The following is a 57671-nucleotide window of genomic DNA, read 5'->3' as shown; positions in this document are numbered from 1 at the left end:
TCTTCGGAGAACAGTACGCCGCCACCGATTTCTACTATCGCGACGAGTTGACCTCGATGCTCGCCGACGGCCTGCTCACTCGACTCGACGTGGCGTTCTCTCGCGACCAGAGTTCCAAGATCTATGTGCAGGACCGCATGCGCGAACACGGTGAAGAACTCTATCGATGGCTCCACGACGGAGCTCACGTCTACGTGTGCGGCGACGCCACGCGGATGGCCAAGGACGTCGATGCCACGCTGAAAGGTGTTGTCGCCCAGCACGGAAAGCTCGCACCCAAGAGTGCCGAGGGGTACGTCAAAGCCCTCGCCGCGGACAAACGCTATGTCCGCGACGTGTACTGAGGACCGGGCGGCCCCGAGCGGCGAAACAGCCACCTCTTCTCGGGGTTCTCACCTTGGCGCGCGCGAAGGTGAGAACCCCGAGGTGAGGTGGCTGCAACGATGCGGGACATCAGCGCGGGGTGGTCCCCCAGAGAGCGATCACACCCAGAGAACGATCTGCCCGTCACGATCCTCGGCACGGTGGACGTCGACGGAACCGATGCCCTCAGAAGAGCATCCGCCGTCCGAGAACCGGAAAGCGTACTGGTGCAAAGGACACACCACCTGGCCGAGGTCGAACTGACCATCGGCGAGCGGCCCGGCCCTGTGGGGGCACACCGCGTCGGTGGCACGCAGGGTGCCGTCGGTCATCCGGAAGACGGCGATCTGACGACCGTCGACCGCGTAGGCGCGCCCCTCCCCCGGGAGGAGATCTTCCATGGGCCCCAACGGAACCCCGGTGCCGTGTGCGAGCGCGGTCATCGGACCGGCACCTTCGGCAGCGGCAGCAGCGGCAGTGACGACGTGAACTGCGCCGGAGACTTCGGCTCCTGACGGTCCAGCCAGGGGTCGACATACCCGGCGACCGCCTCGTCGATCCGCTCCTGCAACCCGGACACCAGGCCATCGCGGTCGTCGACGAGAATGGCGCGCAACTCTTCGATACCGACGCGCGGCACCCACGCGTACGTCCGTTCCAGCCACTTGGCCTGTTCCCGGTAGTACTGGATGAAGATGCCGCACAGTCGGATCACCTCCTCCGACGAGCCCACCGTGGCCAGCAGGTCACCCTTGCGGATGTGCGCGCCCGCCGCGCCGCCGACGTAGATCTCCCATCGACTCTCGCCTGTGTTCAGACCCGTCGCTGCGCTCGCCCCGGCATCATTTCCCGTCGCTGCGCTCGCCCCGGCATCATTTCCCGTCGCTGCGCTCGCCCCGATTGCGACAACGCCGAAATCCTTGCATAGGGCCTCGGCACAGTTGCGTGGGCAACCCGTCACCGCGAGTTTGAGTTTCGCAGGTGACTCCAAACCCTGATAGCGCGTTTCCAGGGCGATGCCCAGCGACGTGGAATCCCCCAAACCGAACCGGCAGTAGTCGGTACCGACGCAGGTCTTCACCGTCCGGAACGACTTGCCGTACGCGTATCCCGACGGCATATCCAGGTCTTTCCAGACCTTGGGTAGATCTTCCTTCCGCACACCGAGCAGGTCGATGCGCTGACCGCCGGTGGCCTTGATCATCGGAATCTCGTAGCGTTCGGCGACGTCGGCGATGCGGCGCAGTTGCTGCGGCGACGTCACGCCGCCCTTCATCTGCGGCACCACAGAGAAGGTCCCGTCGCGCTGGATGTTCGCGTGCACCCGGTCGTTGACGAACAACGCCCCCGGCTCACGCTCCCAGTCCGATCCCCAGATGACCCTCAACAAGGAGGCCAACGGCATCTTCGCCGTCGCGTCCTCACCGGCGGGGGCCAGCGCCTCGAACACCGCCGACACCGATCGCAGCTCTTGTCGACGGATGGCGTCGATGAGTTCCGGTTTGGTCAACGGGATCGCGGGGACATACCAGTCGGCCGCTCGGTCGACGGTGAGCGTGTCACCGGCCGCGACCTCGACGATGTCGGCGACGAGTCCCTTGCACGAGCCGCATCCCTTGCCGGCGCGGGTTTTTGCACACACCTCGCCGACGCTGGTGCAGCCGTCGCGCACACACGCGACGATCTGCCCCTTGGTGACACCGTTGCAGTTGCACACCTGCACGTCGTCGGCGAGCTCGGCGGCACCGGTCTCGGCGCTCGGCGTACCCATGTCGAACAGCATCGAGATGCGCTCGTCGGGCAGCGGCACCTTCTCGTCGAAGGCCTGGGTGAGGAAGTTCGCCTTGGAGATGTCACCGAGCAGCATGGCGCCGATCAGTTTGTTGTCGCGAACCACGACACTCTTGTACACGCCGCTGCGCGGTTCGTAGAACTGGACGAACTCGTCATCCTCACGTTCGGGACCCTTCACCCCCATCGCCGCGACGTCGACCCCGGCGACCTTCAGCTTGGTGGTCAGTCGCGAACCATGGTATTCCGCATCGGGATTCGCACCGGTGACCACGTCGGCCAACACCACCGCCTGTTCCCACAGCGGCGCCACCAGACCGTACACCTCGCTCCGATGCTGCGCGCATTCCCCGACGGCGAAGATGAAACCCTCGTCCTCACAACGCATCTGATCGTCGACGACGATTCCGCGTTCGACCACCAGGCCGGCCCCGCGGGCCAGGTCGACATTGGGCCGGATGCCCGCGGTGACCACGATCATATCAGCGGGCATCAACTCGCCGTCGGCGAACCCCACCCCTGCGACGCCACCGTTCTCGTTGCGCAGCACCGCGGTTGTCCGCCTGCCCGTGTGCACACCGACCCCGAGTTCCTCGATCTTGTTGCGCAACACGCGCCCACCGCGCTCGTCGAGCTGTTGGTTCATCAGATGCCCGGGCGAGTGCACGACGTCCACGTCCACGCCCTGGGTGGTGAGACCGTAGGCGGCTTCCAGCCCGAGCAGCCCGCCCCCGATCACCACGGCCCGCACATTGTCGCGGGACGTGGCCATCTGCAGCATGCCGTTGGTGTCCTCGATGGTGCGGAATCCGAAGACCCCGCGCGCCAGTCGCCCGTCGGGCTCACGCAGTCCGTCCATGTTGGGGAAGAAGGTGTTCGACCCGGTGGCGATGATCAGGGTGTCGAAGCCGATGGCCCGCCCACTCGCACAGGTCACCGTCTTGGCGAAGCGATCGATGGATTCGGCGCTGTCCCCCGAGTACAGCGTGACCCCGTTCTCCCGATACCAGGCCATCGGGTTGAGCATCAGATCGTCGTCGTCGAGCGACGACTCTCCGGAGAGCACATGACTGAGCATGATCCGGTTGTAGTTGCCGTACGGTTCGGCACCGATCATCGTGATGTCGAAGGCATCTGGGCGGCTGCGCGCCAGGATCTCCTCGACGGTACGGGCGCCGGCCATCCCGTTGCCGACGACGACGAGTCTGTGCGCGAAGTTCTCGGCCATCAGAAAACGACCATCCCGAAGTCGATGACCACCTCGCCGGCTGTGGCCTCCGGCGCGGCCAGCACGAGTTCGAGCGTCGAATCCGGGTCGACGTCCTCGACGACCCGCAACGGCACATTGACCGACGACTTCGCCCCCATCGGGAAGATGCGCATCGGTTGCCCGTCGCGCGTCAGTGTCACGTACAGGAGTTCGTCGGAGCTGTTGCCGCCCCGGAAGTAGAGCGGTTGAGCGGTCAGACCGGGCGGTACCAGGTAACTCAGCGACGGATCGATCGGAGCGGGTTTGGTGAGGCCACTGCCGGTGAAGGCGAACACGCCTTGCAGGAACCGCGGGGTGCTGGTCATACGGCCACTATCGCCACCGCGCATGAATCGCTGCTTGCCTCGGTGTTACAAGGCGATTGTCAGGACCTCACCGACACCAGGTGTCGATGTGATGGTCGGCCGTTCATGCCCAGCGTCCGGGGGATCACGCCGCACGGGGTTTGCCGGCGTGATCCCCCGGACGCTGGTGAGAAGATCGCACCGACCTGGACCGATCAGCGTTTCCGGCGACCGGCGGCGCCGATCATGTCGGCGACCTCGGTGTACTTTACGCGCGGACGGCCCTGAGTCTTCCCACGGCGCCGTTCGGCGGTGTCGATGGCCCGAACGCCGCGATAACCGATGACATGACGGCTTCGACGACGCAGCAGCGTCGCGAACTCTCGCGCCTCACGGGTCGACCGTCGCAATCGACCGTCGACGGCATCGGCCAGGAACGCCTCGACGGTCGCCTCCGCACACACCTTGTTGGCGCCGATGCCCCCACTCGGCCCTCGCTTGGCCCAGCCCAGCACGTATCCGCCGGGAACGACCTCGCCGTCGTCGCCGAGCAGGCGCCCGTCGGAGTTCGGGAACATCCCGCGCTCGTGATCGAACGGCAGACCGTCGATCGGGGTCGACCGGTATCCGATCGAACGGATCATGAGGTCGGCGGCGATCGTGTGTCGTTTCGACGCGGTGTGCACGGTGACACCCTCGACGTGGCCATCACCGACGATCTCCTCGGGCGCGGTGTGGAACAGGAACACTATCCGCCGCCGGTTCGGGTCCGCCGGTCGACTCAGATCCGGCAGGTCGGCGGCCGGGTCGTCGTGCACCACCACATCGACCCCCGGGATCGCCGACAACGCGCGGTATTCCGCCGAAGTGTACGCGGCACCGGCCTGGTCGCGACGACCCAACACGACCACCTCGTGGACGTCCTGACGTTCCAGGATCCGCAACGCTCGGTCGGCGATGTCGGTGGTCGCCAACAGATCCGGCGGCGACACCAGGATCCGCGCCACGTCGAGCGCCACGTTGCCGGTCCCGACGACCACGGCTCGCCCGCTGCCGCCGGTGCGGATCGGCGGCGCCTCGACGCCGGGCACCGCGTTGTACCAGGCGACGAGATCGGTTGCCGACGTCGAGCCCGGTAGGTCCTCACCGGGAATGCCAAGTCGTCGGGACTGTGCGGCGCCGACCGCATAGAAGACCGCGTCGAAATGCTCGGCCAACTCGGCGGGGCTGATCTGCCCTGCACCCGGACCGATCTCGACATTCGTGGCCATGGTGACGCGCGGATCGCGGTAGAGCAGATCGAATCCGCGCAACACGCCCTTCGTACCGGGGTGATCCGGGGCCACGCCGGCACGAACCAGTCCGCCGGGTGTCGGCAGGCGGTCGATCACCGTCACCGACGCCTCCGTGCGATCCAGGATCGTGCGCAGCGCATAGCCTCCCGACGGCCCGGTGCCGACAAGCGCGACCCGCAGCCCCGCAGGAAGTTTCGGGATATCCGGATAGGACACCACTCCCGCCTCGTCGTGTGCGGCCCATCCCGACCGGACATCGGGGTTGCTCTTGTAGTAGTCGGCGTTGATGTCGATGAACACCTTGTCGCGGGTGCCGAGTTTGTCTGCGGGATAGATCGCATCGACCGGGCAGGCATCCGCGCAGGCGCCGCAGTCTATGCAGGCCTCGGGGTCGATGTGCAGGATGTCCGAGCTGCCGAAGCCGCGCTCCTCGGGCGTGGGATGAATGCAGTTGACCGGACACACGGAGACGCATGCCGCGTCACTGCAACAGGATTGGGTGATGACGAACATCAGAGCATGTGCGCTTTCCGGTAGAACCGCATGGCAGGCTTGGTGAGGAGGCCGACGTCGTCGAGGAACTCCATCAGATGCGCACAGCTGCCGCGGATCATCGAATGGAAGTGCGAGTTCGAGTTCATCTCCGCAACAGCACGATCCGCGTCCAGGCCGGCATCGGCGAAGGCCTTCTTCTGCACCAAGCTCGTCACGATGAAGTAGGCACCGAGGGCAACCGACAGGGCGCTGAACTGACGCCGTGTCCAGCCGACCCCCTGCATCGACTCACGCACTTCTTCGCGGGCGAACTTCATGTGTCGCGACTCCTCGAGCACATGGATCTCGTTGACCGTGCGGATGAACGGCAGGACCCGGTCGTCACGCATGCAGCCGCGCTGGAAGACGTCGAGCACTTCCTCGGCGACGAGGATGCCCGCGTAGGCGACCTCGTTCTTCGCAGTTCGCTTGAAGAGCTTGCCGAGCCGACCGACCTTCCTGGTCGGCTTGTACGACGTGCCGACCATCTTCTCCGAGGCCTTCGCGAACATGATCGAATGGCGGCACTCGTCGGCGATCTCGGTGAGCGCGAACTGGAACTCCGGACTGTGATAGGCCCCGAGATACTGGTCGCGGATCACCATCTCCTGCAGGATCATCTCGAACCAGATCCCGATGTTCATGATCGACGCGAACTCGTGACGGGTGACCGAGATGCGCTGCTCCTCGGTCAACTCGTCCCAATAGTCGGTGCCATACAGCGACGACCACTCCGGGCTGCAGCCGTATTTGGTCGGGTCCATCGGTGCCGACCAGTCGATCTCCGTCATGGCATTGCGCGACAGCCGCGCCGCCGAGGCGAGCAACCGTTCGGAGACCTCGTCGGTGCCTCGGTCCGGCACGCTCACCACGTTGTCGCCCGCGTCACCGTCTCGAGTGTGTTCGAGTGCAACCGTCATCGTGATCGACCTCCAGAAAGTACAGGTGAACCGGTGGAATTTTGTGACAATGCACGATGTCATGTCAATGCTTGTTGTCACACTAGCACCGGTGGACGGGAGCGTAAACAGTCGCGGAACTATACTGACGAGTAAGTTCCAGCAGAACACGCCTCATCAGGGCAAAGACAGGAGTGGACATGCCATCGATCTTCATCTCGGGCGGCGCGGCGGGCATCGGTCTGGCCACGGCAGAACGCTTCGGCCGCGAGGGCTGGACCGTCGGCGTCTACGACGTCAACGCCGAGGCGCTGGCCAAGGTGAAGGCCGACCACCCAGACTGGATCGTCGGCACGCTCGATGTCCGTGACGAGAAGCAGTGGGCCGATGCCCTGACCGAGTTCACCTCGCACACCGACGGCCGACTCGATGTCCTCGACAACAACGCGGGAATCCTGGTGGCGGGCGCACTCGACCAGATCTCACCCGAGGCCGTCAAACGCCAGATCGACATCGATGTGCTCGGTGTGACCCTGGGTGCCCAGGCCGCCTTCTCCTACCTGAAGGCCACCCCCGGGTCGCATCTGGTGAACATCGCATCGGCGTCGGCGATCTACGGCCAGCCCGACATCGCGACCTACAGCGCGTCCAAGTTCTACGTCGCGGGGCTGACCGAGGCGCTCGAACTCGAGTGGGAGCCACACGACATCCGAGTGGTCGGGATCTGGCCGCTGTGGGCCAAGACGCCACTGGCCGAGAACGACGCGAAGTCGACGAAGACCCTCGGTGTCCGGATCACGCCGGAACAGGTGGCCGACAAGGTCTGGGAATCCGTCCACCCCACTCGGCAGGACAAGCTCCTTCATCGGACGAGCTACTCGGTCGGCACGCAGACGTTGGTGCTCGGCAACGCGGCGAAGTTCATCCCCAACTTCCTCAACCGTGCGGTGAACAAGCTCATCGCTCAGTAGCGCAGGCCGCAGCGGCGCGTCGCCGCAGACGTGTCTCCACGAGATCTGCGGCGGCCGCCACAGCGGCGTCGGATGCGACCATTCCCTCGGCCAGCGATTCCGCTGCCTGCCGGATCTGCGGCATCAGAGTCGAGTGCAACAGCGCATCGACCGTCCGCTCGTTCACAAACGACACACGCGTCGCCACTGCTGCTCCGCTCGCCGCGACGGCGTGCGCCCAGACCGGTTGGTCGGCGGTCACCGCGCAGATGAGCATCGGTAGGCCCGCGCGTAGGACTGCCGCGGTCGTGCCTGCACCGCCATGGTGGACGGCCGCGGCACACCGAGGGAGCACAAAGGAGTGGTCCACGGCCGCCACGCCGTACACCCCTCGGTCATCCGAATCCACGCCGATGGTCGCCGTGCCGGCAACGAGGCACCGCAGACCGGCCCGACGGACCGCTGCTCGCAAGATCGAGATGACCGCATTCCGGTCACGTCGTGACATACTCCCGAACGTGATGAACACGGGTGGATCGCCATCGGCGAGCCACTCGACGAGATCTGCACTGTCCGTGTTGCTCTCGTCGAGGGCAGCTCGGCTTTCCGGAGGGAGGTCGAGAAATCCCGTGACCGGCTTGAGATGTCCCCATTCGGAAGTGAGTCCGGGAAACAGGACGGCATCGAACGCCTGGATCTGCAGCGCATCCGATCTGCGCAACCGTCGCGGCAGCGGTCCGCGCTCCCGCTGCAGGCCGATCCGTCGGCGAAATGCATTCTCGTTCCACCCGGTGGCCATCCAGGTGAGACGGTCGACGGCTCTCCAGGACAACCGCTTCCACGCGGCCGGCCACCACGAACACAGACCGGGAATCGGCCCGACGACACCGTTTTCCGACAGCGGTCCATATCTCAGCACGACCAGTGGGATGGCGAGACGTTCGGCAATCGTGCGGCCCCGGTCCTGACACAACGGCGCCGCCACGATCGCGTCCACGTCGGCCAGCGGACCGTCAGGAGCCAGGAAAGCGGCGATCAGGTCATCGTCGAGCGCCGCGAAACCAGCTCGTATCGTTGCCAGAGCGAATCGTATCCGCGCCAGTGGATCACGGCTCTTCTCCGCCGCAGTCGCCTCCGCCGACGACCATGCCCGGTGCTCGTCGAGACCCACGCCGTTTACGCATTTCACTCCCGCCGCCGTGGCGAGATCCACCAGGTTCGGCGGCGCCAGCAGGGTGACCCGTTGTGCGCGCCGCTGCATCTCCAACGCCAGGCAGATCCCCGGTTGGATATCGCCGCGGCTGCCGTACAACACGATCGCTGTGTGCTCGCCGCCCCTCGCTGCACGGGGCCCGGGCTCGGGTTGCGCGATGTCGTCAGTCGCCGTCATTCGATCACCAGAACCGATGTTCGATTCGCCAACAAGACAATTCGTCGCCGATCAGCTTTCGCATGACGTCCGCGTCACCGAAGTGGTCAGGGTGGATGCCGAAGAACGTCAGCGTGACCCGCTCCCCGTACTCGACTGCCCATGAGGCGATCGCCGGTCCTTGGTCGCGTCTTCTGCCCACGGGCATCCCCTGCATGATCGCCCGTATACCGAACGACGACGCCGTCACGCCGCCCAGCTGTAGTGAGTCAGGCGGCGCGACACCGAGGTTCGACACCGTGGTGTCCGGCCCGGCGATCGATACCATCGACTTCGCGATGAGTCGCTTCGGCATCAGACGTACCACCGGCGCCAAGTTGTCCGCGACCTGTTCGGCGCCGGATTCCGCGTAGTCGATGAAGGCCTGTTTGCTCAGCGCCCGTATCCTTTCGAGCCCGCCGGGGCTTTCCACCTCGTCGGGCAACCGGATCCACACACCCCCGGACGCGTTGGCCCGGTCGTCTGGATCACCCGCTCGGTTGTCGACCGCGATACACACCCGCAGATCGCCTTTCACCGGATATCCCGACCGTGCGATGACCCCGGCGAGCAACGCTGTGAACAGTGTGTTCGCGGTCCCTCCGTGCTCTGCGGCACACGCATGCCAACTGTCTCGGTCGATGTCGACGATGGCCAGAGTGGTGTCGGGACCGCACTGCGATTCCGACAGCGCCCGCGCAGGCCGTTCGTCGGCGACCTTGTGCGCACGTCCACCACGGTGTCGAATCGCCTCGCGGACGAGCACCCGCAGAGCGCCCGCGGACGCGACGAGCTGGCGTGCTGCGTCGACGACGTCCTCGGCGAACCTGCGCACGCCGTCGACGGATTCCGGCAGCGCCTTTTCCTGCCCGGAGTTCGCCAGGGCGAGCGCCCGGTGCACACCCTGTCCGTCGGCGACCATGTGAGACACCAGAAGTGAGACGACTCGGCCGCCGGACTCGATCGTTGCGGAATCCAGTCGCCACGCAACGCCCTCGGCGGGCCGCAGAGCCGCCGCGCGGAGTCGATCCTCGGCCCAGGCGCCGACGTCGCCTGCCCCGATCTGTCCCGGCACCGACGGCACCGGTGCAGCGTCCGACCGCACCCAGCGGTGCCGCGCCGCCGGAACCCGAGTTCGATCGACGGCCCGATGCAGGGGACCGTGGGCCAACGAGTCCCGCAGCCGTTCGACGGCGGCTTCACCAGGATCCGTCTCGAACACCCACAGGAACTGGATGGGTGCACTGAGTCCGAGCAGATCCTCTGCCAACAAATAGGATTCGTCGGCTCCGGTCACCCGTGGCACTCTGTGATCGGTTTCCATCATCGCCCTTCTCTCACCAGATCTCGTGCGGAAGTCCCCAGGCGGCCACTTCCGCGCCCAGGAGCGTCCGGAGTGCCTCGTCGGATTCGAAACTCGTCTCGTCACACCCGACCACCGAGATCGTGACCTGATCCGAGGACCGGACGAGCCACGATTGCACGCCGTCCCCGAACCGGTGGGGCATCGACGGCTCGACCCCCTGTGCCATACCCCGGAAAGCGAAGCGTCGCGCGACCTGAGAGCCGAGACGCAGGATGCCGTCGGGCAGTTCGCCCACGTTGGACACCATGGCGTCGGGCATCCCGGAGCCTGCGGTCACCACCGGAACCAGCCACGACGGCGGGAGCAGCCAGACCAGCGGCTGCAGGTGAGCGACCGCGGTCCTGCACCCCGAGGCCAGTCGGGTGTAGGCCGCTTTGCACGCCGCCCGGATCGGCCGGAGATCCCCGCCGGGGACCGGGTCGTCGGTCAGCATGATCGACACTCCCACAGTGGCATTCGATCGTCTGTCACCGACGTCACCGCGTACGTCGACGGGAACCCCCACCTTGATCGCCTCTCCGAGCGGGGCATATCCGCTGGACCGCAACAGTCCTGTGACAACCGCGACGAAGAGGCTGTTCGACGTCCCTCCGGCAGACGACGCCACGCGGTCCCACTCGTCGGTCGGCACGGACACGGTCGCCCGTCTCCAGACTGCGCGCGGAGCGCGCTCGGCCACCGGGGCACGGCGAGGTCGCGGATCGGACTGCGGCGTCGCCGGATCCGTCCGGCCTACCGCCGACACGGCGCGCCGGAGACCCTTGCCGACGGCCATCACCTGCGCACACGCATCCGCGAGATCGGTACCCGGACGCCTGCGGAGCCCTCGCGACGCCGCCGAGGGGCCGACGTCGACCGCCACCTCCGTCGTCGCGGTGCTCGAGTCGGCCATGGCGGATGCGGCGGCCGCGATCAACGTTCTCCCGTCCGCCACCAGATGCAAGGCGCACAACGAGATCACGGTGTTGCCCTCGGTCGTGCCCACGGCCCGCAATCGCCAGCATCGACCACGCTCGGGGTCGAGGTCGACACCTGCCATCTCCTCGGCTGCCCACTCGTCGAACGCGTCGTCGGAGACCCGATGACGATCCAGGCACAGTGGCGGGCGCTCATCGCCAGGCTCCCAACGCGGCCGCGCGCCCGGAACCCGTGACCTCACCAATCGCCTGTGCAAGGGTCCCGACGCCAGGTGACCGTTCATCGCGTCCAGGTCCTCCTCGGCAACCGCCCCGTCGATGATCCAGACGAGTTGGAGCACGGCACTCCATCCGAGTGCTCGGTACAAGAACCAGTACGTCGTGTCCTCGTCTCCGAGCCGGGTCCCGTCGATCCGCCTGCCGTCCAACGGAGTCGGTGATGGTCGAGGGATACGGGTCGCGTGCCCGGTTGTGGTGATCATTCGCTCGCCTCCTGCTGTGTCATGTGGCCGGCCACCCCGACCGTTGCATCGGAGATCGCCGCCTGTCGGCTCGACCTCCGAACCCGGCCGGTGGACGCCACCGCGCCTACACTGATCCCCGACCGACCTTGGGGGAGCTCATGAAATACGTTGTCGCCGTGAACGGCAGCCGCGGTGATGTCCAGCCTGCGGTGGCCCTCGGCATCGAACTGGCCGGCCGCGGGCACACCGTGACGATGTTGGTGCCGCCGGACCTGACGGGCTTCGCTGCCGCCACCGGGTTGCCGACGCAGCCGTATGGGGAGAGCACCCGCGAGGTACTCGTCTCGGAGTTGGTCCGCGACCGGATGCAGTCGCGTAACCCCGTCGTCAGGCTGCGGGCGGTCACCGAACTCAGCATCCGCGGCGGGCGATCGATGCAGCAGCACCTGCTCGAAGCGACCGAGGACGCTGATGCGATCATCGCCGGGAGCGTCGGCCAGGAACGCGCACACAACGTCGCACGGGTACGCCGGATTCCGCACATCCCACTCCACCTGTGTCCGCTGCGTCGAAACGGATCCACTTCCCTTCTCACGCATTTCGGCATCACCGCACCCGCTCCGGTCGCCCGCGAGAGCTGGCGCGCCGTCGAGTGGTTGTTGTGGTGCGGCGGACGCTCTGCCGAAGCGACGCTCGCCGCCGAACTGGGACTGACCGCGGTGCGCGCACCGTTCGCGACGCAGATCGCCGCGACCGGCGTACCCGAGATCCAGGCCTACGACCCGGTCCTGTTCCCACAGCTTCCGGTCGAGTGGCGCGCGCGCCGGCCCCTCGTCGGATTCTTCACCTTGCCCGGCGCGCACCGCGCCGGTGTCGGTGACCTGTCGGACCCCGACCTCGACGACTGGATCACGAACGGTCCCGAACCCGTCTACGTGGGATTCGGCAGCATGATGCCCACGAACACCGAACACCTCGCAGACGCATTCCGCTCCGCCGCCGAACAAATGGATCTTCGGCTCCTGGTATCGGGTGGCTGGAGCGGGTTCATGTCCGGAATCGACGATGATCGGGTACGTGTGGTCGGGCACATCGACCACGACGCCGTTCTCCCACGGTGCGCCGCCGCCGTACACCATGGCGGCGCGGGTTCGGTCGCTGCCGGCCTGCGCGCAGGCATCCCCACGGTCGTCACCTGGGTGGGTGCCGATCAGCCGATCTGGGGTGACGCGGTGGCCAGATCGCATGTGGGTTCCTCCTTTCCGATGGCGCGCGTCGACTCCGCGAGACTTGTCGCGGCACTGCGCCACGCACTGGACGAGAAGACACGGCGGACCGCATCCGACCTGAGCGCCCGCCTCGTGGACCCGGAGCACGCCGTCGCAGCCGCGGCCACGATCGCCGAGCAGGTGACCGACGAATGGTCACGGCAACACTCGGTCTGAGGAACGTCGACGAACTCGGCGCGCCGACCATCGACCGGTGTCGCCGTCATAGAGACGGATGGCGCCCAGCCGCACGGCATGCAGCACGGTGAGGGCCGGGACGTAGACCAGCGCTGTCCCCGCGGTCAGCGCGAACCGTCTGTGCAAGGCGAAGGTCCGTGGCAAGAAGCTCATGTACTTCACGAATGCAGGTAGGCCCGACTCCATCCGACGGGCCGAGACACCCACCGTCAGTGATGCCAGAAACGCGTTACGTCCACCGTCCTCGGTGATGCACAGTCCCATGTCGACATCCTCGAAGATGTCGCGCCGCATGCTGACCCGAGAACGTATGCGTTCCCAGGTATCTCGCCGTACCACCATGTTCGACCCGTACAGGACCGGGATGTCGGTCACGGTCCGGTGAGCTCGCCGACGCCCCAGCGGATGGATCTTGATCTTCCACCGATCGAATCGTCCGGCCAGCGGGACACCGTAGGCCTCTCCCCGGCCACACAACGCCGACCACTTGTGTTCGATGTCAGACCCGAAGAAGTCCACGATCGTCTCGGCCCAGCGCGCACCGACGCGGGTGTCGGCGTCGATCCGCGCGATCAGTTCTCCGGTCGCGGCATCCAGGCCCGCGTTACGCGCAAAGACGAGTCCCTGGCACGGCTCTCGGATGATCCTGATCTCCGGGTGCCCTTCGGCTCGGCCCCCCACGATCGCCATACTCGCGTCGGTCGAGTTGTTGTCCACGACGATGATCTCTGCGATGTGGTCGATCTGGTCGGTCAGCCGCGCCAAGCACTCGCCGATCGTGTCCTGCTCGTCGAATACCGGAATGACGACGGAGAGCTTCGGCTCGCCGTTGACTCCGGTGACGGTATGACGGGGGTCGCTGGTGTTCACGTCAGGTTCTCCGCACGTAGGTTCGCAGGGTCAGGGGCACGACGATCGCCAGCACTGCCACGGTGATGGCTATCGTCACGATGATCTGTTGTGCCGCAGGTTCTCCCAGGGACAACGCCCGCGCCGCGGACACCAGGTGTGACACCGGATTCGCCGCAGCACAGGTCTGCATCCACTGCGGCATGGTGTCGATGGGTACGAGCGCGTTGGACACCAGGGTCAACGGCATGAGCACCAGCATCGAGACGCCCTGGACCGTCGATGCGCTGTCGAGCAGAACGCCGGCCAACGCGAAGATCCAGCTGAGCGCGAAGGCGACGATGACGATGAGAATGCAGGCCGTCACGAGACCGGACACACTCCCGGGGCGGTATCCCATCACCACGCCTACCGCGACCGTCATGACGCTCGCGACGACATAGCGAACTGCGTTGGCCGCCAACGCTCCTGCCAGGGGCGCGATGCGTGAGATCGGCAACGACTTGAATCGGTCGAACACCCCGCGATCGAGGTCCTCGCGCAACTGGACGCCCGTGACGACCGACGCGGCGAGACACACCTGAACCAGCACCCCCGGGAGCAACATGGGGAGATAGCCGTGTACATCGCCGACGATGGCACCGCCGAAGACTGTCGAGAACATCACGGTGAACACCACGGGCAGAACCATCACATCGAACAGTTGCTGAGGATTGTGCCGGATCTTCAACAGCCCTCGACCGGTCATGACCATCGACTGAGAGATGGTGGTCCGCAACCGGACACGCCCGTTGACCGGAGGCGCGCTGCCGACGACGCGGGCGTCACCCCCGGACGACCGGGCCGCGGTGGTCACGCCGCAGCTCCCGTCGCGGACTCACCGGTGAGCGAGAAGAACACTTCATCGAGGCTGGGACGGTCCACGTTCACCGACGCCAACTCGACGCGCTGCGACCGCAGGGCGAGGAGGAGTTCGGGCAGTCGATCGAGATCGGCCACAGGCACCCGTACGCAGCCCCCGGGTTCGTCGATCAGAACCATCCGCGAGGCGAACGGTGCACACACGGCGGCCGCCGTCGACAGAACTCCGGGTTCACGTGGTTCCAGTCGGACGTGTGTGTCACCGCACCTGGCCTTCAGTTCCTCGGCCGTCCCGTCCGCGATGATTCGGCCGGCGTCCATGACGGCGATCTGATCGGCGATCTGATCGGCCTCCTCGAGGTACTGGGTGGTCAGTAGCACGGTGGTCCCGGCCGCCACCATGGCGCGTACGGTGTGCCACATCTGCACCCGGGTGCGTGGATCCAGCCCTGTCGTCGGCTCGTCGAGAAAGAGCAACCTCGGTCGTGTGATCATCGACGCCGCGAGATCGAGCCGTCTGCGCATCCCACCCGAGAACTGCCGTACCGGACGAGCGGCGACGTCTGCCAGGCCGAACTCGTCGAGTAGTTCGTCGGCCCGACTCCGTGCCGCGCGGCGCGAGGACCCCACCAGCCTCCCGAAAACGGTGAGATTCTCTGCAGCCGTCAGATCTTCGTCCACGGTTGCGTACTGGCCGGTGAGCCCGATGAGAGACCGCACTGCCAGACCGTGGCGGATGATGTCGTTCCCGAAGATCCGGGCCGTCCCGTCATCGGGTCGCAACAGTGTCGCGAGCATCCGTACCGTGGTCGTCTTGCCCGCTCCATTGGTACCCAGCAACGCGCACACGCTCCCTGCCGGGACGCGGAGATCAACGTGATCGACCACGCATGCGCGGCCGAAATGTCTGGTCAACCCCTCAGCGTCGATCGCCAACGCAGCATTCTTCATCAGCATTCTCCATGTTGGTTCTCACGCCCGTCGAAAGATGTTTTGTCTCAGCGCTTTTCGCCGCCATTGACAAGCGGGAACCCCTTGCGTTGCAGCGCATGACAGATCGATGACAGGTGCGAACCACTCCCCGGTCACGCCGGCCCCGACAGCCACGCAGCCAGGCTAAGGCGCACCGTCGACGCCTGCAATACGTCACTGCGCGGAGACAACCCGCCACGCACCGGATTCGATTGCCGCAACACGTCCCGTCGCACCGGGGCCTCGTGGCCCGGAAATCACTCCTGACATCGGAATCCTTTGCTCGCAGCCAGTTTCGGCGAAACACGGGCTTCATCGAATTGACACATCGGTAACATCGCCACGCCGCGGTCACCGAGACTCCGACCATTGCGTCGAATCATGTTGCTGTACAACGTGATCAACACATTCAAACTAGTACATCAGATTATTGGTGTGACGAAGCACACCTACGTGCACGGATGTGCATGCACGCGTCGCAACCCTATGATCGCCGTGGAACCCCGACGAATGTTCGCGCTCCGACTCCCCTCGCCATCGGCGTCGCGGTGCGCGTGCGCTCCCGGACGCCTACGTCCGGGACATGAGCACTCCAATCGCAACGTATCGATCGAATCGGGAAAACGGATACACATCAATGAAATTCACTGAGCTGTCGGCGTATGAGCTTCCCGCCGGCACGGTCACGGAGTGGACGCCGGCCACCATTCGGCCCCCCGAGGAGTGGGCGGTCGATGACCGACCACTGAGCTACGAGCACGAGGACCACATCGCCCGAACTGCCGGTCGACGAACCTCACACCCAGAGGAGAACTCATGGCTCGGAGCGGTATTCGAGGTCGACCGACCCCTCGACCACGCGGCGATGGAACGTACGATGCTCTCCTGGACGCGCCGACACGAGGCATTCCGCACCACCGTCACGCTGCACGAGGATGCGCGCGGCTCACAGGTCGTCCGCCGCACCCTCGACCCAGGTGCCGTACAGGTGCAGCGACGCGATCTGGGCAGCTTCGCCGACGGAGAGGTCGCCGACCACCTGATCGCGACATTCGACCGCAGGCTGTCGCCGCTCACCTGGCCGCACTGCTCTGTGGCAACGATCTCCGACATACCGAGCCCACGGTCCGCAAACGCCTTCCTCATCCTGTTCGCCGCCGACCACTCGGTGATGGATGCATACTCGATGTTCCTGTGCATCAATGAGTTACGGACACTCTACGATGCCGAACTGGATGGCCACGAACCCGAGCTGCCGACGACCGGAAGCCACGTGGACCACAGCGGCGACAATCGCAGCGTCGGCGAAGAGCTCACGATCGACCATGCCGCTGTGCAACGTTGGCGCCGCTTTCTCGACGCCTGCCACGGCAGCCTACCCGGACTCGAGATGACTGTGGCGGACCGGGACACCTCGACGGTCGGTGCGCGGACCGCCGCTGTCCGACAAAGAGGTTGGGCCGGACAGGTCGCCACCGCCGGACAGATGGCCGCGCTCAACTCCGTGTGCCGCGAACTCGGCCATTCGACCCAGACCGCGGTCGTCACCGCATTGGCACTCGCTCATCGGGAACTCACGGGCCTCCCCCGCATGCGGGCGGTGATGCCCATGCACACCAGGGACGAACCGCGGTATGTGGAGTCGGTGGGATGGTATGTCGGTCTCGGGCCGCTGGACGTGGACCTCGCCGGCGCCCGCTCGATCGAAGACGCGCTCGGTGCCGCGGCCGCCGGGACGGACGAGGCGAAACGCCTGTCTCGCCTGCCCTATCCCCGGATCGCGCAACTCCTGGAAACCGATGCCGAACCCGAGTTCGTGATCTCCTATCTCGATCTCCGATTCGTACCGGCCGCAAGCCGATGGCCCGCCTGGAAAGCACAGACCCTGCGCGGCAGCACCCGCTCGGACACCGAGGTCTACATCTGGGCAGCTCGCACCCCGACCGGCATGACCGTCTCGACACGTTTCCCCGGCAACGACACCGCGGCTGCGAACGTCCGGCTGCTGATCGACACCACCGCCGCGGTGATCGCGGACATCGCCGAGTCGGGCCCGCACCACACATTCGAGCGGTCGCTGGGCCCGCATGCACGACCCGAGCACGACGAGCGCCAACCCGCATGACTACGAGAGGCACGACGTGAAGATCACTGCACTGCACCAGTGGGCACCACCGCCTGGAGTCGCGCTGCGCTGGCAACCCACCGCCTCGTGCAGGGCTGCCGCTGCCGCAGCCCCGGTGACCACCGGACCATTGACGTTCCTCGCCGAGAACCACATCCGTGGTTCGCACCGGGAGCATTCGGCCGGTGCGCCGCACCGGGCGTATCTGGGCTCGGCGACCGAACTCGACGGTGAACTCGATGTCGCGGCGATGACTCAGGCCCTCGAAGCCTTCGTGCGCCGACATGAGATTCTGCGCAGCTGGTTCGACTTCGACGGCGACACCATCCGGTGCCACGTGGTCGCACCCGAGGACGTGGCCTTCGAGGTCGTGGGCGCCGGACAGATCAGTTGCGCAGAGGAACTGAACACCCACCTTCGGCAACGTTTCGAATCGGAGACCTGCAGCGACTCCTTTCCGGGCCTGGCATTCGGTGTGCTCGCGCGTCCCGAAGGGTTCTCTATGTTCCTCGGCTGTGACCACGCATTGAGTGACGGTGCGTCACAAGCCCTCGCACTGCCCGAACTCGCTGCCCTGTACGACGCCGCCCGAACGCACGCGGGCTCGGCCGAACGCGACGCGCGCGCCGGGGACGGTGCACCGGGGTTCTTCGACTACGCCGCGCGCGAGAAGGAGATCGCCGAACGCCTCGATGGTGACGCCCCAGAGGTTTCACAGTGGCGAGAGACGTTTGCCCGCAACGACCTGCGCATGCCCCGGTTTCCCCTCGACCTCGGCCTCGCACCGGGCGAGACCGCCCCGGTACGACCGTTCGAGTTGGAGCTCCTCGAGGGAGATCAGGTCACCGCTTTCGACACCGCCTGCAAATCCGCCGGGGGCAACCTGCTCTCCGGGGTCTTCGCCGCCCTGGCACTCACCGGTTTCGAACTGGGATGTGGACCAGAGTATTACGGCATGACCGTACTCAACACGCGTGGCGCGGATGAGCGCTTCAGCAGGGCCCAGGGTTGGTTCTGCGCCTTCGCACCGATCGAGGTGAGCGTCCGCGGGGCAGCGAGTTTCACCGACGTCGTCCCCGGCGCGCGGGTCGCCCAGCAGCGGGCCAAGAGTTTGGGCACCGTCCCCGTCCAACACGCGCTGGGCGCTATGGTCGCTGCGGGCGCCACCGCCGATTCTGTGGTGACCGCACCGAACTTGGTGTCTTACATAGATTTCCGCTGGTTCCCCGGAAACGGATCCGCCGCATACGACCGTGGCGTGATCTTCACCGGAGAAGGCCGCACAGCCAATGCGTCGGTGTGGATCAATCGCGACCACGACAGGCTCTACCTGGGTAGCCAGACACCCGATACACCGTTCGCGCAACGTCAGATCCAGCGGTACTTCGAGCACTTGCGCACACTCATCACAGATGTTGCGAGCAACGGCGATCGACCCGCCGTGTCGCCGGAGAACGCCGCAGACGAATCACACGGCATCGTCCATATCGTCACCGATCACCGGGAGCCTCCCCTTGCACGTCACCACCATTGACCGCTATCTCCCCGAGCCAGGTGAGTTCCTGTCCTGGTCTGTCGACGCCACGAACAGCGTCGCCCAGGATTCGGCGGTCCCCCCGTCGTTCAACCAGACCGTCCATCTGTCCGGAGCGGGAGAACACCGGACCTGGCTGGCCACCGCATTCGACGTGCCTGGCTCGATCGACCGGTGCGCCCTGGCCCGGGCCTACCACGCACTCGTCACCAGGCACGGCACGCTGCACAGCGCCTTCGCCACGCGAGACGACGCGATGGTGCGCACCGAGCACGATCCGGCACGTCTCATGTTGATTCCGAACCCTGCGGTGCGCGAATCGGATTCAGCTGCGCTGCAGAGGTCCATCTGGTCGGCGATGGACGCGGCATGTGACCCGTTCGATTTTCCCGCCTACCTTCTGGGCGCCATCGATCGCAGCGGCCGTTCGACCATTCTGTGTGGATTCGACCACTCCCACGTGGACGCCTACTCGATGTCGATCATCGTCGACGACCTCCATCGCCTCTACCACGGCTACCGCCTGGAGCCTGCAAGTTTCTCCGCCGATCAACTCTCGATGAGCGGCAGCTTCGTCGATTACTGCGCGACAGAGGCAACGACGACCGACGTGGCGTCCACCGATCCTCGACTTCGGGCATGGATGGAGTTCTTCGGCGAGCACCATGGTCGACCACCGACATTTCCGCTCGATCTCGGTCTGGCTCCCGGGGATCGTGCTGCCCAGGGTGTCGATGTTCGACATCTGCTGGGCACGAACGAGACCCAACGTCTTGCCGCGCTGTGCCGACGCAACGGATCGAGCCTCTACGGCGGAGTATTGTCGGCCATGGCTCACGCGGTGCGCGATCTCGGCGGAGGTCCCGATCTCGCCATGCTGTTCCCGATGCACACGAGACGCAGCGAGCCCTGGTACACCGCGGTCGGATGGTTCACCACCAACGCACCTCTCACCGTCGTCGCGCACAGCTGCCTGCAGGAGACAATCAGACGGACCGGTCCCGAACTCCGGCGCGCGATGCGCTTGGGCGGGGTTCCGATCTCCCAGGTCATCAACAGCCTCGGTGGACTCGATCGCGTTCGCGACGACATCTTCATGGTGTCCTACGTCGACTACCGCACTCTTCCGGGGGCCCGGCTGCATGCCGAAGTCGACGCTCAGCACATCTCCACCGTGACGACCGCCGACGACGCCCAGTTCTGGATCTCGCGCACCAGCCGGGGATTGGCTCTTCGGTGTCGATACCCGGATACCGATATCGGATGCGCCACGATCCGGTCCTTCGTCGATCGCGTCGGCGCCATCGTCGAGCAGGCGGCGCGAAGTGACAAGCAGCCGGACACAGCGCACCTGTCCGATGCGTCGCCGCTGTGGGGCCGACCGAACCCGGTCCGTACCCACGCCGACAACGGGCTGTCCGCGTAGCTTCGTCACCGACGGACGGCGATTCGCTCGCGCGTGCGGACGTCAGTCTTCGGCGTGACGCCAGGTGTCACCGGGCGCAGTGGGCAGACGCCAACCGAAGACAAGGCTGGCCAGCCGCAGTCCGGTGGCGAGCACTGCTCCGACGACGAGCCACACCCAGATCGGCACGGATGACTCGGTGCCGCCCACGCCGACGACGGTGGCACCGATCAGCGCCGGAACCGCGTACAGGTCCGACGGGCGCAGCAGGAGCGGGATCTCGTTGGCGAGGGCATCGCGCAATATGCCACCACCGATGGCGGTGAGCAGGCCGACGATCGCCGCTGCGAAAGCACTGACGTGCTGGTCGACGGCGATCGCCGCACCGCTGGTCGCGAACAATCCCATGCCGATCGCGTCGAGTATGAGGACGCTTCGGCGCAGCTGGGTGAAGGTCGGGTGGAAGAAGAACACCACCAGGCTCGCAACGGTCGCCACCAGGATCGGCGGCCAGTTCTGCACCGACGACGGTGGGGTGATGCCCAACAGCACGTCGCGCAGGATGCCGCCACCGACGCCGGTCAACGCACCGACGGTGACGATGCCCCACAGGTCGAAGCCCTTGCGCACACCGAGCATGGCGCCCGAGGCGGCGAACACGGCGATGCCGACATCGTTGAGGATCTCTTGCAGCACCCGCTCATCGTGTCAGACGGGGACGACCGTATACGTACGACGACGACCGCCCCGGGGTGTCACCCGAGGCGGTCGCCGATGGAACCGTGCGACTCCGACCGGAGGGTCAGAGTTCGAGGAAGGTGCTCAGCGGCGATCGAGATCGATGATGCCGGCCTTGGCGGCCTTCACGAGACGGCGCGGAATACGCTGCGCGACGCCGTTCACCTTCACCTCTTGCAGTGCGGGGTTTTCCGCCTTCCACTGCGAACGACGGCTGCGGGAATTCGCCCGCGACATCCGGCGCTTGGGTACAGCCATGGTTGAGCCCTTCTCCTACGTGTAAGTCTGTGCAGTCCGCCGACACATGGTGCCGGTTGGTCCCGCCGATCGGTGCGCCCGTCCCGTCACAGCATCGTTTCCGAGCAGAATCGAACCGGTCGGGCGCGGCACACAACCAGATCAGACTACCGGGCCGGGGCCCGAAGGTCCAAAACGGGACGCTCGACGTCGGGCGTGACGTCGGCTACGCCGACGACGCTGCGCCGACGATGACGAGGATCAGCAGGATGACCAGGAAGATGACCACCAGCGCGATCGAGATCCAGCCGAGGATCACGCCGGCCTTCGCCATGCCCTCACCTTCCTGCGTCCCGACCGATGCCTCGATCTCGTCACGCGCGGAATTGCCGAGGATCACCGCGACGACGCCGAGCACGCCGGGACAGACGGCGAACGAACCGATGCCACAGATAAGCGATGCGATCGCCTTACCGTTCGTCTGCCGGGCGTATGGGTAGGCGACGGCACCGTAGTGCGGTGCGTACTGGGGAGCTCCCGTGTACGGGGACTGACCATAGTGGGGGCCCTGCCCGTAGGGCGCGCCGTACGGAGCCGCCTGACCGTACTGGGCGGTCTGGCCGTACTGGGCGGTCTGGCCGTACTGGGCGCTCTGGCCGTACTGGGCGCTCTGGCCATACTGGGCCTGACCGTACTGCTGGGTCTGACCGTGATCGGGGGTCTGGTGGGCCGCCGGATCGTACGGGGGAACCTGACCGGACGGGGGCATCCCGGGATGGGATTGCGGTGTCGGTCCTGGTGGGGGCGTCGCCCCCGGCTGCGGCGCCTGGTTGTCGGAGTACGCCGACGTGGCGTCGGCTTGCCCGGTCGGTGTGTGCCCCGAGCCCTCGTACGGCGACGCCTGTGGGTAAGCCCCGTGCGCCTGGCCCGGTGAGGGGTACCCGGCCTCGGTATCGGGCGGTACCTCGCTGAACCCGTCGTCGGTCGGGGTGGCGGCCCCGGGAGTGGTCACCGCGTCGGCGACATTCTCCGGGGGGTCGGGAGGTGTTCGGTCCCCGGGACCAGATGTGCCGTCGGTGGGGTTCGTCATCGCTGCGTCCTCTCCCGGGCTGATCCGCCCGGCGTCACAAGCTGGTGGCGCGCTGGCGTGGCGTGCTCGCGGGTGGCGGAGGCCACCGGCCTCCAGGGTAGTGAACGGTTCGGACGTCAGACGCCGACGACCACGATTCCGATGAGGACGAGGAAGGCCACCATCGCCGCCGTGCCGATCGCACCCGTGACGATCCCGGCGATCGCCACCCCCTCACCCCGACGGCCTGACGACGCCCGGATGTCGCGGACCGAGACGATCCCGAGGATCACCGCCACGACCGGGAGCGGCAGAGCCAGTCCCGCGCACAGGAAGATCAAGGGCAGCGACACCAATCCGAGGACCAGTGACGTGACCGCTCGACCGTCCGTACGCGGTTCGGACACCCTGGGTTCCGGCCCGGACGGCGGCGGTGCAGACGGATACGGGGCCGACGGATACGGGGCCGACGGATAAGGAGCCGGGTAGAAGCGACCCTGGTCGAACATGTCGGGCTGGTCGTACGGGGTCACCGGCGGCAACGCCGTCCAATCGTCGTCGGCAGGGTCCGGATTCGAGTGCCGGGGTGGATAGGTCATCACGTCACCTCTCCCGGCGCGGGCCGACACCAGCGAATGTGTCGTCCAGGCTAGTCACTACACTCGTCCGGTGTCAGGCGTCGTCTCGGGATTCACCGTCATCTTCATCATGGTGGGCATCGGTTACGTCCTCGGCCGCACCCGAGTGCTCGGCGACGGCGCCCACGAGGTCCTGTCCAGACTGGTGTTCTTCGTCTGTACGCCTGCGCTGCTCTTCCATTCGTTGGTGACCTCGGACCTGTCGGTCATCTTCTCCCGCACCCTTGTCATCGCAGGCGGCAGTGCACTGGCAATCGGCGCAATCTACGTGGTGATCGCGCGCCTGTGGTTGCGTCGCGCAGTCCCGGAACTCGCGATCGGCGCGCTGTCGTCGTCCTACGTGAACTCGGTCAACCTCGGGCTCCCGATTGCCATCTTCGTGCTCGACGATGCGTCGTTCATCGCCCCCCTGCTCCTGTTCCAGATCCTCATCTACTCACCGATGGCACTGGTCACGCTCGACGCCACGGTGACCGATCCGGCACTGGGCCGGGCGACACGTCGATCCACGATCCGGGCCGCCGTCGTCGGGCCGGCCACCAATCCGATCGTGCTGGGCGGGGTGGCGGGGCTGATCGTGTCGGTGATCGGGTGGGTTCCGCCCGCGGCGGTGATGGAACCGCTGAAGATGTTGGGCGAGGCATCGGTCCCGGCGGCGCTGCTGGCATTCGGGCTGTCGCTGACCGGGGTCGCGGTCTTCAAGAAGGGCGAGAGCCCACGCCGCGACATCGCGCTGGCGTCGGCGCTCAAGATCATCGCGATGCCCGTCCTCGTCTACGTGATCGCCCGCTGGGGATTCGGCGAATCCGGCCACGAACTGTTCGCGCAGGTCGTCATCGCAGCACTACCCACCGCGCAGAACGTCCTGGTGTATGCCACCCGCTACCGTCGCGCCCAGATACTCGCGCGCGACACCGCGCTGATCACCACCGTCGCGTCGATACCGGCGATCGCCGTGATCGCGCTGCTGCTGGCCTGACGCCCGTCTCGGCCGCTACTCGCGGTCCTTGCGCTTGACGTCGACACCACCCATGAGCGCAAAGCCGACGACCCGGACGGTTGGTGCGCCCGGCACACCCTTGCCCGCTGCCCGGCCACCGAAGCCGCCCATGATGGCCCAACCACCGATCTCGACGGTGACGTCGGGAGGCACGGTGATGTCGACACCACCCATGATCGTTGCGCACCGGATGGTCAGTACGGGTGCGGTGAACTCGACCTCCCGCAGGTCGATCTCCACACCGCCCATCACCGCGGTGGCGGTCAGCGTGTCGGCGACCGTGGCGTTGCCGCGCAACTCGGCTCCGGACATGATCGCGACGCGGTGCGCGACGGGGCGACGCCCGGAACCGGGGCTCACCCGACTGGCCGACGGTTCGCCGACGAACGGCATCGGCACCCCGAGTTGTCCGACCGGCAGGTCATCGGTCAATGCATCGAGCTCGCCGAAAGTCTTGGCCGCCACGGCCTTACCCGCCCGTTCCTGATATTCGTCCGGAGACAGGCTGCCCCTGGCCATCGCCGCCGACAAGATCTGGTGGACGAGTTCACGATCGGCGTCGGCGGCACGCAGGCGTGCTCGACGGTCATCGGGCGCAGGCAGATCCTCGGGGGATGTCACAGTGTTCGAGCCTAACGGTGACAGGTCGTTCCGACCACCCTGAGATTTCCCCGGAATCCCCTGCGTCATCGGGAGAAAACCCTGAGATACCGCCCCGAGATACAGCGCGCGATTCAGCCTCGACGCCCACGCCGCGAACGAAGATAGTCGCCGACGACGGCAGCCCCCAGACCGTCGATGTCCGGCGCGACGACCCGGCCGCCGATACGGCGCGCGATCTGATCCATGAAGTGCGCAAGCCCCGGGTCCTCCCCCAGTTTGAAGAAGGTGACCTGTGCGCCCAGACGTGCCACGTGGTCGAGTTCGCGGACGGTGAGCGCGATCGTCTGCGGATGCGGCGGGTAGAAGAAGAACGGCTCACCGCTCGGATCCAGATGGGAAGTCGGCTCGCCATCGGTGACCACCAGCACCACCGGTTGCGCATTCGGGAACCGTCGCAGGTGCCGTTGGGCGAGAAGCAACGCGTGATGCAGATTGGTTCCCTGCTCCATCCGGGGCTGCAGGCCCGTCAGTTCGGCGATGTCGATCGACCTCGCGTACCGACCAAACGCGATCAGGTGGAGCTCGTCACTGCGGAAACGGGTGGAGATCAGGTGATTGAGCGCGATGGCGGTGCGCTTCATGGGCGTCCACCGGCCCTCCATCTCCATGGAGAAGGACGTGTCGACGAGGAGCACCACGGCGGCCTGCGTCCGAGCTTCGGTCTCGGCGACCTCCACGTCCCGCACGTCGATACGCACCCCGGACCGGGCGATCTCGCCCATTGCCCTCGACGGTTCGTCCGTCTCGGAGATGGTGCGCAGCACGGCATTCGACACCGTACGCGTCACATCCCAGGGGTCCGTGTCGCCGAACTCCCATTCTCGCGACGCACCGCTGGGCTCGCCGAGGACGCCCGGCCGCCTGGTCTGCCGATCCCCTCGTCCCGAGAGCTGCTCGGCGATGTCGGAGAAGATCGACTGGCCCAACTGGCGCATGGCCTTGGGACTCAGTCGGAGCTGACCGTCGGAGGCACGATCGAAGAAACCCTCTTCGGACAACGCCCGCTCCAACTCGGCCAGGCGCCGCGCATCGACGGCCGCCTCGTCACCGAGTTGACGCGCGAGTGCGTCGAGATCGATGTCATCCATCTGCGCGCCCGCATACTGTTGGGACAGTTGCTCACTCAACGCCTCCAACTCGGAGATGTCGCGCAGCGCGGCCGCGCCCTCGCCCAGCCCCATCGGCTGATCACCGGAGAACGACTGCGCATTGTCCCAGTCCAGACCAGGCCTCGCCGCCCGCAGAGACGAATCCATCTGGGCCAGTTGACTCATCAGGTCCGGGGACCCGAACGCCTGTTGGGCGAGCTGATCGAGTTCGGCGCGCTGCTCCGGGGTCAACGAGTTGTAGAACTGCTGTGCCGCCGCGGCCCGCTGCGCCAGGGAGTCGATGAGTTCGTCGGTGTTCCTCGGGTTCTCGGGAAAGAACTCACCGTGCTTGTCCATGAACTCGTCGAACTGCCTGCTGGTGTCCTCGCCCCGGTTGTGCGCATCGAGCAGCTCGTTGAGATCGGACAACATGTCCGAAATACGTTGCCGATCCTGCTCGTTCGCCCCCTGCAGGGCTTCCTTCATGCCGGCGAACCGCTGATCGAGCAACTCACGACCGAGCAGATCCTTGATCTTCTCGTAGTCCTCGCGTGCCTGTGGGCTACGCCAGTCGTATTCGGCGAGCTCTTCGACCGCCTGCGCGGTGGACGCGGGCAGACTACCGATCTGCATCTCGGCGAATCGTGCGTCGTCGTCGAGGTCCCGGGCCAGTTGTTTACGTTCTTCGAGGACCGCCCGGTCCAACAGTTCTCGGATCTCGGCGAACGTGCCGTCGAGGTTGCGGCGGTTGAGCATCTCCTGCCGGCGGCGGTTGACCTGTTCACGCAGCCGGTCCAGACCACGCATGTCCTGCGTACCCCGCCGGAGGAACTCACGCAGAGCCCGTTGCGGCGACGTACCTGCCATCACGTCGTCGCCGATGTCGCGTAACGCCTCGCGCAGGTCCACCGGCGGAGCGAGCGGGTCGGGCCCGCCTGCGTAACGCTGGTACCGGGAACGATGAAAGTTCTTGCGGGTCATGTGTCACCCATAAATCGTCTGCCCGGCCTCGTCGGCTTCTTTGCCGATCCGGCGGGCGAGGAACAGTCCTTCGAGAGCGAGTTCGAGAGCACTCGCCCGCTCGCCGTCGATCTCTGCGTCGAGACGTTCGGCGATCTGGTCGACGACCTCGGCGGTCTGCTCCGGGTTCGGGATCGAGCCGAGCAGTTCTGCGGCGGTCACTCGATCACCGGTCACCACGGGCTCGCCGCTCTCCAGAGCATCCACCAGAGCGGCCATGTCGATTCCACCCAGATGCGCACGGACGGTGTCGGCCACCGACTTGCGCAGCAGATGTTCGAGGATCTCCAGTTCGCGGCCTTCTTCGCCCGATTCGAACTCGATCTTTCCGCGCAACACCTCGATCACCGACTCGAGGTCGACGACGCGCGCCACCGGCACCTCCTCACCGGTCACCGTGGCACGATGCAGGGCCGCCGCCGCGACTGTCTCGGCTCCGGCGATGGAGAAGCGCGCCGAGACGCCCGACCGTTGATCGATCGACGGGTGATCGCGTGCGTAGCGGGTGAACCGCGCGAGGATCTCGGTGATGAAGGTCGGCACAGAGGCGGTGAGGTCGGCCTCCTGCTCGATGACCGCGACCTCGTCGTCGAGTTCCAGCGGGTAGTGAGTACGGATCTCGGCGCCGAAACGGTCCTTGAGCGGTGTGATGATCCGGCCGCGGTTGGTGTAGTCCTCGGGGTTGGCGCTGGCCATGACGAGGACGTCGAGCGGTAGACGCAGCGTGTAGCCGCGCACCTGGATGTCGCGCTCCTCCATGACATTGAGCATCGACACCTGGATACGTTCGGCGAGGTCGGGCAGCTCGTTGATCGCGACGATCCCACGATGAGCGCGCGGGATGAGGCCGAAGTGAATGGTCTCCGGATCCCCGAGACTGCGACCTTCGGCCACCTTCATCGGGTCGATGTCGCCGACGAGGTCGGCCACGGACGTGTCCGGGGTGGCCAGCTTCTCGCTGTAACGCTGACTGCGGTGACGCCATTCGATCGGCAGATCGTCGAGCAGATTGGCGGCCTTGCGAATCGATGCAGGCGTGATCGGCTCGTAGGGGTGTTCGCCGAGGTCGGACCCGGTGATCACCGGCGTCCATTCGTCGAGCAGTCCGACGAGGGTGCGCAGGATGCGCGTCTTGCCCTGACCGCGTTCGCCGAGCATGACAACGTCGTGGCCTGCGATGAGTGCCCGCTCGAGCTGCGGGATGACGGTGGCCTCGAACCCGACGATTCCCGGCCACGGATCGCGGCCCTCACGCAACGCCGTCAGCAGGTTGTGGCGGATCTCGTCGCGCACGCTGCGCTGGATGTGGCCGCTCGCGCGCAGTTCACCCAAGGTACGGGCGGACGGATGGCGGGTCTCGGTGGATTGCGAGGTGGATGTGGTGAAGTTCTCCTCTGGCACCCTGTCCACGGTACTCCCGCCGATGCGACCTGGCTCACGCGAACACGGTCGCGCACCGAGCCGCTCAGCCGTGCGTGGCGTCGGCCGCCACTGAAGGATCGCGTCCGATGAACCCCATCAGACGTGTCACCGGATCGGCGTCAGGGTCCACTGGGACGGCCGGACCGTACTGCCCTGACGAGCGCAGCAGATCCTCGATACCGCGCATGCCGTCGAGCAATTGAGTCGCGTACGCCGGATCGAGGTGTGCGACACGGCCCCCGGCAGCTGCCAGATCCCAGGTGTGCATGAACACATCCGCGGTGTAGAAGCGGTCGACGGCGTCGGCGAGCCGGTGCTCCCCCGCCATCGGGTGACGGAAGGTGGCACCGGCATCGGGTCCGTCGAGTAGTTCTTGCACACCGGCCGTCTGGACGTGCCATGCCCGGACCGGGTCGTCGCCGACCGACGGCCCGGGCGCGAGATCCACCCCACCGGCGGCGAGAAAGCCCGGGAACCATTCGACGAGATGCCCAACGACATCGCGCGCAGTCCACCCCTGCACCGGCGACTCCGCTTCCCAATCCGTCACCGCGGCAACCTCTTCGGCGAACGTCCCGGCGACGACACGATGGCGTGCGGCCGGCGTGAGCGCTCCGATCGAACCGACGTCACTCACAACTGCCCCGCCGCCAACAGTTCGTCGAGTTTCGCGTACCCCTCGTTGACTCCGGTCTCCATTCCCGACGCCAGCCAACCGTCACGCGCATCGAAGCTGTCCACCAGGGATTGGGCATGCAGTCGAGTGGTGCCGTCGCCGAGATCCTCGAACCAGACCGTCTCCAGCGAGACGGCGTCGGGCATGCCTTCGAAGGTGAAGGTCTGCACGATCTTGTCGTCGGAGACCGTGTGGAAGCACCCGCGGAAGCCGAACTGCTCCCCATCGCGTTCGGAGACATAACGCCAACTGCCACCGTCACGGGCATCCCAGTCGATGATGCGGCTGGTGATGGAATCGGGCCCGATCCATCGGACGAACAGCTCGGGATCGATGTGCGCCTTCATCAATTGCGCCGGCGTGCCGCGGAAGTCGCGGGTGATCCGGAAAAGGGGCACTTCCTTGTCGACCTCGATCGCGGCCTCGGGATAGCGGGTCTGCGGTGCACTCATGACGCCTTTCCTTTCGCTCGTCGTTTCTCGTCCTCGGGGCGCTGCGCCTCGGGGCCGTCGTTCATTTCCACCAACAGCGTGTCGAGACGCTGATAGCGCTCCTCCGCCTCTCGGCGATAACGCTCGATCCACTTGGTCATGAGGTCGAACACCTCCGCTTCCAGGTGGACCGGGCGGGTCTGGGCCTCCCGGCCTCGGGTCACCAGACCGGCATCCTCGAGCACCTTCAGGTGCTTGGACACGGCCTGAATGCTGACGTCATAGGGTTCGGCGAGCTGACTGACCGTCGCATCGGACGCCGCCAGGCGTGCCACCATGTCGCGCCGGGTCGGGTCCGCCAGTGCGGCGAACACCTTCGACAACTCGTCGTCCATCCGTCCTCCTCAACCGTTCGGTTGAATACAACGGTGCACCCGCGGCGAACCTTTGTCAACCCCTTGGTTGAATACGATCTCGGGCCGTCGACACAGAACTGCCACCGACACGGGAACGTCCGTGTCGGTGGCAGTTCTAGATCGAGGCGAGGGGCGCTCCGCTCCGCTCAGCCGGGACCGATCGGCTTGTCGCCGCGCAGCGTGATCCGGTGCATCACGCGCCGGTTGTCGCCATAATCACGGTTGGCGTAGTGCAGGGTGTTGCGATTGTCCCAGAGAACCAGATCCCCGAGGCGCCAGCGATGCCGGACGATGTGCTCGGGCTTCGTGATGTGTGCGTACAGCAGGTCGAGGATTCCATGGCTCTCGGCGTCGGACACCCCGTCGATGTGCGATGTGAATCCCGGATTGACGAACAGGGACTTACGCCCGGTCTCGGGGTGGATGCGCACAACCGGGTGGGTGATGGGCGGAAGCTCGGTGACTTCCTTTCCGTCCCAGAGATTTCCGCGGCCACCTCGGCGCTGCTTGAGGTAGTAGCCGAACTCTCGGCTACCGTCGTGCACCGCACTGAGCTGATCGACCAACCGACGGGTCGGCTCGGACAGCGACTCGTAGGCGAGCTCGGCATCGGCCCAGTTGGTGTCACCACCGTTGCGCGGCAACACGACCGGACGCAGAATCGATCCCATCGGGGGGCGCTCCATGAAGGTGACGTCGGTGTGCCAGACGTCGGCGAACCCGTTGTCGGCGCTGTCGAGCGAGTACACCTCACCGGGCACGTCACCGCTGTTCCAGACCGGGTGGCCGAAGGTCAGTTCGCCCATCCGGCGACCGAAGTCGATGTGCGCCGCGTCGTCGAGACGTTGGTCGCGCACGACGATGACCTTGTAGTCGATGAGCGCCTTACGCAACGCGACGACCTGATCGTCGGTGGCCGTGGCGATGTCGATGCCGCGGATCTCGGCGCCGAATCTCGGGCCGAACTCGTCGATGTCGAACTCGACGCCTGCGGAGAGGGTTTCGGGGCGGTCAACGGTGGGGATGATGGACGAAGTCATGGAAAGTCCTTCTCGGATCGTTACGGCAGGGTGCAGGCGTGGCACCTTCCGGAGGTGATCCGTGGTGTGACCCGTCCGACCAGTTCATCCGGTGGTCGGTCCCGGTACCGGCGTGCTGCCCTCGTGGGAGCGGCGTCACCGGCCCGACCGAACGCGCATGCCACCGACACGTCATCGCAGCCCGAACAGTCGACGTTCGGCCATGATGGGTCGGCGAATAGGTCGCGTGCGCAGTCACCCCATCTGTCTAGTGACATGTCCGACGATCGCCCAGGGTTTGCCGCATGCTGACGAAAACCCTGGGTGACGTGCCCTGCGAGCCGTCGGCCCGATGATCACGGTGCGTCACGGTCCGACCGGGCCACGATCGCACCTCAGCTACCGGAGTGAGCTCGGTCGCCCGAGGTGTAGCGCGGTACGTACCGTCCGAGGAGGACCGCTCCCGTCGCCGACAACACTCCGGCACCCGCGATCGACACCACGAGCGGAGCGATCGCGGCGAGTCCCGCGATCGACAACGGGCCGGCCAGGAAACCCGCGTCGTGGGTCAATCGCCATGACGCCAGGAACTCGGCCCGTCCGGTGGGCGGCGCGACGTCGGCGCCCACCGTCATGATCACCCCGTTGCCGAATCCGTTTCCGACGCCCATCACCATCGCCACGGCCGCGAACCATCCGAGCGAACCGGTCAATGGCACCAACAGATACGCCAGCGCCAGGATCAGGATGGACGGCACTGCGATGGACGTCCGCCCGAATCGGTCCATCAGATGGCCTGCCGGGTAGGCGCAGGCCACGTCGATTGCCGCGGCGATACCGAAGATCATGCTCGCCGTCGACGGTGAGAGGCCCAGATGGTCCGACCACAGGGGCAGGACCGCGTCGCGCGCCGAGCGTGCGACTCCGAGCAGCAGCGAGCCCATGCCCAGAGTGCACAGGAGCCGTCGATGGGTGCGCACGACGGCTCGGAGTCCGACGGTCGATGTCCCGGCCCGCGATCCGGCGGGGTCGCGCAGGCGAGCCATGAGCGCCCCCGCGCAGATCACGGCGACCAATTGCACGAGAAAGCCGCCGCGGACACCGACGATCCAGATCACCCCGGCACCCAAGATCGGTCCGACGAAGAACCCGAGGCGCATTGCTCCACCGAACAGGGACATCGCCCGCGCCCGCCAGGCGAACGGCACCACCGTCGACAGATAGTTCATGCGGGCCAGTCCCCACACGGCATTGGCGAGCCCCACTGCCAAGATGCCGCCGAGCAGCACCACGACCGACGGCGCGACCAGGCACAGCACGACCCCGATTGCGGCGAGCGTGCTCGCACCGATGACCGACAGTCGTTCCCCGAACCGTCCCACGATCTGGCCGGAGAATGCGTCACCGACCACCTGACCGAGCCCGACCACCGCGACGGTCAGCCCGGCCAGCGCCGGCGAAGCTCCGAGATCGAGCGCGGTCAGCACCATCACGGGTGCCGCAGCCCCCTGTCCGATGCCGTATGCCGCCGCGGGTAGGTACACAGTCGACACCAACGACCGCAGGCCTCGCTCATCAAGTGTCGCGGACTCGGAGCGCTGTTCATCGGCGGGTCGGGCGTCGTCGCCGACCGCGGTCATGAAGGTGTCGGGGCGGAGAACCTCGCGTCGATGTCGACCGCGACGCCGGATGCCTCACCACAGGACGCGATGCCCGCGGTGACGGCACGACGGCCGTAATGGCCGGACAAGGTCGAACTCGTGTAGTCCTCACGAAAACGCCCACGCGCCTGCAGGATCGGGACGACGTGGTCTACGAAGTCGTCGAGCCCTCCGGGGAGGTAGGGCGGCATGATGTTGAATCCGTCTGCGGCGCCGGCGTCGACCCACGCGATCAGATCATCGGCAATCTGTTCGGGCGTGCCTGCGAGGCTCCGGTGCCCGCGGCCACCACCGAGTTCGCCGAGCAATTCACGAACCGTGAGGTTCCCCTCGCGAGCCAGGTTGCGCACCAACGTCGATCGACTCTTCTGCCCTTCGATGACAGACTCGTCCGGGAGATCGGGTAGCGGTCCATCCAGGTCGAGATCGGTGAGGTCGACACCGAACACCGCGGACAATTGACGCAGAGCGTAATCCGGCGAGATCAGGTCAGTGAACTCGCGTTCGAGTTGTCGGGCCCGTGTCTCGGTCTCGCCGATGAAGGGCACGATGCCCGGCAAGATCTTCACATCGTCTGGTCGACGGCCGTGCCGCACCGCCCGCGACTTCAGATCCCGATAGAAGCCAACCCCATCCGGGATGGTGCGTTGTGCGGTGAACACCACTTCGGCCACCCGCGCGGCCAACTCCTTGCCGCTCTCCGACGAGCCGGCCTGCACCAGCACCGGCCGCTCCTGCGGTGACCGTGGGGAGTTCAGCGGCCCGCGGACCTCGAAGTGCCTGCCCCGGTGATCGATGCGGCGGACTTTCTCTGGATCTGCGTACACCCCGGCGGCGGCGTCGAGCCGCAGCGCGTCGGCGTCCCAACTCTCCCACAGTGCGGCAACGACATCCACGAATTCCTCGGCCCGCTCGTACCGGTCGGCATGAACGGGTCTGCCCGGCAGACCGAAATTGGCGGCTTCGTCGGCGCCCGCGGACGTGACGATGTTCCAGCCCACCCGACCGCGGCTGATGTGGTCGAGTGAAGCGAAGGAGCGAGCGAGCCCATAGGGCGTCTGATAGCTCGTCGACGCGGTCGCGATGAGACCGACTCGGTCGGTTCCCGCGGCGATGGCGGCCAGCAGGGTCAACGGTTCGAACACGGCCTGGGAATTGCGACGGATGTTCGGGCCGATCGCGAGGGTATCGGCAAAGAACACCGAATCGAGTTTGCCCCGTTCGGCAATCCGACCGAGTTCGACAAAATGCTCGACGTCGAGGAGACGACGCTCGTCGGTGCGCGGGTGACGCCAGGCCGCCTCGTGATGTCCCACCCCCATGACGAATGCGTTGAGATGTAGACTGCGTGACATCGTCGATGCACGTCCTTTCACTGTTCGCTGCGCACAGGCACGTCGCTCTGATCGCACAGTCGCCGTCACCCAGGCGCCATCGCACGGACACCCGAGTTCTCCGCCGCAATGCTGTCCGGCGATGTCGCCCGGGTGAACCCTTCTGCGCATGCTGAACTTTTCGACCGTCGGCTCCCACATCGAGACCATCACACCGATGGTCAGAATCATGGCGACTCTAATTCTGGCTCCCCGTCTACCGCGCTGGGAAGGTTGCGGACGCCACAGCCGCACTCTCGATGAATGCTGCGTACGGCCGGTGCGCCGACGCAGCCGCTCCGACCGCCGGACATCGCCATCGACGACACCTCTGACGACAGAGCACTTTTGGAAGGACCCGTTCAGTGAGACGAACGAGAACCAGGATCGCCGCCACCATCGCCGCGGCCGCGGCCCTCGCCGTGAGCACCCTGACTGCGTGCGGAAGTGGCGACGCCACAACCGAAAACGGCGTCACCACGCTGCGGTACCAAGGGTGGTCGCAGCAGGTCACCCCGCCGGAGCTCGCCGAATCGCTGGGCTTCTTCGACGGCAAGGTGAAACTGAAGTGGGTCGGTAACACCATCTCCGGACCGCAGGAGATCCAGGGAACAGCCACGGGGCAAACCGATTTCGGTGGCGCCTTCGCGGGCGCGGTGGCCAAGCTGGCATCGGCAGGAGCGCCGATCACCGCGGTGGTCAACTACTACGGCGCAGACGAGAAGACCTTCACGGGTTACTACGTCCTCGACAACAGCCCGATTCGCAAACCACAGGATCTGCTGGGCAAGAAGGTCGGGGTCAACACGCTCGGCGGCCAGAACGAGGCCGACATCTACACGGTGCTCAAGAAACAAGGACTGAGCTCCGACCAGATCAAGTCGGTCCAACTGGTGCCGTTGCCTCCGCCCTCGATCGAGGATGCGCTGCGCAAGGGTCAGATCGACGCGGCAGCGTTGACCGGCCAGTTCCAGCAGCGCGCGGTGTCCACGGGCGGCGTCCGGCCGGTGTTCACCGAGCCCGAGGCGTTCGGTCCGATCAACGGCGGTCCCTACGTGTTCCGCAACGACTTCATCGGCAAGAACCCCGATGCCGTCTCGACATTCACCACCGGCGTCGCCAAGGCAATCGAATGGGAACGCACCACTCCGCGCGACCAGGTGATCGCGAAGTTCGCCGAGATCATCAACGCCCGCAAACGTCCCAACGAGACCACCGAGACTCTGAAGTACTGGTTGTCGGTCGGTGTGCCGAGCGTCAACGGGGAGATCTCGGACGTCGACTTCACCCGCTGGGAAGGTTGGCTCCGCGACACCGGAGGCCTCAAGGGCGATCTCGACCCGTCGTCGTTCTACACCAACAAGTTCAACAAGCAACTCGACCAGCCGACAAAGGGGTAGCCGATGACCGACAGTTCGGCCACACCGGCCAAGATCTCGATCGACAACGTCACCAAGGTCTTCGGAGACGAACGTTCCGAACGGCACACCGTCGCACTCGAAGACGTCTCCCTGCACGTGGCCGACGGCGAGTTCGTCACGCTGGTCGGCCCCAGCGGCTGCGGCAAGTCGACGCTGCTCGAATTGATCGGGGGCCTGAGCACACCGACGTCGGGCACGCTGACCCTCGACGGCGAACCGATCACCGGCCCCGGCCTGGACCGCGGCATCGTGTTCCAGCAGTATGCGTTGTTGCCGTGGCGAACTGCGCAGGCGAACGTAGAACTGGGCCTGGAGATCGCCGGTGGCCTCGGCCGCCGGGAGCGCGCTGCCCGGGCCCGCGAGGTACTCGACCTCGTCGGCCTCGACTCCTTCCGAGATCGCTATCCGCACGAACTCTCCGGCGGCATGCGCCAACGTGTGGCCATCGCCCGCAGTCTGGCGTACGAGCCCAAGGTCTTGCTCATGGACGAGCCGTATGCCGCACTGGACGCCCAGACCCGCGAGTTGTTGCAGGTCGAACTCTTGTCGATCTGGGAACGCACCGGAGCCACGGTCGTCTTCATCACCCATGGCATCGAGGAAGCCGTCTACCTCGGCCAGCGGGTCGCCGTGATGACCGCCCGCCCTGGACGGATCAAGACGGTGATCCCCATCGAACTCGACGACCGCCACGGCGACGGCGACATTCGGTCGACACCGCAGTTCACCCACTATCGGCATCAGCTCTGGGAGTTGTTGCACCACGAGATCACCCGTGCCGCACGGCTGGAGGCCGAGCCCACCCGACCTGAGGAGGCTGTTCACGTTGGTTAGCACGTCAGTCGTCACCGGCTCGCCCAACGCGCTGCGGGCGACATCGAATTCTGCTGCCGCGGTGGCCCGTACGGTCGTGTCCCGATCGGTCACCATCGCCGTACGATCATCGGCGATCCTCGCGTTCATCCTCGTCTGGCAGCTCGCGCCCACGCTCGGCTGGGTCGACAAGACCTTCCTGTCCCCCTTCACCGACGTCATGCAGGCGTGGTGGGACCTCGCGGCGAGCGGCGAGCTGTGGACCAACACCAGCGCCAGTCTGATCAGATCCCTGAGCGGGTTCGCGATCGCGGTGGCGGTCGCCATCCCGGCAGGTCTGCTGATCGCCTGGTACAAATCGGTCAGCGAAGTCCTCACACCACTGCTGACGATCTTCCTCAACACCGCGGCCGTGGCGCTGCTACCCGTGTTCGTGTTGATCCTGGGTATCGGAGAGACCTCGAAGATCGCGATCATCACCTACGCCTGCTTCTGGCCGGTGCTCTACAACACGATCAGCGGCGCACGCAACGTCGATCCCCTGCTCATCAGATCGGTGGAATCTCTGGGTGTGAAAGGACCTCGATTGTTCCAGAAGGTGATCGTCCCCGCGGCGCTGCCCTCCATCTTCACCGGTATCCGCTTGGCCGGCGCGGCCTCGATCCTCGTGCTCATCACCACCGAACTCGTCGGCGCCAAGGCCGGCCTGGGCTATCTGATCAGCAACTCGCAGTTCAACTTCCAGATCCCACAGATGTACGCGGGAATCGTCACCGTCGCAGTGATCGGTGTCGGATTCAACGCCCTGCTGGTCTGGACGGAGAAAAAGGTCACGCGAGGGCGCCCGGAACGCTGAACGCCGCCGGGATCACCGCAGTGCGAGCCACGCGGCCAGGCCGAGCCCACCGATCGCCACCGCGATCCGGAGGGGCTCGGCCGGTAAGCGCCTCACCACGGGCGGCCCACACCAGCCACCGAGCAGGCACCCGATCGCCAACGCGGCGGCCGCCACCCAATGGACCTGTCCGGAGAACATGAAGATCACGGCGGCAACGGCATTCGCGACGCCCAGGAACACCGACTTCGACAAGGTCGCGCGCCAGAGGGGTTCGCTGCTGAGGACCAGCGTCAGGGCGAGCACCATGATGCCCGCACCCGCCCCGAAGTATCCGCCGTAGACGGAGATGACGGCGAGTCCGATGAGCCACGACCATGGTCGGTCCTGATGGCTTGTCGCCCATCGCCGCAGCACCGGTTGCACCAGCAGTGCGATCGCGGCGATCGCCACCAGAACGGGCACGATGGCCTCGAAAGCCCCTGGCGGGGTGAGCAAGAGCGTCACCGCGCCGATCGTGCCGCCCAGGAGCGACGCGACCACCCCGCCGAAGAGGCGCCGACGATCACCGTCGAGCAGCACCCGCCCGGACTGCGCGGTGCTGCCGACGCCGACGGCGACCATCGACACGGTGTTGGTCACGTTGGCGACGATCGGGCTGAGCCCAACCGCCAGCAGAGCCGGATAGCTGACCACCGACGCCAGGCCGGTGATGTAGCCGATGAGACCGGCACCGAACCCGGCGAGTACCAGGAATCCGAACTCGGCCAGACTCACGGCATACCGGGATCAGTGCGCGAAATGTCGAGCACCCGTGAGGTACAGCGTGATACCGGCCTCCGACGCCACCTCGATCACCTCGTTGTCCCGAATGGAACCGCCCGGCTGAACCACCGCACGGACGCCACCGGCGATCAGTACCTGCAACCCGTCGGGAAACGGGAAGAAGGCGTCCGAGGCGGCCACGCTGTCGGCGGCGCGCTCGCCCGCCCGCGTCACCGCGAGATGCGCCGAGTCGACACGATTGACCTGGCCCATGCCGACCCCGACCGAGGCGCCGTCTGCCGCCAGGAGGATTGCGTTGGACTTGACCGAACGGCATGCCCGCCAGGCGAATTCGAGGTCGGCAAGAGTGTCCGGATCGGCGGGTGCGCCGGCGGCGAGGGTCCAGTTGGCCGGGTTGTCACCGTCGGCGTCGAGGACGTCGCGCTGCTGCATGAGCAACCCGCCCGACACCGGTTTGGTCTCGATGCCTGCATGGTGCGGTGGGACCGCCCGCAGGATGCGGATGTTCTTCTTGCGCGTCAGCACCGACAAGGCACCGTCGGCGAAACCGGGGGCGATGATGACCTCGGTGAAGATCTCGGCCACCTGTTCGGCCATCTCCACGGTGATCTCGCGATTGGCCGCGATGACGCCGCCGTACGCACTGACCGGGTCGCACGCATGGGCCTTGCGGTGGGCTTCACCGATGTCGGCACCGACAGCGATCCCACAGGGGTTGGCGTGCTTGATGATCGCGACGGCCGGACCGTCGAAGTCGTGTGCGCTGCGCCAGGCCGCGTCCGAATCGGTGTAGTTGTTGTAGCTCATCTCCTTGCCGTGGAGCTGTTCGGCCGACGCCAGGCCGGTCCGATCGCCGTTCGACAAGTAGAGTGCTGCGGCCTGGTGCGGGTTCTCGCCATATCGCAGTACCGACGACCGCGTCCAGGTCGCACCCGCCCACTCGGGGAAGCGCGATCCGTCCGATGCCGGGGCCACGGTGCTCGACATCCAGGACGCCACCGCGACGTCGTAATCGGCGGTGTGGCGGAACGCCTTGGCCGCGAACTCCTGTCGCTGCGCGAGGGTGAACCCGCCGGATGTCACGGCGGCGCCGATCGCCTCGTAGTCGTGCGGATCAACGACCACGGCAACGGTGGGGTGATTCTTGGCCGCACCGCGCACCATGGACGGACCGCCGATGTCGATCTGCTCGATGCACTCGTCCGGCGAGGCACCCGACGCGACGGTCTCGGTGAACGGGTAGAGGTTCACCACGACGAGATCGAATGGTGCGACGCCGAGTTCGGCCAGCTGCTCGACATGGCCGGCCTTGCGACTGTCCGCGAGGATGCCGGCGTGCACCTTGGGGTGCAGCGTCTTGACGCGACCGTCGAGACATTCGGGGAACCCGGTCAGAGTCGACACCTCGACGACGGGCACACCCGCGGCGGCGATGGTCTTGGCGGTGGAACCGGTCGACACGATCTCCACCCCCGCGGCCTGCAACGCGGTGGCGAGGTCGGTGAGTCCGGTCTTGTCGTAGGCACTGATCAGTGCGCGACGGATCGGCCTGCGGTCGGCTGCTGAGGGAGTCTGTGCGTTCACGGGATGTCGGCCTTTCGTCCGTCGATCACTACACCTTTGGTGACGAGTGCGGTCACCACGTCGGCGAGCAGTACACGCTCGACCGCTTTGATTCGTTCGTGGAGGGTGTCCTCGGTGTCGTCGGGAGTCACCGCCACGGGCTCCTGCGCGAGGATCGGTCCGGTGTCCACCCCGTCGTCGACCAGATGCACGGTCGTGCCGGTGACCTTGACACCGTGCGCCAGTGCGTCGGCCACTCCGTGCGGGCCCGGGAAGGACGGCAGCAATGCGGGATGTGAGTTGACGATCCGCCCGCCGAAGCGTGAGAGAAACGCCGGTCCAAGGATTTTCATGAAGCCCGCGGTGACCACCCATTCGGGATCGAATCCGGCGACCCGTTCGGCGAGAGCGGTGTCCCAGGCGGCACGGTCGGCGAACTCCGAGACCCGACAGTCCAGCAACGGGATCGCCCGGTCGCGAGCGATGTCTGCCGCCCGACAGTCCCGGTCGACGACGATGGCGGTGACCTCGAACGGCGAGTGCTGCTGGTCCGATCGTGCGAGCAGTGATTCGAGCAGCGAACCCGTGCCGGAAGCCATCACGACGATGGGTACGCGAACCGCGGACGGCCGAGGGCGTTGCGGTGCTGCGTTCACACCTGAAAGCCTAGAGGTCGGCGTCGGTGGCGCGATCGCCGGGTCACCGGCCGTCGGGCGGTATCGCCGCCGGTCAACGGTGGACTCTGCCCCATCGACCCCGCCGCAGGAGGGTGGCGACACCCTTGCGGTCGGACTTTCGTGCCGCGGTGTCCGAGTCATCGATCTCGTCGATCCCGGCGTCCGATTCTACGTGTTCCCAGTCGTATTCGCCGTCGAGATAGTCGTCGTATTCGCCGTCGGTATCGGAGAGATCGCTGTCCCCGTGGCCGTCGGGTTCGTACTCCCCGTCCTCGTCCTCGTCGTCGTACTGGTCGTCTTGTTCGTACTGGTCGTAGACGTACGGGTCGTCGTCCTCGGTCAGGTAATCGTCCTCGTAGCCGTATTCGTCGTCGACGAACCAGTCGTCGTCGTCCTCGACGACGTCGAGGCGGGCCGCGCGTGTGGACGGGAGGCAACCATGGATCAGCGCGACGATGAGCCCGGTCACCACGATCCAGCCGAGGGTGAACACCGCCGCGGTCTCGATGGTGATCCCGACGTCACCGAACTCGCCGAGTTGGCCTCCGGATATCACCAGGAGAAGCGCCATGACCGTCGCCGCGAACGCCCCGGCCACCGCCACCGAACGCACGTTGGCCATCGGGTCCAGGTCACGGCAACGCAAGGCGACCACCACGCCGATGGCGAGCGGGATCACGAAGCCGATCACCCCGAGCGTCCCGACACCGGTCCCCGGCAACGTGCCGAGCACCGGAACCGGCGGCACCGGCCCGCCCCGCACGTCGAGGAGACCCACCGACGCCGTGCCCACGTGTACATCTGCACCCACGAGAATCCCGGCGGTACCGGCCACCAGATTCGGCAGGTACAGCACCGACAGCGCAGTCAGGCCGAGGTATCCGTCGAAGTCGTTCCCGGTGGCGATCAGATCGCCCACCACATGCCAGCGCTGCACCAGTCGCACGAGTACGAGCAGCGCCGCACACGTGAGCAGTGCGCACACCGCGATCGACCCGTTGCGGACGCCGCGGCGGATCGCCGGTGTGATGGCGAATCGCTCATAGCACCAGCGACGCCGACGCCACAGGATGCCGAGCAGTGCAGCGCCCGCATGGATGCCGACGGTGTAGGCGAACGCGATCAGAGCCGGCGGGCTCTGCATGGGCAAGACCGAGGCGCCGTCCATCACCACAGCGAGCGACAACGCGGTGACCAGCAGCGGCCCGCCGACCGCGGAGAAGAAGACCGCCGCGAGTTCGGAGCCGGATCGTTCCGGAGCGGCCGCCGACGCAGCCATCCGTCCGGTCCCGATCGCAACGGCCAAGGTGGGCAAGAGCGGCAACACACCGATCGTGACGCCACTGATGGTGATCGGCACCTGGTGGATGGCCAGCCACACCGCGCTCACCGCGGGCGGCAGACCCTCGAGACCGCTGGAGGCGAAAAGCAGCACGGCGAGCACGGCCACCACGGTCGCCACCATCGTCAGCACCGGAACGGCGAACGCGACGACGATCAACTCACGAGCGGAACCGTCGACCATCGAACGCTGGGCACGACTGTGTTGCCGCATCTGTCGAAGACGCGACGCAAGGGTGTCGGCAGTGGGCGTGGGCATCGACATGAGCCTGTCACGGCTCACCCGTCACACCCGGCAGACGCGCCGCGCGAACCTCAGAAAGCGACATGCGTCGCAGCTGTCGCAGGCGCACACGCACAGGGCGCCCCCGTCGATGTGACGGGGGCGCCCTGTGACGCGTCTGGATCGCCGATCAGTTGCCGCTCTGCTGCTCCGGCTTCTGGAACACCGTGGTGGCGTTCTCACTGCCGTTGTCGGCGGCCGGCGCTGCGGCGCCACCGGTGTTCTCGACGGTGTAACCCGACGACGAATCCGAAGCGCTCGCCGACCCGGCGGACGCACCGTACCCGGCTCCGGTCGTCGACGACGTGCCGCCGTACCCGGCCGGCGTGTACGCCGACGGTGTGGTTCCGCCATAGCCGAGACCGGCAGAGTCGCCGTACGGCGAGGGCGCCTGGGCGGTGGCCTGGCTGCTCGCCTGGCCCGCCGACTGGGCTTCGCCGTAGCCCGCCGCGGTCACCTGCTGGGTCGCGGGTTCTGCCGGTGCGGCGGGCGGGGTCTGCGCTTGCGTCGGCGAGGTGTCGACCGCGGTCGCGGTCGACGCGGTCGCCGCCGGAGCTCCGGCAACGGTGAGCTTCCCGGTGACCACGAGCAGCCACGCAACCGCCAGCGCGGTCAAGATCAGTGCGAGGGCCAACTGCGCGTAGTCGGTGCCCGAGTTGGACACGAACGGTCCGCCGTTCGCCGCGGTGTGGATCACCGCGTAGAGGTTGAGGATCGCAGTGGACACCACGGCAGCCACGATCACCGGCACGGCCACCTTGTCGGCCACGAAACCGAGGAGATACAGGCCGGCGAGAACCGCGACGAACGCCATGAAGGCGAGGTAGGCACCGGCATTCCAGAAGCTCACGATCACGTTCACGGCCGAGACCGCGGCAACGGCGATGGCGAGCAGTTGGCCGATGTTGGCCGGCAGCCCGGCGCTGGGCGGCGGCGTCGCCTGGGTGTGACCGTACTGGCCGTAACCCTGGTACTCCTGCTCGCCGTAACCCTGGGGATACTGCTGGCCATAACCCTGCGGATACTGCTGCTGCCCGTATCCCTGGGGGTACTGCTGCTGGCCGTAACCCTGCGGGTACTGCTGGCCGTAGCCCTCTTGCCCGTAACCCTCCTGGCCATAACCCTGCGGATACTGCTGGCCGTAGCCTTCTTGTCCGTATCCCTGTTGGCCGTAACCCTGCTGCCCGTAACCCTGTTGTCCGGAGCCCTGCTGTCCGTATCCCTGTTGGCCAGGGTTCTGCGTACCGTAGCCGGACGCCTCGTGCTGGCCGGACTGTGATTGGCCGCCGTACTGGCCGTAGCCCTGTTGGCCGGATCCCGGTTGATAGCTCATCACTTCTCCTGCTCAGTCGTCTGTGCCCCCACGGCGAGCGCATGTCAACGTCCACCACGCTACCAACCGGGTGGCGACACCGACGATGATCGGCTCCTCCACCATGCGACCACACCGGGAACTGTCATTCACGCGATGACCACGTGCCGTGCACCGGGATCTCGGATGTGGTGGTGGGTGTCAGCCCCACCGGTGCGCACGGCCCTGCGCGGCATACCAATCGATCAACCCGTGATCGTCGACGGATTTCGGGTCGATGTTGACGTCGGCTCGGCCGGCGAGGATGCCGGTGACAGGAACCTCGAGTTTCTTTCCCGTTCGGGTGTGCGGGATTCCGGGTGCTTCGATCACTTCGTCGGGCACATGTCGTGGCGACAGCCGCGCACGCACCTCGGTGGCGATTCGGGTACGCAGGGCATCGTCGAGCAGCGCACCCGGCACCAATGTCACGAACAACGGCATCCAGTAGGCGCCGTCTGGTCCGTCGACGCCGAGAACGAATGCCTCGGCGATCTCGTCGATCCCCTCGACCACCTCGTAGATGTCGGCCGACCCCATCCGAATCCCCTGCCGGTTCAACGTGGCGTCGCTGCGTCCGTGTATGACGAGCGAGCCTCGACCGGTGACCGTCACCCAGTCGCCGTGACGCCACACCGCGCCCGAATCGCTCGCCGTCGTCCAGTCGTGCTCGAAATATGCTGCCCGGTAACGCTTCTGATCAGGATCGCGCCAGAACTGCACCGGCATCGACGGCATCGGTGCGGTGATCACCATCTCGCCGACCTCATCGATGAGGGGGGTCCGATCGGGTGCCCAACTCTCCAGCGCGACGCCGAGGTAGCGCACCGACAGTTCACCGGCGACGACCGGCACCCCGGTCGACCCACCCGCGAATGCACTCACCACGTCGGTGCCGCCGCTGATCGACGAGATCGGCAGATCCTTCTTGACGTTCTCGTCGACCCAGGTGAACAGGTCCGCGGCCAAGGTAGAACCGGTGCTGCCCAGCGTCCGCAATGCCGAGAGATCATGTGCACGGCCTGGTTCGAGGCCGGCCTTTCGTGACGCCTGCAGTTGTCCCGGGCTGGTTCCGAAGTACGTGACGTGTTCGGACTCGACGATCTGCCACAACTTGTCGGCATCCGGGTACAGCGCAGATCCGCTGTAGCAGACGATCCGTGCGCCGCAGAGCAATCCGGCCACCTGGAAGTTCCACATCATCCAGCTGAGGGCAGTCTGCCAGAAGAACACGTCCGGCGGTCGGTCCCCACCGCCGGATCCGAGGTCGGCGTGCAGGCCACCGGCTTTGAGATGCTCGAGGACCACGCCACCGTGACCGTGCACGATCCCCTTGGGTTTGCCGGTGGTTCCGGAACTGAACAGAACCCAGAGCGGGTGGTCGAACGACACGGCCACCGGGGCGCCCGCGGCCACCGGCCCCGACACCACCTGGTCGTAATCCAGGCGTCGCGGGGACGTACCGGTCTCGTCCGGCTGCCCGCCGACGATGATGTGGGCAACCAGTTCCGGTAGCAGAGCAGCCAACTCATCGCTGTCCGCGGTCTTGTCGATGGCTTTGCCGTTGTAGCGATAGCCGGTGGCGGTGACGAGCACCTTGGGCTCCAGTTGCGCCAGTCGAGAGGCCGCGCCCTCGGGCGCGTAGTCCTGACCACATCCCGACCAGATGGCGCCGACGAACGCGGTGCCCAGAAAGGCCACCACCGCTTGCGGAATGTCGGGCAGATAGGCCGCGACGACATCGCCTGTCCCGACGCCGAGTCCGGTCAACGTATCGGCGAACGCCCGCACCAACGCGGGGAGTTCCGACCACGCGATCTCGCTGCGCGTGCCGTCCTCGTCGATACCGACGATCGCCGCACCGGGTAGGTCCGCGTGCCGCAGGACGGCGTCCACGTAGTTCAGTCGAACATTTGAAAACCACTGTGCACCAGGCATATCGGCACTCGTCAGGACGTCGGCATCGTCGATCTGACGCCCGTCGACGGTGTGGGCGATCGTGTCGAGGTCGAAGTGATCCCACACGGTATGCCAGAACTGTGCGGGTTCGTCGACCGACCACTGCCACAGTGCGTCGTAGTCGGCCAACGGCAGCCCCGTGCGTGCCCGTGCCGTCTCGGCGAACCGGTCCATCTGTGACGGGACGGGTTCGGTTGCGATGGAAGGTGACTGGTCGGTCTCGCTCACGTGTCAGCTCTCTCGTCTCACAGGCCGAGGATGTCCACGGCTTCGGCACGCATCTGGACCTTGCGCACCTTGCCGGTCACGGTCATCGGAAACTCCTTGACCACGTGGACATATCGGGGAATCTTGTGCCGGGCGATCTTGCCCGTGGCAAACGCACGGAGGTCGTCGGCGGTGAAGTCGGGGACGCCTTCGCGCAGACGAACCCACGCCATCAGTTCCTCGCCGTATTTGTCATCGGGGACACCGATCACCTGGGCGTCGAGGATGTCGGGATGGGTGTAGAGGAACTCTTCGATCTCGCGGGGGTAGACGTTCTCCCCGCCACGGATCACCATGTCCTTGATCCGCCCGGTGATGCGGACATAGCCGGCACCTTCCGCTCCGGTCTCGGAAGAATCCATGACGGCGAGGTCGCCGGTGTGCATCCAACCGTCCGCGTCGATCGCCTCGGCCGTCTTCTCGGGTTCGTTCCAGTACCCCGTCATCACCGAATAACCCCGGGTACAGAACTCGCCGGTCTCCCCGCGCTGCAACGTCTCACCGCTGACCGGGTCGACGACCTTGATCTCCAGATGCGGCCCGACCCGTCCGACCGTTCCCACGCGCAGTTCCAGGGGGTCGTCGACGCGGGTCTGCGTCGAGACGGGCGATGTCTCGGTCATCCCGTAACAGATGGACACCTCGCTCATGTGCATGCGATCGACGACCTGACGCATGACATGTTCGGGGCACGGCGAACCGGCCATCACACCGGTGCGCAATGTGGACAGGTCGAAACCGTGTTCCGGCCCGCGATGATCCAGGAGGTCGAGTTCGGCGATGAACATGGTCGGGACGCCGTAGAGACTCGTGCACCGGTGTTCGGAGACCGCGGCCAGAGTCGCCTCCGGGTCGAATGCCGGTGCCGGGATGACCATCGCCGCACCGTGACTGGTGGCCGCCAGGTTGCCCATGACCATTCCGAAACAGTGATAGAACGGCACCGGGAGACAGATCCGGTCCGCGTCGGTGTAGGCAAGCAGTTCCCCGACCAGGTAGCCGTTGTTGCCGATGTTGCGGTGACTCAGCGTGGCACCCTTGGGAAATCCGGTGGTGCCGGAGGTGTACTGGATGTTGATCGGATCGTCCGGCGACAGCGCCGCCCCGATCTCGTCGATCTGCGCGGCCTCGTCCGCCGTCGGCGGCGTCAGCAACTCGGTCCACCGCGGCGATTCGAACAGCACGACCTCGCGCAGATCGGGGCACGTCGCCCGCGCCTGCTCGAGCATCGACGCGTACGCCGAGTCCTTGAACCGCTCCGCGGTGAACACAATGGTGGTGCCGGAATGGCCGAGCGCATACTCGATCTCGTTCTGTCGGTATGCCGGATTGAGATTGACCAGGATCGCACCGATCTCCGCGGTCGCGTATTGGACGAGGACCCACTCGAATCGGTTGGGCGACCACACGCCCACCCTGTCGCCGGTCGTCACCCCGGAACGGAGCAGGCCTGCCGCCAACGCCCGTACGTCGGCGTGGAACTCCCGGTAGGTCCATCGGCGTTTCGCCGGCGCGTCGATCAGGGCGACATTGTCACCGAACGCGGTCACCGTACGCGCGAGTGTCGCGCCGATCGTCTCGGTCAGCAGGGCAGGGGTGTTCTCGCCTTGCGCATATGCCGGCTCGGTCACGTTGTCTCTCCGATTCTCGTGCGAATCCCCGACGAAATGGTCAATTGTCGGCGGTGTTCACCGGCCGGACGGCGATGACCGCGCGGTCGGACCGGTGCCCGACGGCGGTCACTCGGTTGACGAATTCTGTTCTGCCACTGGTGCCTCCTGCGCGGCCACCGCCCTGGACAGCACGACCTCCGCCTGACGGAGAACGGGGCCGTCGATCATCTGGCCGTCGATGCTGAACACACTCCCCTGGTGTTCGGCGTTGCCGTCGACCACTCGCCGCGCCCAGGCGACCTCGTCCTCGGACGGCCGGTACCCGTCCCGGATGTAGTCAACCTGCGACGGATGGATACACGCGGTCGCCGTGTAGCCGAGCGCCACCGCGTCGCGGACCTCGGCGACCAGCCCGTCGACATCCCGGAAGTCCAGATGCACCGAATCGACGGCGAACTTGCCGTGGGCGGCGGCCGCGATCCGGGTCAGCGACCGGACCCAACGCGCCACGTCGCGATATTGCCCGGGCCGGTCCTCGTCGGGCCCGAATCGACTCGATTTGCCGCCCAGGCCGGCAACGAGATCCTCGGCACCCCACATCAATCCGATGCAGTTGACCGCCTCGGCGATCTCGTGTGCGCGGGTGGCACCCAATGGTGTCTCGATCAGCGCGACGGTCTGCAGCGCCGTGTCGATGATGGAGTCCGCGTCCTCGGCCTTCGCCTGCATCACCACGCGATAGTTGGTGTCGGCGATGGCGGTCAGGTCCCGACGATAGTCACCCGTGCCGGCCGGGTTGATCCGGACGATCGTGCGATCCGGGTCGAGCGGATGGGCGATCATCGCCTCCCTCGCCGCAGCCCGGTTCTCCGGCGCCACGGCATCTTCGAGGTCCAGGATGACGACATCGGCACGGTCGAGCGCCTTCTGGTACCGCTCCGGCCGGTCTGCCGGGCAGAACAGCAGGGCCGGCCCGGGCGGTGTCCAGAAACTCACGCTTTGCATCATCTACTCCAGTGGTCGTTTGCGCACCAGCGTGGCCCTCGCGGCGCGCGCGACGACCTCGCCGTGCTGGTTGCGTCCGATGTGGGTCAAGTTCACCACGCCTTCGCCGGGCCGCGACTTGGATTCCCTTTTCCCGGTGCACTCGGTCTCGGCGTAGAGCGTGTCCCCCGCGAACAGCGGTGCGGGGAAGGCGACCTCACTGAATCCCAGGTTGGCGACCAGGGTGCCCTGCGTCAACTGTGACACCGAGAGACCGACGATCGTCGACAGCGTGAACATCGAATTGATCAGCCGCTCACCACCGAAACCTGGTTGTTGTGCCGACCAGGCCGCGTCGAGGTGCAGCGCCTGAGTGTTCATCGTGAGGGTGGTGAACAGCACATTGTCGGCCTCGGTCACGGTCCGGCCGGGACGGTGCTCGTAGACGGTGTTCTCGGTGAACTCCTCGAACCACAGGCCCCGCTGGACGATCCTACGCTGGTCACTCATGCGAACCCCAGTTCGCGGGCGATCAGCATCAACTGCACCTCGGTGGTGCCCTCGCCGATCTCCAAGATCTTCGAATCCCGATAGTGGCGGGCCACCGGGTACTCGTTCATGAATCCATACCCGCCGTGGATCTGGGTGGCCATGCGGGCGTTGTCCATGGCGGCCTCGCTGGCGACCAGTTTCGCGATCGACGCCTCTTTCTTGAAAGGCTTGCCCGCCAGCATCTTCGCCGCCGCGTCGTAGTACGCCGTCCGAGCCACGTGCGCCCGCGCCTCCATCCGCGCGATGGCGAACGAGATCGACTGGTACTCACCGATCGGCTTGCCGAACGACTGACGTTCGCCTGCGTATTTGATCGACTCGTCGACACATCCCTGGGCGGCACCGGTGGCGAGCGCTGCGATCGCGATACGCCCCTCGTCGAGGATGGACAGGAAGTTGGCATAGCCGCGGCCCCGCTCACCGAGCAGGTTCTCCTTGGGCACCCGCGCGTCGACAAAGGTCAACGGATGGGTGTCCGAGGCATTCCACCCGACCTTGTTGTACGCCGGTTCGGCCGTGAAACCAGGCGTGTCGGAGGGCACGATGATCGTCGAGATCTCCTTGCGACCGTCACCTTTCGTCCCCGTCACCGCGGTCACCGTGACCAGCGAGGTGATGTCGGTGCCCGAGTTGGTGATGAACTGTTTGCCGCCGTTGATGATCCATGAGTCGCCGTCGTCCTTCGCGGTGGTCGCGGTGGCCCCGGCGTCGGAGCCTGCGCCCGGCTCGGTGAGCCCGAAACCCGCGAGCGCCCGACCGGCCGTCAGTTCCGGAAGCCATTGCCGCTTCTGCTCCTCGGTACCGAACCGGTAGATCGGCATGGCCCCGAGGCTGACCCCGGCCTCCAGCGTGATCGCCACCGACTGATCCACTTTGCCGAGTTCTTCGAGTGCGAGCGCAAGGGCGAAATAGTCGCCGCCCATCCCGCCGTGTTCTTCGTCGAACGGCAGGCCGAACAACCCCATCTTGCCCATCTCGGCGACGACCTCATACGGGAAGCTGTGCTCCGCATCATGTTTCGCCGCGACCGGGGCAACAACGGTCTGCGCGAAGTCGCGCACCGACGCGATGAGATCGGCGTATTCCTGACTGAGTTCCATCAGTCCTCCTTGTTCACGTTGGCAAGCGCCTGGCCCGCAGCGACCTTGTCCCCCACCTTGACACCCACCGCCACCACACCGTCGATCGGTGCGGTCAGGGTGTGTTCCATCTTCATCGCCTCGACCACCACGACGGGAGTTCCGGTGGCCACCGACTGCCCGTCGACCGCCGGGACCGCGACCACGGTTCCCGGCATGGGAGATGCGATCTCACCGGCATTCTCGGCGGCCGCCTCGTCGAGCAGGGTGCGAGCGAGTTCCAGCAACCAGGTACCACGCGGACCCGCGACCCACCAGGTGCCGTCGACCTCGACCTTCGACCACGACTGGCTGACGCCGTCGACGATCAACCGTCGGGTGTCCTCACCGCCGCGCCGGATCCGCCGGTACGTGACCGCCGCACGCCACGGTTCACGTTCGGAATTCTCATAGGTCACCGTGGCCTGTCCGGTCAGCACGTCGTCGGTGGCCTCGTCGACGAGGATCGACACGGTGAAATGCTGTGCTCCCCAGACCAATCGGGTGGTGATCGGCGACCTGTCACCGATCCGCCAGCCGACGGCGGATTGCCACACGTCACCAGGATCACGTGGTCCGATCCGGGCCACCCCGACCAGCACCAACGCCTCGGGAACGGGTTCGGGGACCGCATAGTCGACGACGAGGCGATCGAGCAGTTCGGTGTCGAGGTCGCCGGCCCGCACCTCCGGACGGGCGAGCACATACCGGCAGAAGTCGACATTGGTGGTGACTCCGAGGACCCGGGTGTGCGCGAGAGCCTGATCGAGACGTTCGAGCGCCTCGTCACGATCGCTGCCGTGGGCGATGATCTTCGCCAACATCGGGTCGTAGTCACTGCCCACGACCAATCCCGGCGTCATCGCCGAGTCGACACGCACCGAGGTGCCCGGCGAGGTGTCCGGCTCCACGAGCCGCGCGATGGTGCCGCCGGTCGGCAGGAAACCGTTGGCCGGGTCCTCCGCGTAGACGCGGGCCTCCACGGCATGACCGGTCAGCACGATGTCGTCCTGGGTGATGGCCAGCACCTCGCCACGTGCCACCCGGATCTGCTGCTCGACGAGGTCGACACCGGTGACGAGTTCGGTCACCGGGTGCTCGACCTGCAGCCTCGTGTTCATCTCCATGAAGAAGAACTCGTCCGGCCGGCGTGCGGAGACGATGAATTCGACTGTGCCCGCTCCGGTGTAACCGACGCTGCGCGCCGCGTCGCAGGCAGCCGCACCGATACGCGCCCTGGTGTCGGCGTCGAGCAGAGCCGATGGGGCCTCCTCGATCACCTTCTGATGACGGCGCTGCAGAGAGCACTCACGTTCGCCGAGGTGGATCACGTGGCCGTGTTCGTCGGCGAGGATCTGCACCTCGATGTGGCGGGGAGTGTCCACGAAGTGTTCGAGGAACAGCGTGTCGTCGCCGAAGGCCGATCCGGCCTCCCGGCGGGCTCGCTGCAGTGCAGCCGGAAGCTCGGCGGGGTCGTCGACCCGATGCATGCCTTTGCCACCGCCGCCGGCACTCGGCTTGATCAGCACGGGGAACCCGATACCCGGTGCGGCGTCGATCAACTCGTCGTCGGCCAGGCCTGGCCGCGACAGCCCGGGAACCACCGGCACCCCGCGTTCGGTGACCGCGGCGCGCGCGGTGATCTTGTCGCCCATCGTCGCGATCGCCTCGGCAGGCGGCCCGATGAAGACGATGCCCGCGTCGTCGAGCGCCGCCGCGAACTTCTGGTTCTCGGAAAGGAAGCCGTAACCGGGGTGAACGGCGTCGGCCCCGGTCTCGGTGGCCGCACGGACCACCGCGTCGATGTCGAGGTAGCTCTGGGTGGCCGCCGCCGGGCCGATGCGAACGGCGACATCGGCCTCGCGGACGTGACGGGCATCGGCGTCGGCATCGGAGTAGACGGCGATGCTGCGAATGCCCAAGCGCCGCAAGGTGTCGATGACACGACACGCGATCTCGCCACGGTTGGCGATCAGCACGCTGCGAATGGGGCGACCGTGGCTGCTGGTGTGGTTCATCACCGGATCACATCCTGAAGACGCCGTAGCCGGCGTCGGCGAGTGGTGCGTATCGGCAGGTCTCCAGGGCCAATCCGAGGATCGTCCGGGTCTGAGCAGGATCGATGATCCCGTCGTCCCAGAGACGCGCCGTCGAGTAATAGGCGTCGGACTGCCGCTCGAACTGGGCCCGGATCGGTTCCTTGAAGCCCTCCTCGTCGTCGGCCGACCAGTCGTCGCCCGATCGCTCGATCTGGTTGCGACGCACGGTGGCCAAGGTGTCTGCGGCCTGCGGGCCACCCATCACGGAGATACGCGCGTTGGGCCACATCCACAGAAAACGCGGCGAGTAGGCGCGTCCGCACATCGAGTAGTTGCCGGCGCCGAACGAACCGCCGACCATCACGGTCAGTTTGGGTACGCGGGCACATGCCACGGCGTTGACCATCTTGGCGCCGTTCTTCGCGATGCCGCCCTCCTCGTAGGCACGGCCCACCATGAACCCGGTGATGTTCTGCAGGAACACCAACGGAATACGGCGCTGATCGCACAGTTCGATGAAATGTGCGCCCTTGAGTGCGGATTCGCTGAAGAGCACCCCGTTGTTGGCGATGATGCCGACCGGATGACCGTGCACATGGGCGAATGCGGTCACCAGCGTGGTGCCGTAATTCGCCTTGAACTCGGTGTATTTTCCTGCGTCACAGATGATCTCGATGATCTCGCGCGCATCGTAGGGAATTCGGGAATCGGTCGGGACGACGTCGTAGATGTCCTCCTGCGCGCGCAACGGCTCCTGCGACGGGACCGTCTCCCATTGCGCTGCATCACGCGGGCCGAGCGTGGCCACGATCTCGCGGACCTTGGCCAGCGCCTGCTCGTCGTTGTCGACGAGATGGTCGGTCACACCCGATACCGACGAGTGCATCGCCCCGCCGCCGAGTTCCTCCGCGGTCACATCCTCACCCGTGGCGGCTTTCACGAGCGGCGGGCCGGCCAAGAAGATCGTGCCCTGGTTGCGAACGATGACCGTCTCGTCGCTCATCGCCGGGACGTAGGCCCCTCCGGCCGTCGACGAGCCGAGCACCGCGGAGATCTGCGGTATGCCCGCCGCGCTCATCGTCGCCTGGTTGAAGAAGATCCGACCGAAGTGGTCACGGTCGGGGAACACCTCGTCCTGCTGCAACAGCATCGCGCCACCGGAGTCGACGAGATAGATACACGGCAGCCTGTTGGCCGCAGCGATCTCCTGTGCCCGGAGGTGCTTTTTCACCGTGACCGGATAGTAGGTGCCACCCGACACGGTCGCGTCGTTGGCGACGATCATGCATTCGCGACCGGCCACGCGACCGACGCCGGCGACGACGCCTGCCGACGGCACGCGACCGTCGTACATCTCGAAGGCGGCCAGCGGCGCCACCTCCAAGAACGGCGAACCGACATCGAGCAGTCGATCCACGCGCTCCCTCGGCAAGAGCTTCCCGCGGGAGATGTGTCGGTCGCGGGCTTTCGCCCCGCCTCCCTGCCGTGCCTCGGCCAGCCGATCCCGCAATCGCATGGCACCGGCGAGGTGCGCTTCGCGAAAGCCGGGCGAGGCCGTCGACGGACCGCTCGGCGCATCAGCGCTGTAGGTGCTGGTCACCGTCACCCTTTCAGTTAGTGGCCGTTAACTGAACGCATCCTACGACAGGAATGTGCGCCTTGTCACCCCACCGATCATTGTCCCAGCCAACGTGACGCGCATCACGAAATTTCGTACTGTGGAGTTGAGCCCCACCACCCCCGGGACTCACACAACCGACGCCCGCGACGCCACCATCCAGACGCTTGCGGACCGACACATGGACAGAAGGCCAGGTAATCCCATGACCCTCGCAGACGACCGCGCCCGCCGACTCGACTCGACCGCACCGCGCGAGACGACCCCGTCCACCGGGGCGTCGTTCTCCCTCGACGATCGCTACACCCGCGAGTCGGGCAGCATCTACCTCACCGGCATCCAGGCACTGGTCCGCATGGTCCGCGACCGCGCTCGTGTCGACCGGCGCCAGAATCTGCAGACGGCCTCATTCATCTCGGGATACGAGGGCTCACCACTCGCCGGTTACGACCTCGAGATCGCACGTCGGCGCGCCTACCTCGAACCGTTCGACATCGTCCATCGTCCCGGCCTCAACGAGGAACTCGCCGCGACGTCCGTGATGGGCTCGCAGATCGCCGGCCAGGTGGCCGCGCTCCGAGACGCGAACGACTCCGAGGACGTTCTCCGACCCCCGACGAGCGAGCCCGCGAGCGGCCCGAAGGGTCTCGACGGTGTCGTCGGCTACTGGTACGGCAAGGCCCCTGGTCTCGACCGCGCCACCGACGCGCTGCGCCACGCGAACATGATCGGCACGCATCCGAACGGCGGCGCGGTGGCGATCGTGGGTGACGACCCCGGCGCCAAGAGTTCGACGATCCCGTGTGCATCCGAGATGGCGCTCGCCGACCTCTACATGCCGATCCTCTACCCTGCCGATTCACAGGACATCCTCGACCTCGGCGTTCATGCCGCCGTCCTCAGCCGGGTCAGCGGACTGTGGACGTCGATGAAGATCTCCGCGCATGTGGCCGACGGGGCATCGACCGCCGTGGTCGATCCCACCCGGATCCTGCCCGTCTACGGCGACCTCGGCAGGAGCCCCCATGTGCCCAGCGGGCGACTACTGGGCGCGAATCTCATGGAGCTCGAACAGAATCAGCTCACCATCCGGCTTCCACGCGCGCAGGAGTACGCCCGCCTGAACGGACTCAACCGGATCGTGGTGTCGAGCCCCGACGACCGCATCGGTATCGTCGCGGCGGGCAAGACCTATCTCGACCTGCGAGAAGCCCTGCGGCTCATCGGGATCGGCGACGACGACCTCAACCGTCTGGGCATCCGCATCCTCAAGCTCGGCATGGTCTACCCGATCGAACGGGAGATCCTGGACCGCTTCATGTTCGAGACCGCCACCGGTGATCTCGACGAGGTCATCGTGGTGGAGGAGAAACGCGACTTCATCGAGACGATGATGCGCGACATCCTGTTCCGTCATCCACGCGCGCCTCGCATCGTCGGCAAATCCAACGAGGACGGCTCGACCCTGTTCTCCCGCTTCGGTGAACTCGACGTCGACGCGGTGGCCCGCGGACTCGCGGAACGCCTCGCCCGCCATCATCACGTGGACGCCGCCCGAGACTGGCTCGACCGTAAGTCACGACGCCGCGGCCGGATCGAACTCCCGTTGGCCGTGCGCACGCCGTATTACTGCTCGGGATGTCCACACAACAGTTCCACCCACGTCTCGGAAGGCACTCTCGTCGGTGCCGGCATCGGCTGTCACGCAATGGTGTTGCTGATGGATCCGCGTCAGGTCGGCGATGTCGCAGGCGTCACCCAGATGGGCGGCGAAGGGGCACAGTGGATCGGCATGGCGCCCTTCGTGACCGCCGATCACTTCGTGCAGAACGTCGGCGACGGCACCTTCATGCACTCGGGCTCCCTGGCCCTGCGGGCCGCGGTGGCCGCGGGGGTCAACATCACCTACAAGCTGCTCTACAACGGAACGGTCGCGATGACCGGTGGCCAGGATCCGGTGGGCGCCATGGATCTGCCGCGCCTGGTCGCACTGTTGGTCGACGAGCGGGTGGCGCACATCGTGGTCACCTCCGACGATCCGGCTCGGACTCGTGAACTGGGCTTGCCCGGCGGAATCGAGGTCCGTCATCGTGACGAGATGCTCGCGGTCCAGAGCGAGCTCGCCGCCGTCGAAGGCGTGACAGTGTTGATCCACGATCAGCACTGTGCGGCCGAGAAGCGGCGCAAGCGCAAGCGCGGCACCATGAGCACCCCCACCACCAGGGTGATGATCAACGAGCGCATCTGCGAAGGTTGCGGTGACTGCGGCGAGAAATCGAACTGCCTCTCCGTGCATCCGGTCCAGACCGAGTTCGGTCGCAAGACCCGGATCGATCAGAGTTCCTGCAACCTCGATTTCTCGTGCCTGAAGGGCGATTGTCCGTCGTTCGTCACCATCACCCCGGGCACTCGCCGGGCTCACGTCCGCGCCGATGACATGGACGCCTCGTCGCTCCCCACACCGACGGTCCCGGGTCTGCGGGACACGTTCTCGCTGCGGGTCACCGGAATCGGCGGGACCGGCGTCGTGACGGTGTCGCAGATACTCGCGACGGCAGCGGTGCTCGACGGCCATGCCGCTCGCACCGTGGACATGACCGGCCTGGCCCAGAAGGGGGGTGCGGTGGTCAGCGATGTGAAGGTGTCGCCGACCACGATCGAACAGGCCGCCAAGGTCGCCTCCGACGACTGCGACCTCTACCTCGTCTGCGATCCGCTGGTCGGCACCGACCCCGCGTACCTGAAGGTGGCGGCCCCGGAGCGAACCGTCGCGGTCGTGTCGACCACGCAGGTCCCGACCGGCGCGATGGTAATCGACACGTCTGTCGGATTCCCGGCCGACGACCAGGTGCATTCGGCAATCGACGCAAAGGTCGCGCGAGCCGTCTACCTCGACCCCGGAGCCCTGTCCACAGATCTGTTCGGCGATGAACAGTACGCGAACATGGTGATGGTCGGCGCCGCGTATCAAGCGGGGGCACTGGCCATCTCGGCAGAGTCCATCGAGCACGCGGTGGAACTGAACGGGGTCGCGGTCGAGGCGAACACTCAGGCGTTCCGCCGCGGACGGCAGACAGTCGCCGACCCGGAAGCGGTGACACGGACGCTGGCATCGCTACACGGTGACACGACAACCAAACCCGCCCCCGGCGACCGGGCGTTGACCGTCGTCACCGATGCGGGCATCGCCGACACCGTCGTAGGCACCGTCGCCCTTCGTTACGACGAGCTCATCGCCTACGCCGACGAACGGTACGCGCGTGAGTATCTCGACCTCGTCCTGCGCGTCCAGAATCACGGTGGAGACGACGCTCTCACGGATGCGGTGGCGCGCAATCTGTACAAGTTGATGGCGTACAAAGACGAGTACGAGGTGGCACGGCTCACCCAGGATCCCGGCTTCGCCGAACGCATCGCCGAACAGTTCGGCGACGACGCCAAGGTGGCGGTCCGCCTACACCCGCCGACGCTGCGCGGCATGGGGATGCGCGAGAAGATGTCACTCGGCGCATGGGCCGACCGGCCGCTCGCCGCACTCGCCGGGATGAAGCGTCTGCGAGGCACACGACTCGATCCCTTCGGCCGCACCGAGATCCGGAAGACCGAGCGTGCACTCATCGTCGAGTACCGCAGCCTTGTCGAGGCGATCCTGTCCGGTCTGGCTAGCGGTCGAATCGGGCCCGAGCAGCTGCCCGCCGCGATCGAGCTCGCCGATCTCCCCGACATGGTGCGCGGCTACGAGAGCATCAAGATGCGCAACGTCGCGCGTTACCGCGACGAAGTCGCCCGACGGCGGGCGACGTTGGGCATCTGAGGTTCGTGCGCGCACGCTGGGCCCGCCGGAAATCCCGGCCGGCCCAGCGATGCCGATTCACGCTGTGGAGTTGTCAAGGGTCGTGCACAACCCGGGATACACCGGGTTGCCGATCAGGTGTGGTGACGAGTGTTCGTGCTCAACTGGTTTCGGAGTTCGACTGTCGGTGTCGAGGTGGCGAGGTCAGGCGGCCAGAGTCATGGTGCGCCGGTTGTAGGCCGGTAACGGTGTGCGTGTCGGATCGACCTCGACCGGCGGAATCAACCACGGATGCCGGTCGGCACCCATGATGATCTCCCAGTCCGACGCATGGATTTGGGCGTGGCAGGCGGTGCACAACAGGCAGCCGTTGTCGATGGCCGTGGCACCCCCGTGTGACCAGTAGATGATGTGGTGACACTGGGTATATCCGGCGGCGGCTCCGCATTTCACA

The 57671-nt window shown here is 66.2% G+C and carries 48 protein-coding genes (1 of these 48 running past the window's edge); 11 read left to right on the top strand and 37 right to left on the bottom strand.

Annotated features, from left to right (window positions below):
• On the top strand, positions 1 to 344 hold the final stretch of the coding sequence (locus AAFP35_RS20330) for a molybdopterin-dependent oxidoreductase (protein ID WP_419223547.1). It extends 3730 nt beyond the left edge of the window; only the last 344 of its 4074 coding nucleotides appear in the window; its start codon lies beyond the left edge, outside the window; the stop codon is at positions 342 to 344.
• A 138-nt stretch (positions 345 to 482) separates the two neighbouring features.
• On the opposite strand, the gene AAFP35_RS20325 is transcribed toward AAFP35_RS20330, so the two are convergent.
• From AAFP35_RS20325 to AAFP35_RS20305, 5 genes are all read right to left on the bottom strand, one after another.
• A complete protein-coding gene (locus AAFP35_RS20325) occupies positions 483 to 806 on the bottom strand; it encodes a Rieske (2Fe-2S) protein (RefSeq protein ID WP_419223458.1) in 324 nt (107 codons plus the stop codon).
• The gene (nirB, locus tag AAFP35_RS20320) at positions 803 to 3382 is read right to left on the bottom strand and encodes a nitrite reductase large subunit NirB (RefSeq protein ID WP_419223457.1); all 2580 of its coding nucleotides are present in this window, start codon (positions 3380 to 3382) and stop codon (positions 803 to 805) included. The genes AAFP35_RS20325 and nirB overlap by 4 nt, the downstream gene beginning before the upstream one ends.
• Entirely contained in the window at positions 3382 to 3729 is a 348-nt protein-coding gene (locus tag AAFP35_RS20315; RefSeq protein WP_419223456.1) for a molybdopterin oxidoreductase, read from the bottom strand. Before AAFP35_RS20315 ends, nirB begins: the two co-directional genes overlap by 1 nt.
• 194 nt (positions 3730 to 3923) lie before the next feature.
• Positions 3924 to 5516 carry an FAD-dependent oxidoreductase gene (locus tag AAFP35_RS20310; RefSeq protein WP_419223455.1) on the bottom strand — a complete coding sequence of 531 codons (1593 nt, stop codon included), beginning with the start codon at positions 5514 to 5516 and terminating at the stop codon, positions 3924 to 3926.
• Entirely contained in the window at positions 5516 to 6457 is a 942-nt protein-coding gene (locus AAFP35_RS20305) for an AurF N-oxygenase family protein (protein WP_419223454.1), read from the bottom strand. The genes AAFP35_RS20310 and AAFP35_RS20305 overlap by 1 nt, the downstream gene beginning before the upstream one ends.
• A gap of 179 nt (positions 6458 to 6636) precedes the next feature.
• Here AAFP35_RS20305 and AAFP35_RS20300 point away from each other — a divergent pair, with 179 nt between their 5' ends.
• Positions 6637 to 7407, top strand: a complete 771-nt coding sequence (locus tag AAFP35_RS20300; protein WP_419223453.1) for an SDR family oxidoreductase — start codon at positions 6637 to 6639, stop codon at positions 7405 to 7407.
• Here AAFP35_RS20300 and AAFP35_RS20295 read toward each other — a convergent pair.
• The 3 genes from AAFP35_RS20295 to AAFP35_RS20285 are packed head-to-tail and all read right to left on the bottom strand — an operon-like array spanning position 7394 to position 11559.
• The gene (locus AAFP35_RS20295) at positions 7394 to 8776 is read right to left on the bottom strand and encodes a glycosyltransferase (RefSeq protein ID WP_419223452.1); all 1383 of its coding nucleotides are present in this window, start codon (positions 8774 to 8776) and stop codon (positions 7394 to 7396) included. The genes AAFP35_RS20300 and AAFP35_RS20295 overlap by 14 nt on opposite strands.
• Positions 8777 to 8780: 4 nt before the next feature.
• Entirely contained in the window at positions 8781 to 10091 is a 1311-nt protein-coding gene (locus AAFP35_RS20290) for a hypothetical protein (protein WP_419223451.1), read from the bottom strand.
• A 40-nt stretch (positions 10092 to 10131) separates the two neighbouring features.
• A complete protein-coding gene (locus AAFP35_RS20285) occupies positions 10132 to 11559 on the bottom strand; it encodes a hypothetical protein (RefSeq protein WP_419223450.1) in 1428 nt (475 codons plus the stop codon).
• Between the two features lie 140 nt (positions 11560 to 11699).
• Here AAFP35_RS20285 and AAFP35_RS20280 point away from each other — a divergent pair, with 140 nt between their 5' ends.
• A complete protein-coding gene (locus AAFP35_RS20280; RefSeq protein ID WP_419223449.1) occupies positions 11700 to 12986 on the top strand; it encodes a glycosyltransferase in 1287 nt (428 codons plus the stop codon).
• Here AAFP35_RS20280 and AAFP35_RS20275 read toward each other — a convergent pair.
• The 3 genes from AAFP35_RS20275 to AAFP35_RS20265 are packed head-to-tail and all read right to left on the bottom strand — an operon-like array spanning position 12966 to position 15668.
• Positions 12966 to 13877 (bottom strand): glycosyltransferase family 2 protein, encoded by a 912-nt coding sequence (locus AAFP35_RS20275; RefSeq protein ID WP_419223448.1) that lies wholly within the window; start codon positions 13875 to 13877, stop codon positions 12966 to 12968. The genes AAFP35_RS20280 and AAFP35_RS20275 overlap by 21 nt on opposite strands.
• Before the next feature lies 1 nt (position 13878).
• Entirely contained in the window at positions 13879 to 14712 is an 834-nt protein-coding gene (locus AAFP35_RS20270) for an ABC transporter permease (protein WP_419223447.1), read from the bottom strand.
• Positions 14709 to 15668, bottom strand: a complete 960-nt coding sequence (locus AAFP35_RS20265; RefSeq protein WP_419223446.1) for an ATP-binding cassette domain-containing protein — start codon at positions 15666 to 15668, stop codon at positions 14709 to 14711. The genes AAFP35_RS20270 and AAFP35_RS20265 overlap by 4 nt, the downstream gene beginning before the upstream one ends.
• A gap of 658 nt (positions 15669 to 16326) precedes the next feature.
• On the opposite strand from AAFP35_RS20265, the gene AAFP35_RS20260 reads away from it, so the two are divergent.
• Genes AAFP35_RS20260 through AAFP35_RS20250 form a run of 3 tightly spaced genes read left to right on the top strand, consistent with a single transcriptional unit; the run spans position 16327 to position 20774 of the window.
• The gene (locus tag AAFP35_RS20260; protein WP_419223445.1) at positions 16327 to 17814 is read left to right on the top strand and encodes a condensation domain-containing protein; all 1488 of its coding nucleotides are present in this window, start codon (positions 16327 to 16329) and stop codon (positions 17812 to 17814) included.
• A gap of 16 nt (positions 17815 to 17830) precedes the next feature.
• Positions 17831 to 19348 carry a condensation domain-containing protein gene (locus tag AAFP35_RS20255; RefSeq protein WP_419223444.1) on the top strand — a complete coding sequence of 506 codons (1518 nt, stop codon included), beginning with the start codon at positions 17831 to 17833 and terminating at the stop codon, positions 19346 to 19348.
• Positions 19329 to 20774 (top strand): condensation domain-containing protein, encoded by a 1446-nt coding sequence (locus tag AAFP35_RS20250; RefSeq protein ID WP_419223443.1) that lies wholly within the window; start codon positions 19329 to 19331, stop codon positions 20772 to 20774. The genes AAFP35_RS20255 and AAFP35_RS20250 overlap by 20 nt, the downstream gene beginning before the upstream one ends.
• 42 nt (positions 20775 to 20816) lie before the next feature.
• Here AAFP35_RS20250 and AAFP35_RS20245 read toward each other — a convergent pair whose 3' ends face one another.
• The 4 genes from AAFP35_RS20245 to AAFP35_RS20230 form a co-directional block, all read right to left on the bottom strand.
• Complete coding sequence (locus AAFP35_RS20245; protein ID WP_419223442.1) at positions 20817 to 21449, bottom strand: trimeric intracellular cation channel family protein; 633 nt, start codon at positions 21447 to 21449, stop codon at positions 20817 to 20819.
• Between the two features lie 126 nt (positions 21450 to 21575).
• Positions 21576 to 21749, bottom strand: coding sequence for a 50S ribosomal protein L32 (gene rpmF, locus AAFP35_RS20240; RefSeq protein ID WP_419223441.1), 174 nt, complete (start codon positions 21747 to 21749; stop codon positions 21576 to 21578).
• Between the two features lie 205 nt (positions 21750 to 21954).
• Complete coding sequence (locus tag AAFP35_RS20235; protein ID WP_419223440.1) at positions 21955 to 22818, bottom strand: DUF4190 domain-containing protein; 864 nt, start codon at positions 22816 to 22818, stop codon at positions 21955 to 21957.
• Positions 22819 to 22934: 116 nt separating this feature from the next.
• Positions 22935 to 23396 carry a DUF4190 domain-containing protein gene (locus AAFP35_RS20230; RefSeq protein WP_419223439.1) on the bottom strand — a complete coding sequence of 154 codons (462 nt, stop codon included), beginning with the start codon at positions 23394 to 23396 and terminating at the stop codon, positions 22935 to 22937.
• A gap of 70 nt (positions 23397 to 23466) precedes the next feature.
• Here AAFP35_RS20230 and AAFP35_RS20225 point away from each other — a divergent pair, with 70 nt between their 5' ends.
• Positions 23467 to 24414 (top strand): AEC family transporter, encoded by a 948-nt coding sequence (locus AAFP35_RS20225; RefSeq protein ID WP_419223438.1) that lies wholly within the window; start codon positions 23467 to 23469, stop codon positions 24412 to 24414.
• A gap of 15 nt (positions 24415 to 24429) precedes the next feature.
• On the opposite strand, the gene AAFP35_RS20220 is transcribed toward AAFP35_RS20225, so the two are convergent.
• From AAFP35_RS20220 to AAFP35_RS20180, 9 genes are all read right to left on the bottom strand, one after another.
• Entirely contained in the window at positions 24430 to 25056 is a 627-nt protein-coding gene (locus AAFP35_RS20220; RefSeq protein ID WP_419223437.1) for a DUF1707 SHOCT-like domain-containing protein, read from the bottom strand.
• A 113-nt stretch (positions 25057 to 25169) separates the two neighbouring features.
• Positions 25170 to 27167 carry a vWA domain-containing protein gene (locus tag AAFP35_RS20215; protein WP_419223436.1) on the bottom strand — a complete coding sequence of 666 codons (1998 nt, stop codon included), beginning with the start codon at positions 27165 to 27167 and terminating at the stop codon, positions 25170 to 25172.
• Positions 27168 to 27170: 3 nt separating this feature from the next.
• Positions 27171 to 28616: a sigma 54-interacting transcriptional regulator gene (locus tag AAFP35_RS20210; protein ID WP_419223435.1), complete on the bottom strand. Its 1446-nt coding sequence runs from the start codon at positions 28614 to 28616 to the stop codon at positions 27171 to 27173.
• Between the two features lie 55 nt (positions 28617 to 28671).
• Positions 28672 to 29265, bottom strand: coding sequence for a TIGR03086 family protein (locus AAFP35_RS20205; RefSeq protein WP_419223434.1), 594 nt, complete (start codon positions 29263 to 29265; stop codon positions 28672 to 28674).
• Entirely contained in the window at positions 29262 to 29756 is a 495-nt protein-coding gene (locus AAFP35_RS20200; RefSeq protein ID WP_419223433.1) for an SRPBCC family protein, read from the bottom strand. The genes AAFP35_RS20205 and AAFP35_RS20200 overlap by 4 nt, the downstream gene beginning before the upstream one ends.
• A complete protein-coding gene (locus AAFP35_RS20195) occupies positions 29753 to 30130 on the bottom strand; it encodes an ArsR/SmtB family transcription factor (protein ID WP_419223432.1) in 378 nt (125 codons plus the stop codon). The genes AAFP35_RS20200 and AAFP35_RS20195 overlap by 4 nt, the downstream gene beginning before the upstream one ends.
• 167 nt (positions 30131 to 30297) lie before the next feature.
• Positions 30298 to 31191: a TauD/TfdA dioxygenase family protein gene (locus AAFP35_RS20190; protein ID WP_419223431.1), complete on the bottom strand. Its 894-nt coding sequence runs from the start codon at positions 31189 to 31191 to the stop codon at positions 30298 to 30300.
• A 374-nt stretch (positions 31192 to 31565) separates the two neighbouring features.
• Complete coding sequence (locus AAFP35_RS20185) at positions 31566 to 32810, bottom strand: MFS transporter (RefSeq protein ID WP_419223430.1); 1245 nt, start codon at positions 32808 to 32810, stop codon at positions 31566 to 31568.
• A complete protein-coding gene (locus AAFP35_RS20180) occupies positions 32807 to 34186 on the bottom strand; it encodes an LLM class flavin-dependent oxidoreductase (RefSeq protein WP_419223429.1) in 1380 nt (459 codons plus the stop codon). Before AAFP35_RS20180 ends, AAFP35_RS20185 begins: the two co-directional genes overlap by 4 nt.
• A gap of 383 nt (positions 34187 to 34569) precedes the next feature.
• On the opposite strand from AAFP35_RS20180, the gene AAFP35_RS20175 reads away from it, so the two are divergent.
• Genes AAFP35_RS20175 through AAFP35_RS20165 form a run of 3 tightly spaced genes read left to right on the top strand, consistent with a single transcriptional unit; the run spans position 34570 to position 37294 of the window.
• On the top strand, positions 34570 to 35604 hold the full coding sequence (locus tag AAFP35_RS20175; protein WP_419223428.1) for an ABC transporter substrate-binding protein: 1035 nt from the start codon (positions 34570 to 34572) through the stop codon (positions 35602 to 35604).
• 3 nt (positions 35605 to 35607) lie between these two features.
• On the top strand, positions 35608 to 36459 hold the full coding sequence (locus AAFP35_RS20170) for an ABC transporter ATP-binding protein (RefSeq protein WP_419223427.1): 852 nt from the start codon (positions 35608 to 35610) through the stop codon (positions 36457 to 36459).
• Positions 36452 to 37294 carry an ABC transporter permease gene (locus AAFP35_RS20165; RefSeq protein WP_419223426.1) on the top strand — a complete coding sequence of 281 codons (843 nt, stop codon included), beginning with the start codon at positions 36452 to 36454 and terminating at the stop codon, positions 37292 to 37294. The genes AAFP35_RS20170 and AAFP35_RS20165 overlap by 8 nt, the downstream gene beginning before the upstream one ends.
• A gap of 12 nt (positions 37295 to 37306) precedes the next feature.
• On the opposite strand, the gene AAFP35_RS20160 is transcribed toward AAFP35_RS20165, so the two are convergent.
• The 12 genes from AAFP35_RS20160 to AAFP35_RS20105 all read right to left on the bottom strand — a co-directional run bounded on the left by AAFP35_RS20160 (position 37307) and on the right by AAFP35_RS20105 (position 53322).
• Positions 37307 to 38050 carry a sulfite exporter TauE/SafE family protein gene (locus AAFP35_RS20160; protein ID WP_419223425.1) on the bottom strand — a complete coding sequence of 248 codons (744 nt, stop codon included), beginning with the start codon at positions 38048 to 38050 and terminating at the stop codon, positions 37307 to 37309.
• Positions 38051 to 38062: 12 nt separating this feature from the next.
• On the bottom strand, positions 38063 to 39643 hold the full coding sequence (gene purH / locus AAFP35_RS20155) for a bifunctional phosphoribosylaminoimidazolecarboxamide formyltransferase/IMP cyclohydrolase (protein WP_419223424.1): 1581 nt from the start codon (positions 39641 to 39643) through the stop codon (positions 38063 to 38065).
• Positions 39640 to 40221, bottom strand: a complete 582-nt coding sequence (gene purN, locus AAFP35_RS20150) for a phosphoribosylglycinamide formyltransferase (protein WP_419223546.1) — start codon at positions 40219 to 40221, stop codon at positions 39640 to 39642. The genes purH and purN overlap by 4 nt, the downstream gene beginning before the upstream one ends.
• Positions 40222 to 40351: 130 nt before the next feature.
• The gene (locus AAFP35_RS20145) at positions 40352 to 41899 is read right to left on the bottom strand and encodes a DUF6350 family protein (RefSeq protein ID WP_419223423.1); all 1548 of its coding nucleotides are present in this window, start codon (positions 41897 to 41899) and stop codon (positions 40352 to 40354) included.
• Between the two features lie 154 nt (positions 41900 to 42053).
• Complete coding sequence (locus AAFP35_RS20140) at positions 42054 to 43256, bottom strand: hypothetical protein (protein ID WP_419223422.1); 1203 nt, start codon at positions 43254 to 43256, stop codon at positions 42054 to 42056.
• A gap of 180 nt (positions 43257 to 43436) precedes the next feature.
• The gene (locus AAFP35_RS20135) at positions 43437 to 45407 is read right to left on the bottom strand and encodes an acetoacetate--CoA ligase (protein ID WP_419223545.1); all 1971 of its coding nucleotides are present in this window, start codon (positions 45405 to 45407) and stop codon (positions 43437 to 43439) included.
• Between the two features lie 71 nt (positions 45408 to 45478).
• Positions 45479 to 47131: an AMP-binding protein gene (locus tag AAFP35_RS20130; RefSeq protein ID WP_419223421.1), complete on the bottom strand. Its 1653-nt coding sequence runs from the start codon at positions 47129 to 47131 to the stop codon at positions 45479 to 45481.
• A 108-nt stretch (positions 47132 to 47239) separates the two neighbouring features.
• Positions 47240 to 48118, bottom strand: a complete 879-nt coding sequence (locus AAFP35_RS20125) for an HpcH/HpaI aldolase/citrate lyase family protein (protein WP_419223420.1) — start codon at positions 48116 to 48118, stop codon at positions 47240 to 47242.
• 3 nt (positions 48119 to 48121) lie between these two features.
• A complete protein-coding gene (locus AAFP35_RS20120; RefSeq protein ID WP_419223419.1) occupies positions 48122 to 48607 on the bottom strand; it encodes a MaoC family dehydratase in 486 nt (161 codons plus the stop codon).
• Positions 48604 to 49749 (bottom strand): acyl-CoA dehydrogenase family protein, encoded by a 1146-nt coding sequence (locus AAFP35_RS20115; protein ID WP_419223418.1) that lies wholly within the window; start codon positions 49747 to 49749, stop codon positions 48604 to 48606. Before AAFP35_RS20115 ends, AAFP35_RS20120 begins: the two co-directional genes overlap by 4 nt.
• Complete coding sequence (locus AAFP35_RS20110; protein ID WP_419223417.1) at positions 49749 to 51785, bottom strand: acetyl/propionyl/methylcrotonyl-CoA carboxylase subunit alpha; 2037 nt, start codon at positions 51783 to 51785, stop codon at positions 49749 to 49751. Before AAFP35_RS20110 ends, AAFP35_RS20115 begins: the two co-directional genes overlap by 1 nt.
• A gap of 7 nt (positions 51786 to 51792) precedes the next feature.
• On the bottom strand, positions 51793 to 53322 hold the full coding sequence (locus tag AAFP35_RS20105; RefSeq protein ID WP_419223544.1) for a carboxyl transferase domain-containing protein: 1530 nt from the start codon (positions 53320 to 53322) through the stop codon (positions 51793 to 51795).
• 307 nt (positions 53323 to 53629) lie between these two features.
• On the opposite strand from AAFP35_RS20105, the gene AAFP35_RS20100 reads away from it, so the two are divergent.
• Entirely contained in the window at positions 53630 to 57238 is a 3609-nt protein-coding gene (locus tag AAFP35_RS20100) for an indolepyruvate ferredoxin oxidoreductase family protein (RefSeq protein ID WP_419223416.1), read from the top strand.
• A gap of 183 nt (positions 57239 to 57421) precedes the next feature.
• On the opposite strand, the gene AAFP35_RS20095 is transcribed toward AAFP35_RS20100, so the two are convergent.
• On the bottom strand, positions 57422 to 57671 hold a 250-nt coding region (locus AAFP35_RS20095), incomplete at its 5' end, for an HNH endonuclease (RefSeq protein ID WP_419223415.1).

Source organism: Gordonia sp. CPCC 206044, from assembly GCF_048537895.1.
Taxonomy (GTDB): Bacteria; Actinomycetota; Actinomycetes; order Mycobacteriales; family Mycobacteriaceae; genus Gordonia.
This window is presented reverse-complemented; position numbering and strand designations above follow the sequence as displayed.

Excerpts from the sequence above, each read along its gene's own strand:
- AAFP35_RS20185 (WP_419223430.1), bottom strand. The coding sequence starts at position 32,810 with ATGACCGCGGTCGGCGACGACGCCCGACCCGCCGATGAACAGCGCTCC.
- purN (WP_419223546.1), bottom strand. The coding sequence starts at position 40,221 with ATGGCTTCCGGCACGGGTTCGCTGCTCGAATCACTGCTCGCACGATCG.
- AAFP35_RS20105 (WP_419223544.1), bottom strand. The coding sequence starts at position 53,322 with ATGCGATTGCGGGATCGGCTGGCCGAGGCACGGCAGGGAGGCGGGGCG.
- AAFP35_RS20215 (WP_419223436.1), bottom strand. The coding sequence starts at position 27,167 with ATGACCCGCAAGAACTTTCATCGTTCCCGGTACCAGCGTTACGCAGGC.
- rpmF (WP_419223441.1), bottom strand. The coding sequence starts at position 21,749 with ATGGCTGTACCCAAGCGCCGGATGTCGCGGGCGAATTCCCGCAGCCGT.
- AAFP35_RS20305 (WP_419223454.1), bottom strand. The coding sequence starts at position 6,457 with ATGACGGTTGCACTCGAACACACTCGAGACGGTGACGCGGGCGACAAC.
- AAFP35_RS20235 (WP_419223440.1), bottom strand. The coding sequence starts at position 22,818 with ATGACGAACCCCACCGACGGCACATCTGGTCCCGGGGACCGAACACCT.
- AAFP35_RS20310 (WP_419223455.1), bottom strand. The coding sequence starts at position 5,516 with ATGTTCGTCATCACCCAATCCTGTTGCAGTGACGCGGCATGCGTCTCC.
- AAFP35_RS20170 (WP_419223427.1), top strand. The coding sequence starts at position 35,608 with ATGACCGACAGTTCGGCCACACCGGCCAAGATCTCGATCGACAACGTC.
- AAFP35_RS20265 (WP_419223446.1), bottom strand. The coding sequence starts at position 15,668 with ATGAAGAATGCTGCGTTGGCGATCGACGCTGAGGGGTTGACCAGACAT.
- AAFP35_RS20195 (WP_419223432.1), bottom strand. The coding sequence starts at position 30,130 with ATGGACGACGAGTTGTCGAAGGTGTTCGCCGCACTGGCGGACCCGACC.
- AAFP35_RS20115 (WP_419223418.1), bottom strand. The coding sequence starts at position 49,749 with ATGGAACTCAGTCAGGAATACGCCGATCTCATCGCGTCGGTGCGCGAC.
- AAFP35_RS20140 (WP_419223422.1), bottom strand. The coding sequence starts at position 43,256 with ATGAGCTATCAACCGGGATCCGGCCAACAGGGCTACGGCCAGTACGGC.
- AAFP35_RS20110 (WP_419223417.1), bottom strand. The coding sequence starts at position 51,785 with ATGAACCACACCAGCAGCCACGGTCGCCCCATTCGCAGCGTGCTGATC.
- AAFP35_RS20325 (WP_419223458.1), bottom strand. The coding sequence starts at position 806 with ATGACCGCGCTCGCACACGGCACCGGGGTTCCGTTGGGGCCCATGGAA.
- AAFP35_RS20135 (WP_419223545.1), bottom strand. The coding sequence starts at position 45,407 with ATGGACCGGTTCGCCGAGACGGCACGGGCACGCACGGGGCTGCCGTTG.
- AAFP35_RS20280 (WP_419223449.1), top strand. The coding sequence starts at position 11,700 with ATGAAATACGTTGTCGCCGTGAACGGCAGCCGCGGTGATGTCCAGCCT.
- AAFP35_RS20315 (WP_419223456.1), bottom strand. The coding sequence starts at position 3,729 with ATGACCAGCACCCCGCGGTTCCTGCAAGGCGTGTTCGCCTTCACCGGC.
- AAFP35_RS20285 (WP_419223450.1), bottom strand. The coding sequence starts at position 11,559 with ATGATCACCACAACCGGGCACGCGACCCGTATCCCTCGACCATCACCG.
- AAFP35_RS20145 (WP_419223423.1), bottom strand. The coding sequence starts at position 41,899 with ATGCCCACGCCCACTGCCGACACCCTTGCGTCGCGTCTTCGACAGATG.
- AAFP35_RS20300 (WP_419223453.1), top strand. The coding sequence starts at position 6,637 with ATGCCATCGATCTTCATCTCGGGCGGCGCGGCGGGCATCGGTCTGGCC.
- AAFP35_RS20230 (WP_419223439.1), bottom strand. The coding sequence starts at position 23,396 with ATGACCTATCCACCCCGGCACTCGAATCCGGACCCTGCCGACGACGAT.
- AAFP35_RS20190 (WP_419223431.1), bottom strand. The coding sequence starts at position 31,191 with ATGACTTCGTCCATCATCCCCACCGTTGACCGCCCCGAAACCCTCTCC.
- AAFP35_RS20295 (WP_419223452.1), bottom strand. The coding sequence starts at position 8,776 with ATGACGGCGACTGACGACATCGCGCAACCCGAGCCCGGGCCCCGTGCA.
- AAFP35_RS20125 (WP_419223420.1), bottom strand. The coding sequence starts at position 48,118 with ATGCAAAGCGTGAGTTTCTGGACACCGCCCGGGCCGGCCCTGCTGTTC.
- AAFP35_RS20200 (WP_419223433.1), bottom strand. The coding sequence starts at position 29,756 with ATGAGTGCACCGCAGACCCGCTATCCCGAGGCCGCGATCGAGGTCGAC.
- AAFP35_RS20120 (WP_419223419.1), bottom strand. The coding sequence starts at position 48,607 with ATGAGTGACCAGCGTAGGATCGTCCAGCGGGGCCTGTGGTTCGAGGAG.
- AAFP35_RS20180 (WP_419223429.1), bottom strand. The coding sequence starts at position 34,186 with ATGTCACGCAGTCTACATCTCAACGCATTCGTCATGGGGGTGGGACAT.
- nirB (WP_419223457.1), bottom strand. The coding sequence starts at position 3,382 with ATGGCCGAGAACTTCGCGCACAGACTCGTCGTCGTCGGCAACGGGATG.
- AAFP35_RS20260 (WP_419223445.1), top strand. The coding sequence starts at position 16,327 with ATGAAATTCACTGAGCTGTCGGCGTATGAGCTTCCCGCCGGCACGGTC.
- AAFP35_RS20100 (WP_419223416.1), top strand. The coding sequence starts at position 53,630 with ATGACCCTCGCAGACGACCGCGCCCGCCGACTCGACTCGACCGCACCG.